Here is a 57671-nt window from a genome sequence, read left to right on the forward strand (position 1 = left end):
GACCTGATTACTAACCGCGTACCCCCGGGGGTTGATGAGGCTGCCTACGTTAAGGCCGGTTTCCTGACCGCCATCGTTAAAGGCGAAGCCACCTCTCCTCTAATCACCAAAGCGCGTGCCACTGAGCTGCTGGGTAGCATGCAAGGTGGTTACAACATTGCCACTCTGGTTGAGCTGCTAGACAGCGCCGAACTGGGTGCTATCGCTGCCGAACAACTGAAGCACACCCTGCTGATGTTCGACACCTTCCACGATGTGACCGAGAAAGCTAAAGCGGGCAATGCCAACGCTAAAGCCGTTCTCCAGTCGTGGGCTGACGGCGAGTGGTTCACCGCTAAACCCGCCGTCCCAGAAAAAATCACTCTGACCGTGTTCAAGGTGCCTGGCGAAACCAACACCGACGACCTGTCTCCCGCTCCTGATGCCTGGTCTCGTCCTGACATTCCGCTGCACGCGCTGGCCATGTTGAAAATGGCGCGTGACGGCATCGAGCCTGTTCAGCCGGGTTCCGTTGGCCCGCTGAAGCAAATCGAAGCAGCTAAAGCCAAAGGCTTCCCTGTGGCCTATGTGGGTGACGTAGTAGGTACTGGTTCTTCTCGTAAGTCTGCTACCAACTCCGTACTCTGGTTCTTCGGTGACGACATCCCCTACGTTCCGAACAAGCGCGCGGGTGGTTTCTGCTTTGGTACCAAAATCGCCCCGATCTTCTACAACACCATGGAAGATGCCGGCGCTCTGCCGATCGAGTTCGACTGCACCAACTTGGCCATGGGCGATGTCATTGACGTTTACCCCATCAAGGGTGAAGTCCGCCGTCATGGCAGCGATGAGCTGGTTACCAGCTTCCAGCTGAAAACCGACGTTCTGTTGGACGAAGTACGTGCCGGTGGCCGTATTCCTCTGATCATCGGTCGTGGCCTGACCGAGAAAGCTCGTGCTGAACTGGGTCTGGCTCCTTCTACCCTGTTCAAAAAGCCCGAAGCGCCTGCCGACAGCGGCAAGGGTTACTCTCTGGCTCAAAAAATGGTGGGCCGTGCTTGCGGTCTGCCAGAAGGCAAAGGGGTTCGTCCCGGCACCTACTGCGAACCTAAGATGACCACCGTAGGTTCTCAAGACACCACAGGTCCTATGACCCGTGACGAGCTGAAAGACTTGGCTTGCTTGGGCTTCTCTGCTGATCTGGTCATGCAGTCTTTCTGCCACACGGCGGCTTATCCTAAGCCCATCGACGTTAAGACCCACCACACGCTGCCTGATTTCATCATGACTCGTGGGGGTATTTCTCTGCGTCCTGGCGACGGTATCATCCACAGCTGGCTGAACCGCATGCTGCTGCCGGACACCGTGGGTACTGGTGGTGACTCGCACACCCGTTTCCCCATCGGTATCTCCTTCCCAGCCGGTTCCGGTCTGGTGGCTTTCGCCGCCGCTACCGGTGTAATGCCTCTGGACATGCCAGAGTCCGTTCTGGTGCGCTTCAAAGGCAAAATGCAACCCGGTATCACCCTGCGTGATCTGGTGCATGCCATCCCTTACTACGCCATCAAAGCGGGCCTGCTGACCGTTGAGAAAAAAGGCAAGAAGAACATCTTCTCTGGCCGTATTCTCGAAATCGAAGGTCTGAACGATTTGACCGTAGAACAAGCCTTCGAACTGTCTGATGCTTCTGCCGAGCGCTCTGCCGCTGGTTGCACCATCAAACTGCCTGAGAAGCCCATCGCTGACTACCTGAAATCCAACATCACGCTGCTGCGTTGGATGATCAGCGAAGGTTACGGTGATCCTCGCACTCTGGAGCGTCGTGCTCAGGCGATGGAAGCTTGGTTGGCTAAACCTCAGCTGCTGGAAGGCGATGCGGATGCTGAATACGCTGCCGTGATCGAAATCGATCTGGCTGACGTTAAAGAGCCCATCCTGTGCGCCCCGAACGATCCTGATGACGCTCGTCTGCTGTCCGAAGTGGCTGGCCGTAAGATCGATGAAGTCTTCATCGGCTCTTGCATGACCAACATCGGTCACTTCCGCGCTGCCGGTAAGCTGCTGGACAAAGTCAAAGGCGGTATTCCTACTCGCCTGTGGCTGTCTCCGCCCACCAAAATGGACGCTCACCAGCTGACCGAAGAAGGCTACTACGGCATCTACGGCAAAGCCGGGGCGCGTATGGAGATGCCCGGTTGCTCTCTGTGCATGGGTAACCAAGCCCGCGTACAAACGGGCTCCACGGTAGTCTCTACTTCTACTCGTAACTTCCCGAACCGTCTGGGCGATTCTACAGACGTGTTCCTGTCCTCTGCTGAGCTGGCGTCTGTTGCCTCCATTCTGGGCAAACTGCCAACCGTGGCTGAGTACATGGAGTATGCGAAAAATATCGACAGCATGGCTGCCGACATCTATCGCTACCTGAGCTTTGATCAAATCGCTGACTTCCGCAAAAAAGCGGAAGAAGCCAAGATCGCTGTAGTTTCCGTGTAATGCACCAGACCGAGGCGCTATGCCTCGGTCATCGCATTAAAAAACAAACCCCGCTCAACGCGGGGTTTGTTATTTTTACCCACAGTTTTCACCACTTCCCGGTTATCACACACATGCCCTGACTAAATAAGAACTCGCAATTGTTGAATCAGGACTTATTGTTGATAGCCGAGCATTCTGTATTACTTAGCATATTTATTGCGAAAATTAATACACTTATTTATCCAGCATAATAGACACAATAAAAGTTTACTGGCGATATCTACACTGTCGAGTGATGACTTCGTTCGTTGAATGAAGTTGATGCCAGACCGGCCTTCTTCCTATAACTACAGGAGCGACCCGCGAGACAGTACGCGCCCTGACTTGATCTTGAAGTTGGATGAGCGATGCGCTTTATCGCAGTCGAATACGCGTGATTTTAGATATTGTTTTGCCCATCTACCTCATCATCGTTGTGGGCTACGCTGCCGTGCGCAGTGGCTTTATTGAAGCTGTAACAATCAAAGCCTTTGGCCGATTTGTGATTACCTTCTGCCTGCCTTGCACCATTTTTCATGCTCTGACCCAACTGCCGATCAGCGAGGTTGTTAATCAGACCTACCTGCTGGTTTACGGTATTGGATCTTTGCTGACTTTTGGGGCCGCTTACCTAGGTGCTCGACTCAGGTCGCAGTCATCCAGCCATGCGGCCTTATGTGGGCTTGGCAGTGCCATGCCGAACTCGGCATTTATTGGGATTTCGATTGTTTCTGGTGTTTTGGGCAGTCAAGCAATCGCGGGTCTTGCGATGTGCATGATGATCGAGAATATGTTGATTCTGCCGTTATGTATTGTTTTAGCGACAGGAAGCAATGTTCACCACAATCCTTTACAGGCTTTCAGTGCGGCGCTGGCTCAGACCTTCAAAAATCCGTTAGTGATCGCCATTTCGGCTGGTATGAGCGCTGCTGTTCTTGGGATTAGTTTGCCAACGCCTATTGATAAAGCCCTGACGATGATGGCGGGAATTTCCAGCCCATTGGCGTTGTTTGTCGTGGGGGGTGTATTGGCGCAGGTGAAGTTACAGAGCCATTGGGGTCATTCGTTGTGGCTGAGCTTTGGCAAATTGGTGCTTCATCCAACCGTTGTTTTGCTAACGCTGTGGTTGATGCCCGGGGAAGACTTGGATCATGGCTTGTTTTTGGCACTGATTCTCTTTGCAAGTATGCCGATGGCCGCATTTTTTCCTGTATTGGCTCTGCGTTATGGAGAGGAACAGATGGCGGCCTCGGCTCTGTTTATTTCCACCTTGTTATCGCTGTTAAGTATTTCACTGGTGCTTTATTTCATACCCAAATGATTGCTTGCTGAGGATGGGATTTTTGGGATGATGCTACAGCTATCAGGTTTAAATACGACAGGCTCCCGAAGGAGCCTGTTTAGCTAAGGCAGCAAAACCGCAGTTCTGAGCGTTTCCATCAGTAGATGACTCTGTCAAAGCAGGTGCATCTTTCCAACCGCTGCTCGCAGTCCAAGCAGATAGCTATCTACCCCAAAACCACAGATTTGCCCTTGGACGATTTCAGCAAATACCGAATGATGCCGGAACGCTTCGCGAGCATGGATATTCGACATATGGATTTCTACGATTGGGACAGTAAGGACAGCCAAAGCATCCCGAATTCCATAGCTGTAATGCGTCCAAGCGCCTGCATTAATCAAAACAGCATCGACCTGATCAACAAAGCCTTGGTGAATTCTTTCGCACATGGCTCCTTCACAGTTGGTTTGGAAGCTTTCAATGCCAACGCCGAGTTGCTGGCCAAGGTTCTGAAGCGCTTGATCAATATCCTCCAAGGTGGCTGTTCCATACTGAAGAGGATCTCGTTTTCCAAACATATTGTGATTGATGCCGTGCAGCATCAAAACGGTTTTAGACATGGCCTTACTCCAAAGCAACGGTGAGGCGCTGAATCACTGGGCGCGTTTCAGGTCGAACCCCTCGCCACCAAGCAAATGCCTCCGCCGCTTGCTCGACAAGCATGCCCACACCGTCAGCAAGGCGTTTAACCCCCTTTTCTTTGGCCAGCTGAAGGAAGGGGGTTAGCCCTTTGCCATAGGCTAACTCGTAAGCCAGACTGATAGATTGCAGTACCTTCTCGGGAATAGGGGGCAACTGCCCAGTAAGGCTTGCAGAGGTGGCGTTGACCACAATATCGAACTGCTGCTCAGCAAGGTCTGCATAACTACAGACGTGTAAACGGGGATGCTTCACTTCATTGAGCAGTGTTTGAGCTTTTGTGATGTCTCGATTGGCGATCACCAATGTAGCGGGGGCTGCTTGAAGGAAGGGCAGCAATACGCCCCGCACGGCCCCTCCCGCGCCCAATACCAGAACCCGACGATTGCGTAGGGGCTCCTCTAGGTTTTCTTCGATATCACGCAGCAGACCAATGCCATCAAAGTTTTCGGCAAAGATGCGGCCCTCCTCGAATTTGAGGGCATTAGCTGCTCGTGCCAGCCGTGCCCGCTCACTGCGGCCATCGGAAAGCTCAAAGGCTCGTAGTTTGAAGGGTGCTGTTATATTCATACCCAGCCCACCTTCTTGCCGAAAGCGTAGAACATCGGCTTCGAATCCGTCCAGAGAGCCCTCAATTGCCCGATATTCCATGGTTTGGCGGGTTGTTTCAGCAAACAAACCATGAATCAGAGGAGATTTTGTGTGGCTGATGGGGTTACCAATTACTGCGTAAAAATCAGTCATCTTGTTTCTCCTTATGCGGACAAAACGCCGTCGGTTTGCATGGCCTGAATTTCGGCTGCACTAAAGCCAAGCTCAGCAGCCACTTCAGCATTGTGTTGGCCTAAATCAGGTGCTACTTGGTGGATGCGGGTGTCGCAGTCGGAAAAACGAAACGGCAGGTTGGGGAAACGCAGCGTGCCGTAGCGTGGGTGCTCTTGCTCAATGACCATATTCCGCGCTTGAATTTGCGGATCAGCGATCACTTCATCAATGCGCTGTACCTTTGCGTTCGGGATGTCGATGCTGTCAAGCAAGGCCAACACCTCAGCTACCTTGCGGGCACCTACCCAATCCCTGACAACAGCGAGGATGTGTTCGCGATGGGCATTGCGTCCATTTAAATGGTGATAACGGGTATCTTCACCAAAACCTTCCGGCCCGCCGTTTTCCTCGATCAGTTTGGCGAAACGCTTCCAAGCGTCGTCAACCTGCGCGGCGATGACCAAATCACCGTCAGCGGCTCGAAATACCCCGTAAAGCGTCGAAGTGGGCATATCGTGCCCCGTTTGTTGAGGTAACACGGTGCCACCGGACAGGGTGTAACACTGCACGGCGTACTCGTGCATCGACACTAGGGTGTCGTAAAGTGCCATATCGATATGCTGGCCTCGTTCACTAGACACTCGGCCCAGCAATGCCGCATTGATCGCTGCGACCGCATGGATTCCGGTGTACATGTCTCCTAGAGAAATACGCAGTAAGGGTGGTGCTTCGCCCGGCACACCCACCATCTGCATGATGCCACTTTTAGCCTCGGCGATTAGCCCAAATCCTGCCCGATGAGCATCCGGCCCAGTGTGGCCATACGCTGAAATTGAGCAGTAGACCAACTTAGGATTACGGGCCGAAAGCTCTGCATAACCTAAGCCCAATTTATCTAAGGCACCGGGGCGATAATTTTCGATAAATACATCCGCTGAATCGGTCAGCCTTTGCATAAAGGCTTTTCCGCGCGGATCTTTCATGTTGACACTCACGCCCCGCTTTCCCATGTTCAGCTGCAAAAAGTAACCACTCTGAGCTTCATCCAGTATGAAGGCATGCTGCCGCCCAGCATCTCCTGAGCCTGGCCGCTCAACCTTAATTACTTCCGCACCCAAGGCCGCTAGGCAACGGCCCACATAGGGGCCTGCCAGAAAATGGCTGTAATCAATCACTCGAATGCCGGCTAAAGGTAATTGCTGGCTCATGCTTGCGTCCTCCGAGGCACCATCAATCGGTGTTCGCCGCGCTGGACGACTTCACCATGTTGGTTAATCAACTCCGAGGGCAGCACCACAATGCCCCAGTCCGGACGGCTTTTACTGGGCCGCATTGAGCCCACGCGCATCTTGACCTGAAGTACGTCATTAACCTTGATCGGCAATAAAAAATCCCAAGTCCAACCTAAGGACATACCCGGCAAGAATCGGTAGTCGCACTGAGTTTTGAGGCCATCTGCAATGGAGAGACCAAATAAACCGTGGGCAACCAGACCGCCAAAGTGGCTCGCATTGGCGTACTCTTCGTCAACATGCACTGGCGTGTGATCCCCGGTTAGATCGGCGTATGCAAGAATGCGTTCACGGGTGACGGTATAGGTGGGACTGAGGCACTCATCGCCCTCTTGAGCATCATCCCAATATTTTTCAACGACGGTCATGCTGGGATCTCCGCTCTTGGGTTAATGGCTAAGGCTTCAGATACGCAGCGCGCAGGGTAGGCTTGAACAAACTCAAGGGCTAAACCATCAGGTAAGCGCAACCAGTTCTTACCCTGTGGCATTTCGCTAACCCCAAAATATTGGGCCGCTTTTAATACTGCCGCTAAGTCGTCACACATGATGCCCAAGTGTCCCAAACGGCCTTCTGGCCCTTGAAAATCAGGGTCATGGATAAATTGCAGGCCTCCCAGCGTCCAGTATTGAGTCGGCTGTTCCACCGGCCCTTGAACCTCGCGCATGGTCATCCCGCATACCTGATTAAAGAAGTTGATGTGCCAATGAATATCCTTCACCCGAATGGCAACATGTTCTAAATAAGCTTTAGGCTGGCTCATAAAATGGCTCTCTTTTTATTGTGTACTTTGATCGGCCATGGCTCGTTCAATGCCCTTGATGCAGGCAATTAAGGTGGCATTAACAGGCGTGGCCACGCCGTGCCGCTGCCCCCAACGCACGACCGATCCGTTGATAAAATCAATTTCAGTGACTGAGCCTTTTTCCAAGCTTTGAAGCATGGAGGTGCGAAAACTGGCGGGTAGACCTTCTGCGGCCATTTTCCAAGCCGCTTCTGGGGCTTTGATGCTGAGCTGAATGTTTGCAGCCTTCGCGACGCTCATCGCTTCTGCTACTGCGGCGATGGCGGTGTTTTCAAGTAAAGGCTCAGTGTAGAGCTGGCCATAGCTCAGCCTTGTGATCCCTGACAGCGCGCCGGTAGCCACATTGATCAGCAGTTTGTCCCACATGGTGCCGAGAATGTTGTTGCTGACGGTGGTGGCTAGGCCCGCGTCCTTGAATACCTCTGCAATGGCCTGTATTCGTGGCGTGATTTGGCCATCCAGCTCTCCAATATAGGTTTGCTTGCCAGTAATACTCGCTCGGATCTCTCCTGCGTTCAGGAGTACACCGCCGACATAGGTTTTGCCGGCCAGCACACGATCCCGACCGACCAGCTCTGCAAGAATATCTTCATGGCCCAAGCCATTTTGCAAAGACAGCACGAGGGTCTGAGTTCCAACCAAAGCCATGGCACCTGCCATCGCCTCTTGGGTATGGAAGGACTTAACCAGAACTATGACCAGATCAACCGGGCCAATATCGCTGGCTTTAGTGGCCGCTTTAACCGCGATTTGGCGATTGCCCGCTTCGTCATGAACCCTGAGCCCATGACGATTCATCGCCTCCACATGCTCTAAACTCCGGCTGAGCAGCCAGATGTCATGCCCTGCCTCAATGAGGGCTGAGCCGATGGCACATCCCAAAGCTCCTGCGCCTAATATGCAGATTTTCACAATAAGTGACCTCCGATGGGGTGAGGTCACGATATGCAGGCGGGCTTATTTGAGCTATACAATGAACTCAATACACTTATTGGAATAAGCAATAATGATGTTGTCAGACCCCCTACCTGACCCCAAGCTGCTGCAGCTGTTTGATATTCTCTACAACTGCCGCAGTGTGACGCGAGCAGCCGAACAGATAGGGCAAAGTCAACCAACCATCAGCATTTGGTTGGGACGACTGCGGGAGCAACTCAACGACCCGTTATTTGTTCGAACGCCCGGAGGCATGGCACCAACCCCGAGGGCAGACCAACTCATTGGCCCCTGTCGGGAAATTCTGGAATCACTGCGTCGATTGACGGCCTGGGAGCAGTGCTTCATTCCCATGACGGCGCAACGGCGATTTAGGCTGTGTGTGAGCGATGCCAGTCATATCACCCTCTTGCCCAAGATTCTTAATCATTTGCGCATACACGCCCCCGGCATCCGCTTAGAAGCAGCGCGTATTGACGGGAATACGGAGAGCACTCTGGAGTCAGGAGAGGCTGATTTAGCGATTGGCTTTGTCCCTTGGCTAGGGGGAGGGATGTATCAGCAAGTTCTGTTTGAACAAAGCTGGGTGTGTTTAGCCAATCGAGACCATCCACGCCTTATAGAAGGGATGAACCTTGCTCAATATCGATCCGAAGGCCACGTACACATCAGTGCGGGCACGGGCCAGAAATTACTGGATGCTGGGTTGGCAAGGGCAGGCATTGAGCGGCGTATCGTGCTGGAGTTGCCAGCATTCCTTGGCCTTGGAGCCATCATAGGAACGACTGATTTGGTGGCAACGCTACCTCGTCATATTGGCCAGACATTAGCTGATATGCACAACCTTAAAATTTATGACTGCCCCCTTGAGGTTGAGGGTTTTACCGTTAAACAGCACTGGCACGCTCGATATCATCATGACACTGGCAACCGATGGCTCCGAGAAGTTATCTATTCACTCTTTAGAACAAATAACTCACTAGGACCTGTTGACGTTTTGTCGTAAAGGCATTGAGGAACAAGAACAAACCCGCAGAATCGAGAAACGCTTCAATGCCTGGTCAGCAACAGGTAAGTGGCTCAAAGTTTTTAATGCCTTGCTTGAGGAGCCTGACTTTGATTCATCGACAGCAGCCTAACCTCCAAACTGATCACACACCTATCCTGTGCCGAAGTCATTGTGCAGACAAGGCTATGATAGTGAATGCCTCCGAGATCAGATCCAGCAGCAGAGAGGTTGTCCTGTCATTCCGCGAAAGCACAACTCAATCAAGGGCAATGCGGATCTGGATAGAGGCTTATACCGCTATTTGCATTTGGTTGAGAATGCCTTTGCACGGCTGAAAAACTACCAAGCGGTGGCTTTTCGATACGACAAACTGACGCACAATTATAAGGCTGTGGTTGCTATGGCCTGTGCCGTTCAATAGCTTCCCATGTGAAACGTCAACAGGCCCTAGTTAATTTTCAATGGGTCAGGGTTAATGGTTTCCAAAAAATTTGCCAGTTGTTGACTGAATAACTGCGGATCAATTCCTTTCTCACAGCGAAACTCAAGTTTTCCACCATCAACCTTAAGGACTCCTAATCCTTTAATAGTTTTAGAAAGTGTTCTCGGAGATACTTTACTTCCATTTTGCTCTGAGATTTTTTGAGTAATCCAGCGTAAAGCCTGAACTTGCGTGAAGCCTTGATCGCGCATTAACACGACTGCCTGTGTCAATAATTCAGAATGGCTCTTACCAAACTCAATAAACTCTTTAGCTTTTAACCCGCCAATTAAACCGGGCTTTTTATCTAAAATCTGTCGCACAGATTCTGGTAAATCCATTAACAACAAACAACGACTAACGATAGAAACATTCACGCCCAGTCGTCGTGCTAAAGCCCGCTGGCTAGACTCAACCCCTGAGGCCAGAATATCCGCATAGCTTCGACCACGCTCATATTCCGTTAAGGGCTCTTGGCCTTCGTTATCTGTTAAGGCCAGAACCTTTGCCGTAGCATCCTCTATCGGACGCACGTAGGCCATAATGGTTTTAATGCCGATCAGTTTATGGGCTCGCCAGCGCCGCTCTCCGCCAATCAACTCATATTCAGTATTTCCTAGAGGACGAACCAGTAAAGGCTTAATCAGACCAATAGACTGAATAGAGTTTGCTAGCTCCTCAATGGCTGCCTCATCGAGGGTTAAACGAGGCTGATAAGGTGATGGTTTGATGGAGTCAACCGAAAGCTCCATCAACGCCATAGGCGTATTATTTAAATCAGTATGTTCAGAAGTTGAATCATTATCTTGAGTCATCGCTAACATCTGAGCCCTAGATACTGGCTCTGTTATTTTTGGAGCTACAGCAGGTGCCCGCAACCCCATCATACCTGCTGTTTTTTTACGGCCTGGATAGTCTTCCGACTTCATTGTTTAACCTCCAAATACAACTGTTGCTTCAAGCAACACCCCTTCAACAACAAGATTTAAGACTGCCAAAATCAGCTCATAGCTCGCATACGATCAAGTACTTCACCAAAAACAGCCCGTGCTGAGTCTAGGGTTTTACTTGAGGTACCCTTCCATAACAAAGTTGGAATGCCTTGATCCAGAGCCTTACTATAGTCTTCCGAAAAATAAAGTTTCTCGTCCGTCACTCGCCCCGGAAATAAATCATTCAGGATGAGCAAGTTTCCAAGGAGTCGTTTGCGATTTTTAATAAACATGGTAGGTAAAGCGGCAATCTCTGGAGAACGCTTGTAGTCTTGCGCAAATCGAACCACCCAATCATGCAGACGCATCAGTGCCCGAAAAGAAAATTTATCCATTCGCACGGGGCATAACAAAAGGTCACTGGCGGCCACGGAGTTTTTGGTCAATCGGGAAGCTGCTGGAGCGTTGTCGAAAATAATCACATCATAGCCAGACAAATCACAGTTGATCAGTCCTCCTGTATTAGCTGCCTCAATCCATTGGGCGTACCAGAAATCACTGTTATTGGCAGCATCCAGAGCAACGCCCAAATCATCTAAGTAACCGTCAGAGGGAATAAGGTGGATGCCCTGCTCACCAAAGGGTTTTTTGATGACATCAGCAAGGGTTTTTCCAGGAAAAGGCCGCATACGAAGCAGAGGGCTGACCAGATTGCCTAAATGCCCATCCACCAAACGATCAATAGGAATTCCCATTGCATCTAAGTCGGCAGCACTCAAGTCGGGATCATAACCCAGCATGCAGGAGGTGTCCCCTTGGGGATCATTATCAACAATCAGGGTTTTTAACCCCGCTAACTGCAAGTAAAGCGCAAAGTTGACTGCTGTGGTTGTTTTGCCCGTTCCGCCTTTTTGCACGAAGGTAGAGATCACGATCTGCTTGTGCAAGCCTTTAGTATGTCCCTTGGCGCGGCGTAAAGCAGCGATGGTAAAAATATCCTTCAGTGTATAAGCGCGCGAGGTCACGGTACCTCGAGGTACACGACGGATTTCAATTCCATTTTCTTCCTCAATGTCCTTCAAGCGTCGAGTAGTCAGATTAAAACAATCGGCGGCAAATTGAGGAGGATAAAAAATTGATTCGAAATCTACAAAATTGACGCTTTCATCAAGAGGTTCAGTCTGGATAGCCATTAAAATTCCAACATAAACGTACAAATTTTTAAAATTACAGTATAGCTGTGCATAATAGTTAAAAATTCAGGTTTTGTGGTTTTTTTTATTAAAATTCCTGAATTAATAGAGCGGTACCTGCATTTTTTTAACAGTTGTCAAAAATGACAGGATTTGACCTTCTCCCCAAGTTAGTACCAATACTTGGATGAGATTCCTTATATGGCTTATCTTGCATACTGCTCAGGTGGGACGTAGCCCAACGCACTATGCGGTCTTATTTGGTTATAGTGGGTTCTCCATAAACCAATTTCTACCCGTGCTTCGTCAAGTGTTCTAAACCGCAGAGCGCTCACTAAGATGGTGAGCCTGCATGAGGTACGCAACCACCTACCTTCTCTGAACAGCCCTCACCACTTTTTTGACAGTACATCCTTCATGGCATCGACTTCGAGCAGTTTCTCCGCCAGAAGTCTTCTGAGTTTGTTGTTTTCGGCTTCGAGGTCTTTCAAAGGTTTGGCCTCATTAACTTTCAGTCCTGCGTACTTGCGGTGCCCGTTGTAAAATGTGCCGCCAGCAATTCGAAGCCTGCGACAGAGGTCATCAACTTTAGTCCCTGTTTCATGCGCTTTAATCGCCTTGATGATTTGTTCTTTGCTATAACGCTTTTTCACTATCGCTCACAGGTTAAGTGGAAATCTCATCAAACTCGTGGTGCTAATTTTGGCGGATAGGTCAATGTTATGAAGTGAGACAAGTTAAATTTGTTGGCTGTTAGCACAGCTATCGGCTGTACCTATGGCTCGGAACACAGCAAGATTCGCCCAATGTCAACAGCCCTTAAAACAAATCAAAATGCTTTTGCAGCATCTCTTGCATGATTTTTTCTGGGCGCTTGTCATAGCGTTTGGTGGTTTCAAGCGAAGAATGCCGCATCATACGCTGGACAGTGATCAGATCGACCCCTTTAGCCAGCATACTGGTAGCAAAGGTTCGGCGTAGATCGTGGGGACTGACCACCTCAACTCCTCCCGCTAAACTGCGTAGCTTTAATTGCTTGAATACCGACTGGGCTGAGATGGGTAGGTTAGTGATAGTGTCGTTACGGTAAAAGCGGACAAACAGGGGGCCGTTCTGCTCACCCCGTACTTGATCAATATAGTAGTACAGTCCTTTAACCGCACTGTTCGGCAGATACACTCTACGCTGTTGATTGCCCTTACCCATCACCAAGAGCGACTGATCCTTGGGGTAGTAATCTGCGAGTGTCAATGTGACCACCTCGGAGCGGCGCAACCCACAGCCCAGCATGACCATAAACAGTGCCTTATCTCGGACGCTGACCAAAGAGCCATCTTCATCACAAGCTTGTAGCAATGCCTTGATTTCTTTAGGTTCTAGCGCTCGACCTGAAGACTCACGAGAACCCCTAACGGCCGTCACTTCGCGAATATCCTGACAGTCATCGGCTGTCATCAAGCGCATGGCCCGAGCTTCCTTCATCACACCTTTGACGGCTGCAAGGATGGTATTGCAGGTGGCCGGGCTTAATTCTTGGCTCTGAAAAGTACGCAAAAGTGCGTGTACATGCTGGCGGGTTAACCGGTGCCAAGGGCAATCCTCAAGAGAGGACGCACCTAAGAAATGGGCCACGCGCTTTAAGTAGGAACCCATAGTGACCCGACTGCGTGGTGACTGAAGGCTCAACAGGTAAGCAATAGCTGGGTTATGGGCTGTGGAGATGATCTCAGGGAGAGCAGGCACGTGAGCTGAGTTAGTTAGCGATAGTGTGAGTTTCATGTGCGAGGATCTGTTGTGTGTTTAACGTCCGTTCAGCTTTAAAGCTTCGTCACGATTTTTTTGGTGTAAGGTTAAAGTATTTAAATATCCATTTAAAAAACCTATAAATCAAAAAAATAAAATCAGGGTTAGGTTCTTCTACTTTTGAAGGTATCGCAGCTCTGGCCTTGGCCACAGTGATTTTCGGGAGAACGCCCTATCCTCATCGGTTATGGGCTCAGCTCAAAGGAGTAGCGGTATTTATTCACCCTCTAATACGGCTTTTAAGTAATACCTGCTACGAGTCCAATAGGCGTATGCGATACCTTTTTCGAGTCGATTGAAGAGGTGCAGGATTCGGCTACACCTTGGCTCTGGACGTACCACCATGAACGGCCCAATATGGCGCTCGGTGGTATCACCCCTATGCAAAAATGGGCTTTAACCACGTAATTCCATTTTTGGTGACCGCTAAAAGCGGGAGGATTACCGTTATACTCAACCCCCTGTTTAAAAAATCTCTACCTTCATCGACTATAACCAAACAGAGGTTACACCAAATCTGATGGGGAGATTCCATGCTAATTCATATTACTCCGCGTTCTGCGTGCCGCTCTTCTGAGATCACTACGGAAACTGCTTACCTGTCTCGGCGACATTTTATGGCGGGTACGGGTTTGTTATTAGCAGGAGCGGCTTTTCCTAGCTTAGCGACGGAAACAGCCTCGCGCTATGAGGGGGTAACACCAGCTCCTGTTCCTGCTTGGCTAGCTCCTAAACTGGCAAAAACCCAGTGGCGTACCACTGAGGTTTCTGGTGAGGCCATCACCCCTTTCCGCGATGCCAGCCAATACAACAACTTCTACGAATTTGGGCCAGAAAAGCGTGATCCTGCAACCCATGCTCACCAGCTACCCACGGAGCCTTGGAGCCTGATCATTGATGGTGAGGTAGCTAAACCCGGTCGCTACGCATTGGAGGATTTATTTTCCCCTTTTACCTTGCAAGAACGTATTTATCGTATGCGCTGCGTTGAAGCTTGGTCGATGGTCATTCCTTGGCTTGGCTTCCCATTGGCAGAGTTGCTCAAGCGTGTTGAGCCCACCAGTAGTGCGCATTATGTGGGTTTTGAGACACTCAATGATCCCGAACATATGCCTGGCATCCGTTCCCGCTTCGCTCTAATCAACTGGCCTTACGTAGAAGGTTTACGGCTGGATGAGGCCATGCATCCGCTCACCTTGCTTGCAGTGGGTATGTACGGGCGTGTATTGCCTAATCAAAATGGCGCGCCTTTGCGTTTGGTTGTACCTTGGAAATATGGCTTTAAGAGCATTAAATCCATCGTCCGTATCAGCCTACTGAGTACACAGCCCCGTACTACTTGGCAAAGTATGGCTCCACAGGAATATGGCTTTTACGCTAACGTTAACCCAGATGTCAGTCATCCACGCTGGAGCCAAGCTCAGGAGCGACGACTGCCTAATGGAGTTTTTAGTTCTAATGTGCGACCCACACTAGTGTTCAACGGTTACGCCGACGAAGTGGCCTCGCTTTACAAGGGTATGGACTTAAAGAAGGATTACTAAATGGCTCAGCCCCTTTGGCGTTGCGGCGTATTTATGCTTGCTTTGCTGCCACTGTTGTTTTGGTTCTATCAGGCACAGCAGGGATTATTGGGACCAGATCCCGGTAAAGTATTGTTAGAACATTTGGGTGAGGGCGCATTGATCCTAATGTTACTCACCCTAAGCTTGACACCCTTGCAGCGTATTACCCTATGGAGTGGCTGGAGCCTCATTCGGCGGCAACTGGGACTCTGGTGTTTCTGCTATGCCTCTTTGCACCTGATGAGCTATTTAGCTTTTCTACTGAACTTTGATTTTAGTCGCCTAAACCATGAGCTATGGGAGCGGCCCTATATACTACTTGGCTTTGGTGCTTGGTTGATATTGTTACTCTTGAGCCTGACTTCAAACGCATTTAGCCGCCGCAAGTTAGGCAAAAACTGGAAGCTTTTACATAGGTTGCTGTACCTTGGCTTAGTGCTGGCCCTACTGCATTTATTGCTAATCTTACGTTCAGACTTTGGTAGCTGGATGTTATATGCTGGAGTTGGCTTGATTTTAATACTTAATCGCTTATTTGGGCTGCGATCTCCATGAGGAGTTGGCATGATACCTGTGATGTCCCACTAAGAACCTGCATAGATTTTAAACTAAATCTTTAGCCTTTTAATCTATGCAGATTCCACTGAGTCATTACACTCCTGCTTAGTTAGCTCATGAAAATATCTGTCGGTTTGGCAGATTAATACTGGGCAGTTGAGTAGATATACTATCTGCTAATTTTAAATCCGTAGCGCGACGATTTTTAGAGGGTAATAAGCGGCGTTTATTGACAATAAGCTCACCGATGCGAATCAGTTGTGCGCGAGTTACGTTGCGACTGAGCCCAAGTAGATTAGCTGTATGAACCTGATTGCAATGACAAAATCTATAGGCAGTACGCAATAATGCGGCCTCAACTTTTGCGTGTAAATCTCCGCCATCTTCTTCAAAGAGTTTGTTAAAGGCCCGTTCTAACAATAGCTCAGCAGATTCGTTGAGGTTTGAACTTGCTTCCTCCTGGCGATCAATGCGCAAATTGGATAAATGCAAATCGGCAGCATGAATTAAGTTATTTCGACAAATCAGCAAGGTGTGATGAATGACATTTTCTAATTCACGAATATTGCCTGGCCAAGAATAAGTCATTAGTTTATCTTCAGCCTCCTTACTGAGTTTAATTTCACTGTATCCTAAGCGTCGGCTGTACTCACCAATGAAGTACCGGATTAGCGGCAATATATCGCCCGGACGCTCTCGTAGCGGACTTAACCCAAGACTCACTACCGTGAGACGGTAGTAAAGATCCTCACGGAAGTTACCAGCATTAATCGCTTTTTCCAGTTGCACGTTGGTTGCAGCCAATACCCTTACATCAATGGGAATACTTTTACGCGACCCAAGACGTACCACTTCACGCTCCTGTAATACGCGCAGCAGCTTAACTTGGATGGCTAAGGGTAAGTCGCCAATTTCGTCCAGAAATAAAGTTCCACCATTAGCCTCTTCAAACCAACCCGCTTTAGCGTGAAGTGCCCCGGTGAAAGCCCCTTTTTCGTGGCCGAATAACTCTGCCTCTACCAAGGATTCCGAGAAAGCACCACAGTTCACTGCAATAAAAGGCCCATTACGGCGATTACTGAGGTTATGCACATGGCGTGCAACTAACTCCTTGCCTGTACCCGTCTCGCCAACAATAAGAACACTGGCATCACTCGGGGCAATCTGCTGTAGATGCCTAAGCAATGCCTGTGATTTAGGATCGGCAAAAACTTGTGCCGTTGCTCGTACAGAGGTCGCTAATGTCGGAGAATGAGGCAAAGTAATTAGTTGCATAATTTGGCAGCTATGAATAAAAGGTTGGAGTGGGAAGCGCTTCGTTCAATGCCCAATCACCCAGCTCATGGAGCTTATAGTCCACTGGATCGTGCAAAGTTTGAGTACGCAAGTTTCGCCAGAAACGATCTAAACCTAAGGAAGCATGGGTAGCCCGAGCGCCAGTGACTTCAAATAATCTGGCGGTCAAATCCAGCCCCACGCGGGTGGAGGCAACTTTAGCTGTGGCAATCGCAACGGCCAGATGTCCACGCTCGTCCGCACTTAAGGAGTCTTTTTTACTCCAAGCATCGTCAAGCAGCGTATTGGCTCGCTCTGTCAGTAAGCGCACGCTTTCCAAGCCCACCCAAAATTCGCCAAAGTGGCGTAGTGTGTACGGCTCTTCACTGATGTGTGCCACCTTAGACTTAAACCAAGGCCGAGCTTCTTTCAGGGTGTAGCTACGGGCCTCAAAAAAAGCTCCTTCAGCAATACCTAAAAATAAGTTGACGAAGGTAAGTTGAGCGATTAGCGGACGCAGACAGGCAAAAGGAGTGCTCAATGGGCCTGGATCAAGCAATAATTCGTTTTCTTCCACCCGCACTCGCTCAAAGGTGACGTTACCGCTGTCCGTCTGGCGCTGTCCTATGCTGTCCCAGTCATCGTGTAGCGTGATGCCTGTGCGTCCACTCGGCAAAGCGGCAATCAACAGCTTGTTTCCATTGTGCTCGTCAATGGCAGAGGCAATCAGCATTTCGGAATCCGCTGATCCCGAACAAAAACTTTTGCGGCCCGAAAACTCACGCCAACCCGCAAACTTTTTTGCAATCGTGCGGGTATCTAAAGGATTTAGGGCATTTCCCCAAAACCATTGATTGCGAGCCGTTTGCTCAAACCAAGGCTGCCATTGATCAGGGCGTGAAAACAGGCGTACCGTCGCCAACATCAAATGTTGGAAACCATACACATGGGCAATGGAACTATCGACGCGGGCAAACTCACGCACGACCTCTAGGGTTTCATACCAACTAGCACCTAACCCGCCGTATTCTTTGGGAATACTCATGGCCAGCAAACCACTCTGGCGTAAAGCATTACGCTGAGCTTTAGGGGTTCCGCCTAATAAATCGCGCTCAGCGGCGGTTTCAGCAAATTCTGCGGCTAATTTTCGAGCGATCTGTTGGGCCGAGAGTATTTTGGGTTGTTGAATGGCAGTCACACACTGTTCCTCTAGCTATGGTCTCATTGGTCTCAATGAGGGCAATCCTTATGCCACACAAAAACTTATTAAAAATCAAAATGATACAGTTTTAGCCATCCATTCTTTTCTGTTGCACTTGATGCTGTGCTGCTGAAAGACTGTTGCTAGATAAACACTTGATGAGGTGTTTCTTAATAAACAGTTGGCTCGTGTTGATTGAACAGCTCATTACTGGTTATGGCTCGTTTAGATTAGGTTTATCTAATCTAAACGACATAAAAACATTAAATTAAATACTTTTTTGTTATTTGCTTAAATGCTTGTCGATATATTGTTTTTATTTTTTGATGAGGTATTTACATCTGTTTATATAGCAACAGTTATTTCTCTTGATGTTGACAACGCAACACTTGGATCTATTAAAGAAATACAAGTGGTTTTCTATTTAGCAGTGCTGAGAGGAGATGCCGGGCAAAAGTTCGGCACCTCAAAACTTTATCCATTAATTATTCTTAAAACTGCTGCTTAAGGGACAACAGCAAATAGGCATCTTGCTGCTAGCAATATTGGAAAAAATCTAAAGTAAAAATATAACTGTTTGAATATAAAGCATTTATTTTGTGGCATGAATATTGAGCTACAGGCTGGAGCGCCTCTACGGAGGAAAACATTACCCAGCACTAGGAAGCCCATCCATGCCTGTCCCTGCTCGTCATCTGTCACTCTGCATTGTCTTAACTTTCCCACCACTGGCCATCGCTGATGGATTTTTCGAGGATTCTTCATTCAAGGTACTCAATCGAAATTTCTATATGCGCCAAGACTTTCGTAACGACAGCAGTTTCCGCAACCCGCAAACCGCTGAACGCAAGCACACCCGCGCTGAATGGGCTAATGGAGTCACAGCCAGTTTTGAGTCTGGATTCACTCCTGGCCCCATAGGGTTGGGTTTAGATATAAAGGCTTTATTGGGTTGGAAGTTAGACGGTGGCAACGGCCAAGTAGGTGATAGCAATGCGGGGAATGGTCTTATTCCAAGGCGTGGCTACCACTTCAACGGAAAACCTAAAGATGACTTCGGGAAGGTCGATGCGGCTTTAAAAATTCGTTTATTCGAGCATACAGAGTTGCGTTACGGTGACTATCGACCGGCCAGCCCTGTCATTAATGCCAGCGATACGCGCTTACTACCCCAGAGTTTTCGTGGAGCCTTCGTCAAAAATACCTCAATTAAGGGGCTTACTCTTGAAGGGGGTAAGGTGGAATCCGGTAGTGACCGTTCAGCTACTGCCCACAACGGGGATTTAGGTACTGCCTACGGTGGACGTTTCAAGGACGCTGAGGATTTCATCTATGGCGGTGCTGATTATAAGTACGATGATCGATTTTTCTTCCGACTGCACCACGGTCGGCTTGATAACGTATGGAATCAAACCGCTTTTTATGCCGACTGGATACAGCCCTTAAACGATCATTTAAGTTTTAATACAGGCTTCAAGTACATTGGTACGCGTGATACAGGCAAGTCCTTACTGGGCGATATCAACAACGACTCTTGGAGCGCCCATGTTGGACTAACCTCTGGTGCCCATGCCCTAACACTGACGCACACTCGAATTGATGATGACTCCCCCTTTGATTATCTGTGGAACACTTGGGATTTCTTCCTAAATACAGGGTCGCAAATTTCCGATTTTAATAACCCTAACGAGCGCACGTGGATGCTGCGCTATGACTACGATTTCGCGGCGCTTGGCGTACCGGGTTTAAAATTAATTACGCGCTATTTGCGGGGTACGGACATTGATGGCCGAGATGTTGGTTCAGGTTATGCGGCCTACCAAAATATCCGTAATGGCCGCCACTGGGAGCGCGACGTTTGGATCAGTTATGTGGTGCAAAGCGGATCAGCTAAAGATCTAACCTTCCGGATATTGCAAGCAACGCACCGAGTAAACGGCGATCATACCGCTGAAGCCGATATCGACGAGCTGCGTTTGATTGTTGAATATCCACTCAGTCTGCTTTGACTGTTAAAAACAGATGCTGCTGTGTAAACACTTAAAACTGTGTGTGGCTCGACAGCCAATCAGCAAACTGCATGCTCCAGCAATAGTTAAAATGGGTCGATATATTTTAATTTACTGATTAATAAAGATTTTTATCGTGGCACGATTTCTGAAAAAGGTACTGAGAGTACACACCCAATCTTCCAGTGGTGTGATCTGATCTACCTTCTAGGAGAATCCAATGTCCCGCAAAATCGTTCTTAATGCTTTCGAAATGAACTGCGTTGGCCATCAATCCCCCGGCCTATGGGCACATCCGCGTGACCGCGCTTGGCAGTACAAGGACCTAGAATATTGGACTGACCTTGCCAAGTTACTAGAGCGCGGCAAGATTGATGGCATCTTCATCGCTGATGTGATTGGCACCTATGATGTGCTAAATGGCAATGTTGAAGCAGCGTTGCGCCAATCCACTCAAGTACCGGTTAATGATCCACTGGCCTTGATAACCCCTATGGCTCAGGTCACTGAGCATCTGGGGTTTGGGTTGACGGCTTCACTGGCATTTGAGCACCCCTATCCCTTTGCCCGCCGTTTATCCACCTTGGATCATCTGACCAAGGGTCGAATTGGTTGGAATGTGGTGACTTCATACCTAGACAGTGGGGTACGCAATCTTGGTCAAGAGGCGTTGATTGATCACGATGCCCGCTACGACCATGCCGATGAATACCTCGAAGTAATCTACAAGCTCCTAGAAGGCAGTTGGGAGGAGGATGCCGTCATCCGCGATCCCAAGCGGCGCTTATTCACAGACCCTAGTAAGGTGCATGAAATTCACCACTACGGAAAACATTTCCAAGTACCGGGTATTCACCTGTGCGAACCCTCTCCCCAGCGCACGCCTGTACTCTTCCAAGCCGGAGCCTCTAACCGGGGGCGACGCTTCTCTGCCGAACATGCAGAGTGCGTATTCGTGGCCGCGCCTTCAAAAACCATCCTCAAAAATACTGTGGCAGATATTCGCCGTCGTGCTGTTGAAGCGGGCCGCGATCCCTATCAAATCCGTATTTTGAACATGCAGACGGTAATCCTTGGCGCAACCGATGCCGAGGCCCAAGCCAAATGGCGTGATTACAAACAATACATCAGCTATGAAGGTGCTTTGGCCCTGATTTCAGGCTGGACGGGTTTAGATTTTGGCCAGTATCAACCCGATCAGGTGCTTAAACACATACACACCAATGCGATTCAATCGGCGGTTGAGGCCTTTTCCAGCGCCGACCCCAACAAGCAATGGACGGTTAAAGAATTAGCTGATTGGGTGGGCATTGGTGGTTTTGGCCCTCTATTCGTCGGTAGCCCGCAAACGGTGGCCGATCAGTTGCAAGAATGGGTTGAAGAGACTGATGTGGACGGTTTTAACCTCACCTATGCACTGACACACGAAACCTTTGTTGATGTAGTTGAGCTACTGGTACCTGAGTTACAAAAGCGCGGCGTTTTCAAAACCGACTATGCCCAAGGCACCTTCCGCGACAAGCTATTTGGCGCTGGCCCTCGCTTACCTAGCAATCATCCCGCCGCCCGCTACCGTGACTTGGCGGCATTACGGACTCAGCAACCTGAATTGATCAGTGCTTGATGGCGGAGGGTGAGTATATGACGAGCCGAAGGCTTTTGACCTCGCTTGAAACGGAGCCCATCGACGAATTAGCCTTTGATGGGCCTTTATCCCTCGACTCCCCTGAATTAGAACGGCTGTTCATAGCGATTGCTCAGAATGCGGCAGAGCGTCGTGCAACGGGCCAAGAGGGGCATCCTTGGCACAGCATCAAGCTGATCCGCCAAGCACGGCTGGGAGCCTTGCGCTTACCCAAAGAACAGGGTGGAAGTGGCCTGAGTTTGCGCGAACTGTTCCAAGTGCTGATTCGTTTGGCCGAAGCTGATCCTGATGTAGCGCACATCCTGCGCGCTCATTACCTGCTGACCGACGAGTTTTTAAGTGCCCCGGCCAGTGCGCTGCGCAATGAACGACTGCAACGAGTGGCGGCTGGGCAACTCTTTGGTAATGCCTATACCGAATTGTCTTCTAAGCCCGTAGGCCACTATGAGTTTGAGACCCGCTTATCAGTGGATGGGGCGGGTTTCCGTTTGAACGGCAGCAAGTACTTCAGTACTGGAACACTGTATGCCGACTGGGTGTATGTAACGGCGGCGCTGGAGGATGGCACTCCGGTCGGGGTTGTTATTCCGACGGACCGAATCGGCATTCGCATCTTGGATGACTGGGATGGGATCGGGCAAAAGTACACGGGCAGCGGTACAACCCTTTTCGACAACGTGCGGGTTGAAGCGGAGGAGGTGATTCGGCGCGATACCGCGAACCAATTTAACGCCCTAGCACAGCTCTTTCTGTATGGGGTCATTGCGGGTATTTTACGCAGCGTAGTCACTGATGCGGTGGCCTTATTGCACAGCCGCTCAAGGACGTTCAGTCATGCAGCGGCCAGTCAGCCGTCACAAGATCCGCAACTGCTACAGGTCGTGGGTGAGCTTTCCAGCAGCGCCTTTGCGGCGGAGGCCATTGTACTCGCCGCCGCCGATACACTGGATCAGGCCTTTATTTCTCGCGTTGATGGAGAAGTGAATCCGCAACTGGGCCATGAGTCTTCATTGCGGGCGGCTCAGGCCAAAGTCAGTTTGGATGCTTTGGCTTTGCACGCCACCAGTTTGCTGTTTGAAGTGGGCGGTTCCTCGGCTACCCGTCAATCCGCACACTTGGATCGGCATTGGCGCAATGTGCGTACCCTAGCCTCACATAACCCATCGCTTTATAAGGCACGAGCTATTGGTGATTATGAGGTCAATGGGCGTGAATTACCCCGCAACGCCTACTTCTAATCCCGTTTCCATACGAGGCGACGCTTGTGCGTCGCTCGTCAATGTTGATCTGGCAACACAGGATCAACAGGCTGTGTGGCAGGCACCAACTGCATCGGGTTTTATCTACTAAAAATAGATATTAATCAATTAGTTAGTGTTTGGCACAAGGTCTGCACACCTCCCACTTAGAGATGCCTTATGGCATGGAGCACACTTGAGTTAGAACGGGCTTTAGCCCGTCGGGAGAACTGCTATGAGCCTGTCTGAGCGGCCTTTGCCTAAGGCAAAGATTCAGCTTGAGGATACGTTGAAACTTTTAGAGCGATGGGCCACCGAAAAACCCGCGCAAATCGCCCTGTGTCATAAACGGCGTGATCGCTGGAAAGCCTGGTCTTGGGTCGATGTGCAGCGGGAAGTTAAGCGTCTGGAAATCCTATTGCAGCGCCAAGGTTTTGGTTTCGGATCACGCCTTGCATTCAGTGGAGCCTTAGAGCCGACCCTGATTTTACTGGCCCTCGCGGCCCGTTCTGCCGGGGGCGATGTCGTTTGCATTTCTCGACATATTCAAGGCCAAGCGCTGCACCAAGAGCTGCTGCATGTACAACCCAGCCACGGGTTTGTTCAAAGCCGTGAAGGGATTTCTCAGTGGTTAGAGGCCGCCCATGATTTGCCTTATGAGCTGCCTATATTTTCTGTCCAGTCAGTGGCCCGTCAGCAAGGCCGCTGCCAAATACTGCCCCTCACCACACAGGATGCTGTTGCTGCTCAAGCCAAGGCATTGCCTTGGTCAGTCGTTCAGCACCAACACCTCCTTTGGGCAGAAGAGGGAACCGAGTGGCCCGAAGGCTTGGCTTTAGTGCTGCACCAAGGATTGCACGAGGGTATAGGGTTCGCCTTCCCTGAGAATACTGAATCCGCTTCCCGTGATCGCTGCGATATCAGGCCGGTGGGGGTAGTGATTTCAGAACAGCGGCAGCGCGTGCTCAGTGCCGAAATAGAACAGCGCTTAGCCCCTAAGGGAAGTTGGTCTCGCCGTTTGAGTGACTGGGCCTTGGAGAATGCCCACATTAGGCCCGCCCGCTGGATTGCGACCCGCTTGTTCCGTTTGCTCGGGCTGCAACGCCTTAAGTTTATTCTCCCCAGTGATCAACCAACCTCATTAGCGCCGGTTCGTTGGATGGTACAGGAGCAAGCCGCATGACTCCACAAATGGCAGAACCCATACTGCAAGTTCAGGCTATTTCCCTGTCTTTTAAAGGTGTCAAAGCCATCAATGACCTGTCCTTTTCAGTTCGACGGGGTGAGATTTGTGCGCTGATTGGCCCCAATGGAGCCGGCAAAAGTTCACTGCTGAATATTCTCAACGGCGTGTATCGACCAGACTCGGGGGAAGTGGTTTTTGAGCGTGAACACTTCCGCGGCATTCATCCCCTAGAAGCCGCACGGCGTGGCATTGGGCGCACCTTCCAAAACAATGCTTTGTTCAAAAAAATGACCGTGCTGGACAACCTACTCACAGGGCTGTCGCGGCATACACAGAGCGGTTTTTTTGCCCAAGCCCTAGGTCTGCCCCGTGCCCGCCACGAGGCACGGCAGTTTCGTGAGCGAGCGGAGAACATCCTAGAGTTTCTTGAACTGCAACCTTGGCGCAGTGTTGCGGTAGGCAAACTCGCTTACGGTCAGCAAAAACGAGTCGAACTGGGGCGGGCCTTGATCGCTGAACCTCGTTTGCTGTTGCTGGACGAACCCATGGCAGGGATGAACGCCGAGGAAAAGCACGAGATGAGCCGCTTCATTCTCGACATCAACCGCGATTTAGGAACCACAGTGGTGCTGATTGAGCACGACATTAAGGTGGTGATGGGCCTCTCCAACCATGTGGTGGTACTTGATTACGGGCGTAAGGTCGGAGATGGCACCCCGACTGAGGTGCAATCCAATCCTGAGGTGATTTCCGCTTACCTCGGCACTGTACATTGAGGGCGCACCATGACTTTTTTTCTGGAAACGCTGATCGGCGGATTGCTGGCCGGAACCATGTACTCCTTGGTCGCCCTTGGGTTTGTGCTGATCTACAAAGCCAGCGGGGTGTTTAATTTTGCCCAAGGGGCCATGCTGCTGTTTGCCGCCCTAACCTTTGTCAGCTTGCAGGAGCAGGGGCTGCCCTTTGCGCTAGCCCTCATACTCACAGTGGTTGTGATGGCTTTAGGGGCCATCCTGATTGAGCGCACAGTGTTGCGTCCCTTGGTGAATCGCTCACAAATCACGCTGTTTATGGCCACTCTGGGGCTGTCCTTTGTCATCGAGGGGCTAGCGCAGGGACTGATGGGCGCTCAAGTACGTGCCCTCGACTTAGGGATTGAGGATGTGCCCTTATTTTGGGGCGATGTGATGGTCAGCCAATTTGATCTGGTGGCTGCCGCCACGGCTGCCCTTGTAGTGACGGTACTGGCCTTGCTGTTTAACCGTACCCGCATTGGGGTGTCACTGCGGGCGGTGGCGGATGATACCCGTGCGGCCCTCTCCATCGGCATCAACCTTAACCGTATTTGGCAAATCGTCTGGGCGGTGGCGGGAATTTTGGGGTTAGTGGCGGGCCTGTTATGGGGTGCGCGCCAAGGCGTGCAGTTTTCCCTGTCACTGGTGGTACTCAAAGCCTTACCCGTTTTAATCATCGGCGGCTTCACTTCCATTGGCGGCGCTATTGTCGGTGGCCTGATTGTGGGCGCGGCTGAAAATCTCGCGGAGGTGTACATCGGGCCTTATATCGGGGGCGGTATTACGCCTTGGTTTGCCTATGTCCTCGCCATCGTTTTTCTCTACATTCGTCCGGCGGGGTTGTTTGGCGAACCGGCTATCGAACGGGTATAACCTTATGAATCAGCATTCCCATAGCCTGCCTGCCAGTTACGACGCTGCCCCCCTTGAGTTGACTCGACGCGCTTGGCCTTGGCCGCTACTCACCCTGCTGCTGGTGGCTTTTGTCTTAATCCCTGTGCTCGGTGATGATTATTGGCTCAACGCTATTTTGATCCCGTTTTTAATACTGTCCTTGGCCGGACTTGGTCTTAATCTTCTAACCGGCTACACCGGACAAACTTCTGTAGGCGCAGCGGGTTTTATGGCGGTTGGAGCCTTTGCTACCTATAGCCTGTTATTGCGCGTACCCGGATTGCCTCTGCCTTTGGCTTTAGTCGGTGGTGGGATCATTGCCGCAGGTGTTGGTTTTGTGTTTGGCATTCCCAGTAACCGCATCAAAGGGTTTTACCTGATGGTGACCACCCTTGCGGCGCAGTTCTTCCTCGAATGGGTCTTCACTAAGTTTCCGTGGTTTTACAACTACGCTTCCTCTGGAACCATTAGTGCGCCGCGTTTGGAACTGTTTGGCTACGACCTGCACAGCCCTTTAGGGCGCTATCTGTTGGTACTCACCAGTGTTGTGCTCTTGACATGGATCGCCGTCAACCTCGTGCGCAGCCAAATTGGCCGGAATTGGATGGCCATTCGTGATATGGACACCGCCGCCGCTGTGATTGGTATCTCAGTGGATCGCCATAAACGCTTAGCCTTTGCTGTCAGCTCGTTTTATTTAGGCGTAGCCGGAGCACTTTGGGCCTTTGCGTACTTAGGTACGGCCAGCGCCAGCAGCTTTGACATCAATCGTTCCTTTCAGATTTTGTTCATCATCATCATCGGTGGCATGGGCAGCATTGCGGGCAACTTTATCGGCGCAGCTTTTATCAGTCTGCTGCCGCTGTTGCTTAACCAGATCGGACAAGGGCTTTTGAGCGGCATGGTGGATGCGGGCCAACTGCAAAACCTGCAAAAAATCATCTTTGGCATGCTGATTATTTGGTTTTTGGTCAAGGAGCCTGAAGGCTTAATTCGTTTACTGGCCAATCTGGGTGAACGACTGAAAGCTTGGCCGCTGAGATTCTAAGTTTCAGCCGCCAGCCTTACCGCGAGCGGCTGAGTTTTTCCCCTAAAACGCCCTGATTTTGGAAACATCCATGCATTTACCTCTCAAGCATAAACTGGCTACGGTACTGCTCGTCCTCAGTACCGCTAACGCTGTGTCGAATACGGCCTTAGCCGCCACCAACGAACAGTTTTTTCCCCTCGCCAACTATCGAGTTGGGGCTTACGCCTCCAGCGGTATTCCGGTGTGGGCGGGCATGATTGACTATCTGCGCTATATCAATGAGGTCGAAGGCGGCATCAACGGTGTCAAGCTGGTGTGGCAGGAATGCGAAACCGAATGGACGGCTGAAAAAGGCATCGAATGTTACGAGCGCTTTAAAAATGGTCTCAATGGTGCGCCGGTGGCGGTTTATCAACCCAACGGAGCCCCAGCGGCCTATGCGTTAGCGGATAAAGCCGCCGCCGACAAAATTCCGCTGATTACCCTCGGCTATGGCCGCACAGAGGCTACTGACGGTAGCGTCTTTCCCTACAATTTCCCAGTAATGCTGACCTTCTACAGCGAAGCCTCCGCCGTCATTAACTACATTGCCCAGCGTGAAGGTGGGCTGGATCGGCTTAAAGGTAAGAAGATTGCCACGGTTTACCACGATTCTGCCTACGGGCGAGAAACCCAAAGCCCGCTGGCCTTGTTAGCGGAAAAGTACGGCTTTGAGAATATTCAAATTCCGGTGGCCGATCCGGGCAATGAGCAGTCAGCCCAGTGGCGACAAGTACGCCAACTCAAGCCGGATTGGGTTTTTCTGCGCACTTGGGGCGTTTCTACCCCCGTAGCCATTAAAACTGCGGCGCGCTTTGGGTTCCCAGTGGAGCGCATTATTGGCGATATTTGGGCCAGTTCGGATGAGGACGTATTACCGACCGGCGAGGCGGGTAAAGGGTATTTAGCACTCACACCCTATCCCGGTGGCTCTGAGTTTGAGATCCACAAAAGGATTAAGCAGCACATCCTAGACCAAGGCAAAAGTGACCTCAAAGACCCGAAAAGCTTTGGCAGCGTTTATTACAACTCCGGCCTTGTGAATGCGGCCATTGCGGTTGAGGCCATTCGGGCGGGCCAACAGAAATTTGGCCATCGTCCGCTGAATGGCGAGGAAGGGCGCTGGGGCTTAGAACACCTGAACATCGACGAGGCCCGTCTCAAAGCCATAGGGTTCTACGGTCTGATGCAGCCTCTCAAGCTATCTTGCTCCGACCATGAAGGCGGTGGCGCGGCCAAGGTACAGCAGTGGGATGGCAGCCGCTGGACGCTGATCACCGACTGGGTGCAAGCCGACCGCGAAACGCTGCGGCCATTAATCGAAGCCAAATCCAACGCTTATGCCAAAGAAAAAGGCATCACTCCGCGTTCCTGTGCCAGCGAAGATTGAAACACCTCACTTTCCCTCAACCCGACCACGGGACAGGAGTAACCCAACAACTACTGTAAACCTCTGGAAGTAACCCATCATGCACAACTCTGTACGCCGCGTTTTTGTCGGTGTTGCCCTAAGCCTTAGCTTGCAAACCCCGCTGATCAGCCTAGTCCAAGCGGCTCCCAATGAGCAGTTTGTTCCACTGGCTACCTATCGGGTTGGCCCCTATGCCTCCAGCGGCATTCCCTGGTGGGCCGGTACGCTGGATTACTTGCGCTACATCAACGAGGTAGAAGGCGGCATCAATGGAGTCAAAATCGCGTGGCAAGAATGCGAGACCGAATGGAGCACCGACCGCATCGTCGAGTGCTACGAGCGCTATAAAAACGGCAAAGACGGTGCGCCGGTTGCCTTCTTTCTCACCCACAGCACTCCTGCTTCCTATGCTTTGATGGAGAAAGGAGCCGCCGACAAAATCCCCTTGATTGACCCCGCCGGTGGCCGCACCGAATCCAGCGATGGCCGTGTGTTCCCCTATGCCTTTCCGCTGCTTTTGACCTATTACGGCCAAGCTTCCGTAGGCATTAACTACATTGCCCAGCGTGAAGGGGGCTTTGACAAACTCAAGGGTAAGAAGATAGTCACGGTTTATCATGATTCCTCCTACGGTCGGGAAACCCAAGCCGCCATTGAGCTGTTAGCAAACAAATACGGCTTTGAGAACATTCAAATTCCGGTGGCCCATCCCGGCAACGAACAATCGGTGCAATGGCGGCAGGTACGCCAATTGCAACCTGATTGGGTCTTTCTCAGGACTTGGGGTGTATCCACTCCGGTAGCCATTAAAACTGCCGCCCGCTTTGGTTTTCCGGTGGATCGCATTATCGGCGATGTCTGGGCGGGCTCTGAGGCGGATGTCATTCCCGCTGGCCCTGCGGCTAAAGGCTATCAAGCGCTGGCTCCCTTTCCCGGTGGGGATAGCTTTGAAATCCACCAACGCTTACGCGAGCATATTCTGAATAAGGGCAAAAGCGACCTTAAAGACCTGAGCTATTTTGGCAAGGTCTATTACAACATTGGCCTAGTCAACGCGGCCATTGTGGTGGAGGCCCTGCGGGCAGGCCAAGCTCACTTCGGCCATCGGCCCTTGAATGGTGAGGAGGGACGTTGGGCCTTTGAGCATCTCAACGTGGATGAGCAGCGCCTGAAACAGATCGGCTTTAGTGGCCTGCTGCAACCCTTGCAAGTGACCTGTGCCGACCACGAAGGCGGTGGCGCGGCCCGTGTACAACAATGGGATGGAGAAAAATGGGTGTTAGTCAGCGATTGGATACAGGCCGACCGTGAAACACTGCAACCCCTGATTGAGGCCAAGTCCGCCGCTTACGCCCAAGAAAAAGGCATCACCCCGCGCCATTGCCAAGCCGAACGCTAGATCATCCACCTTAACAGAGAGGAGCCTTGCTTACTGTGGTTCCTCCCCGTTTTTTGATCCAAGGAACCCCCATGAATACGCAACCCCAAACAGCTCCCAGCCGTCTATTAGCTGTTCACGACATTGAAGTCATTTACGATGGCGCAATTCTCGGCGTGGCAGGTGTCTCGTTGCACGTCGATCAAGGCGGCATCGTGGCGTTACTGGGCGCAAACGGTGCTGGTAAAAGTACCACCCTAAAGGCCATTTCAGGTTTAGTCCAAGCTGATCGAGCACAAATTAGTCGCGGTCACATTCAGTTTTTAGGTGAAGATACGGCCGGTATTGCGCCCAATGTGCTGGCACGGCGGGGCATTGTCCATGTGCTGGAGGGTCGCCATGTGTTTGCCCATTTGACCGTTGAGGAGAATCTGCGCAGCGGTGGATTTTTACGCCGCCCCAGCCGACAAACCCTAGAACAAGAGCTGGAACGCATCTATGCGTGGTTCCCACGCCTTAAAGTCAAACGCAGGACGGCAGCGGGACTGACTTCGGGGGGAGAACAGCAGATGCTGGCCATTGGTCGAGCGCTGATGACTCAACCTACCCTAGTGCTACTGGATGAGCCGTCAATGGGATTGGCTCCGATCATTGTTGAGGAGATTTTCGACATCGTTGCAGAGCTCAATCACAAGGAAGGTATGAGCTTTCTGGTGGCGGAGCAGAATATCAACGTTGCTTTGCGCCACGCACACTATGCCTACATCCTTGAAAACGGCCATGTTGTCAGTGAGGGTGCAGCGCAAGACTTGGCCGCTCGGGAAGATTTACAGCACTTTTACCTTGGTGGTCAGGTCAGCTAAGCACTAAACAAGGACGGCGCAAACGCGCCGCCCATCAAATACCGCTCAAACCCACGGATGACGTGCTGGCTTGATGTGGTTGAGGTAGTAATTGCCGATGATGTTGAACTTCCAGCGTACCGGATCGTGCAGCGTGTGAGTACGTGCATTACGCCAATGGCGGTCTAGGTTGTACTCTTCCAGCGTCGAGCGCGTACCGGCCAGCTCGAAGAGCTTATTGGTGGCAAGAATCGCCGCTTCTGTGGTCAGCACCTTGGCTTCAGCCACGGCAATGGAGGCGGCGGCCACCCTATCCTCGTTGGGATTGGCCACCGCACTTTGAATGGCATCAGCCGCCAAGTCCAGCACCGCTTCAGCCGCGCGTTGGCGGATGTGTAAATCCCCGATTTGTTGCAGGCTGTAAGGGTCTTGCCAAGCGTGTTCTTGGCCAGAATCCAACCAAGGACGCGCAAACTGACGCACCTGTTCTTGAGTATCGGCGATGGCGGCCCGTGTGATGCCCGCATCAATCGCTGCCTGCAAAAACTGAGAAATCGGGCCCGCCGCGGTGGGACGCTCGAAGGCTTGATGTACCGGCAATACCTGATCAGCGGAAACCCGCACATTGTTTACCAACACGGTGCCGCTGGCTGTGGTGCGCTGACCAAACCCTGACCAATCGTTGATCACCTCCAAACCTTCGGCATCGCGGCGGATAAAGGCTAAGAAGGGACGTTTTTCGCTGTCCACCGCTACGGTGGGCACCCAATGCGCGAGCAAGGCACCGCTGGAGTAGAACTTTTGCCCATTGATGCGGAAAAAACCTTCGCCATCGGGGGTAATCTGGGTTTCAAATTCAGCGACAGTGCGGCTTTTACGCTCAGAAAAGGCATTGCCAAAACGAACACCCTCCAGTACCAATCCAAACAGACGGTGTTTTTGCGCTTCGCTGCCGTCCAAACGAATATGGTCAACAATGGCCAAGTGGTTTTGTGGCAACTGAGCTAAGGAAGGGTCGGCGGCGGCAATGGTCTTAATGACCTCGCCTAACGTCCGGTAGCTGACTTCAGCGCCGCCGTAGACTTTAGGTACGGTGATGCCCCATAGACCGCTTTGGGAAAAGGCATTCAGCTCGGCGATGGGTAAGCGCCGCTGTTGGTCGCGCTCGGCGGCCTCTTTAGCAAAGTCTCTGGCCAAGATGCGGGCGATCTCAATCGCTTCGGCATCATCTTGAATACGGTGGGCCGCTTGTTGAGGTAGGGGTTGTAGATAGGGATCTTCCCGACGATTTGGGGTGTACAGTTCGCTCATGCCGTTTTCCTTACGCAGATGAGGTTGATAAAAAAAGAGGGAGGTTAGGCCGCCGTCGAGCCGTTGCCGATCTGCCAGATATAGGGCGGCTCGGTGCCATTGACTTCCCAGTCACCGATGATGCGCTCTTTGTAAATCAGCGGGTTGTGTGAGGCAGCGGTACGCGCATTCCGCCAATGGCGATCCAGTTGCTTCGTTTCGCTGGTAGCCGAAGCGCCCAGTGCATTGAATAGATCATTGGCGGCCCGTAGCACCAATTCAGCAATCACCACCTGAGCCTGAGCCGACTCCAGCTCGGCAGCTACATTGGCCTCGTGTTCGGCTTGGGCATTACCTTCGAAATGGCTTTCGTAAGCCCGTTGCGCCGGAGCTGCTGCCCGCAAAGCCGTGGCTTCAGCGGCATACACCAGCGCCGAAACCTTGCCAATCACTTGCAGGATCTGGGGGTCTTGACTGACGCGGGGCGCGTTACCGTGGCTGAAAATCCGGGTGCGCTGGCGTACCTCGTGGGAAAAGTCTCGCAAGGCCGCCCGCCCTGAACCGGCGAGCACGGCAATCAACACCAACTGATAGAGGGCGGTCTGATACTTAAAGCGTGTGGAAAAGTCGATGATGTTTTCTTCACTCACTACGGCGTTATCAAACACCGTGCTGCCGCTGGCGGTGGTGCGTTGGCCAAAACCGTCCCAGTCGTCGCTTTGGTGTACGCCGGTTTGATGGGTACTGACGGCCGCAATCACGTCGAGGCCATCGTCGTCGCGCTGGGCGTACACATCAATCCAGTCTGCAAACAGGCTGCCGGTACTGTAGTACTTGTGGCCGTTGACCACCCACTGATTGCCTTGGCGGCTGACTCGGGTTCCTACTTCTCCGATTTTGACCGCCCCGATTTCAGTCCAAGCATTGCCTACTAGTTCTCCAGCCACAAAACGCTGAAACCATATTTCCTGATTGCTGGTGGCATGGGCATTGAGGCGATCTTCAACAAAGGCAACATGGCCGCGCCACGCTTGGGGTACGCTGGAATCGGCTTCGGCCAGCTCAATTAATAGCTGTACCAACTGAACTAAGGAAGCACCCGCGCCACCGTATTCCACTGGAACGCGCACTGCCCCAAAACCTGCTTCTTTAAGCCATTTAATCGGCTCATAGGGCAAGCTGCGTTGACGCTCCCGCTCGACCGCGCCGTCAGCAATGCGCGCAAAAATAGGTCGGAAACGCGCTGCCAGTTGTTGGTAGTCCGCTCCGGTGGACAGGGGGTGATGTTGCTGGACAGTCATTAAAGAACTCCTCAGTTGAGCCAATGGCCGTTTGGCCTATTTCCCTGTGCTGTTGCACAAGCCATGCCTCCTGCGCTAATCCAGCATTGGTGCGGGTTTTGGCGCTGTATCTGTGGATATTCCCTGTTGTTAGCGGGACAAACTGCTGGCCAACTGCGGCCTGAGCAACAGATGTTGATGAAGAAGCAGAGCGGTAGGGATGAAGGGAATGTCTGTCCAGCAGCAGTTGTTCAGCAGCTTGTGTTAAGAGCAACACAGCAAAGCCCGCCGCAAAAATATAACATACTGATTATTAAGTAGTTTTTATTGGCACGACTGCTGCTATATAGGGTTAAGCGGGTGCTTTTTTAGAGGCGGCCCGATCAGTTCCCCAATACACCCTAAATAGCTGGAGCCAATACCATGAGTCAGGATGCAATCAAGTTCGCCTACTGGGTACCCAATGTAAGCGGCGGCCTTATTATCAGTAAGATTGAGCAGCGCACCCGCTGGGATATCGACTACAACCGCGAATTGGCAAAAATCGCTGAAAAGGCCGGATTTGACTACGCCCTATCACAGATTCGTTTTACCGCAGGTTATGGCGCGGAATACCAACATGAATCGGTAGCCATCAGTCACGCACTCCTCGCCTCTACTGAAAAACTGCGGGTGATTGCCGCTATTCTGCCGGGGCCTTGGCATCCCGCTGTGCTGGCTAAGCAAATCTCCACCATCTCCCACTTAACCAATGGCCGCATCGCGGTGAACATTGTTTCCGGTTGGTTTCGCAGTGAATTTACCGCCATCGGTGAGCCTTGGTTGGAGCACGACGAGCGTTACCGCCGTTCTGAAGAGTTTATCGACGTACTCAAGGGCATTTGGACTCAAGATAACTTCAGCTATCAGGGCGACTTTTACCGCTTCCATAACTACAGCCTGAAACCCAAACCGCTGCAACAGCCACGCCCGGAGATTTTCCAAGGCGGCAGTTCACGGGCGGCGCGGGATATGGCCTCACGGGCGGCTGACTGGTATTTCACCAATGGCAATACGCTGGAAGGCATCAAGGCTCAAGTGGATGATGTGCGTGCTAAAGCCGCTGCAAACAACCATCAAGTTAAGATTGGGGTCAACGCCTTTATCATCGCCCGGGACACGGAAGAAGAAGCCAAGGCCGTATTGGCAGAAATCATCGCAAAAGCCGATCCTGAAGCGGTGAAAGCCTTCGGCCATGAGGTACAACAAGCCGGTTCCGCCAGCCCAGAAGGCAATGGCATGTGGGTGGAGTCCACTTTCGAAGACCTCATCCAATACAACGATGGCTTTAAAACCAACTTGATCGGCACGCCGCAACAAATCGCCGAACGCATCTTGGCGCTGAAAGCAGTGGGTGTGGATTTAATTCTCAGTGGCTTCCTGCATTTCCAAGAAGAGGTGGCCTACTTTGGTGAAAAAGTCTTACCACTGGTTCGTGCGTTAGAAGCGCAACGCGCCGCTGAGAAAAACGCAGCCTAAGGAGCGACGCTATGGTTCGCTTCGCGGAGCAAGAAGAACGCACGCCGGCCACTTTGCCACAATGGTTACAGTGGCAAGCCCGACAGCGCGGCAAAGAACTGGGTCTGCGCCACAAGCGTTTGGGTATTTGGCAAGCGCATAGCTGGTCACAGCTCGAAGGCGAGGTGCGCCAGTTGGCCCATGTCCTTTGGGAGCATGGTTTTAACCCCCGTTCCCAACTGGTCATCCTCAGTCGGCCTCGACCGGAAGCCCTGTTGGCCGCGTTAGCCGCGCACTGGTTAGGTGGCGTGGCAGTGCTGCTCAATCCGCTGGACGAACCGAGCACGCAGCAAGGATTGCTGCACGCCTTACCCCTTGAGTTCAGCTTTGCTGAGGGCTTGGAGGAACTGGAGCGCTTACGCCGCTCCAAGTCTCCTTTCCGCTTGAGGCTGTATGCAGAAGCACGCGGTGTACAGGCTCAAGCCCATGAGCTGGACTACAGTGCACTACTTCGAAATGGGCCTTTCGTGCAACTAGAGCCCCAAGCCACCCCAGAACACCCGGCCTTTATCTTTTATCGCCAATCGACACAAGGACAGATCCAACAACAGCCCCTCAGCCATCGCGCCTTGTTACAGCAGGGCCAGCAACTGGTGACGGCGGAACAGCTCAGCCCTCAGGAAGAGGCGTTAGCGGCGCGCACCTTGGCGGCAGCAGGCCAGGCAGGTTATCTGTTAGCGCCTTGGTTGATGGCTGGATTTCGTTTGAATGTTCCCGAGCGTTTGGCTACCCGCGATCAGGATCGGCGCGAACTGGGGCCAACCCTTGTGGCCGGGACTCGGGAAACCTATGGCCGTCTGTATGAACAGACTCAGGCTCGTTTGCCGCCCTTAGGAAGCCTTTCACGACGGTTTGTGGATTGGGCGTTGGCGCGTCCTCGTAGTTACTTGAGCCAATACTTGGGGGAGTGGCTCGTGCGGCGGCCTTTACGGGATGTTTTGGGGTTTTCCCGTACCCGCGTCCCTTTGGTGCTGGGGGATACCTTACCTTCACACATCGAAGCTTTTTTTGGGGACTTAGGGGTTTTTGTGCGTGCTTGGCCTGACTCCTCCGACTGGCATAGCCATAGCCCACCAATACAGTCGTCTGAAGTAGCAAGCGATTGGATGGTGACGACTCAGCAACCTATCTGACGAGGAATGTCCTCATGCCGCATACAAGCGCCCAGCCCTTACTCCGGCTGAATCACGTTTCTTTGGCTTTTAAAGGGGTCAAGGCCATTTCCGATATTGGGTTTAGCGTTGCTCATGGCGAAATCTGTGCCCTGATCGGCCCCAATGGGGCGGGCAAAAGCTCGTTGTTGAACGTCATCAATGGCGTGTATTCCGCACAGGAAGGCTCCATTGATTTTGACGGCACAACGCATCGCCGCCTGCGTCCTCACCAAGCGGCTGAGCTGGGCATTGCCCGAACCTTTCAAAACATCGCGCTGTTTAAAAGCCTGAGCCTGTTGGATAACGTACTCACAGGCCGCAACCTGCTACGCCGCTGCCACTGGCTGACTCAAGCCTTAGGTCTGCCCCAAGCGCGGGCTGAAGAAGATGCTCAACGTGAAGCTGCTGAGCGCGTCATTGAGTTTTTACACCTACAACCTTGGCGAAACAGCATCGTAGGAAGGTTGCCCTATGGTTTACAAAAGCGCGTCGAACTGGCTCGGGCACTGGCGGCAGAACCGCGCTTATTGCTGCTGGATGAGCCGATGGCAGGCATGAATGCTGAAGAGAAACGCGAGATGAGCCACTTCATCGCCGAAACCAATCGTGAGTGGGGCACGACCCTTGTGCTGATTGAACACGACATCGGCGTGGTGATGGGGCTGTCCGACCATGTGGTGGTGCTTGATTATGGCCGCAAGATTGGGGACGGCACACCGGATGAAGTACGCCGCAATCCTGAAGTCATCGCCGCCTATCTGGGTACACGGCATTAAAGATTACAAGGCTCCCAACCTTCATCAACCGCCAATGACCTGCATGTGATGGCAGCGCATAGGTAATTACTGGGAAATCGAATATGGATTTTTTCTTCGAGGTATTGATTGGCGGCCTGTTGGCGGGCGTTATGTATTCCTTAATCGCCATCGGCTTTGTGCTGATCTATAAAGCCTCCGGTGTATTTAATTTTGCTCAGGGTGCCATGGTGTTGTTTGCGGCACTGACCTTCGTCAGCTTGCTGGAGCGCGGTGTTCCCTTTCTTCTAGCCTTCTTAGTCACATTGGCAGCCATGATACTGCTGGCGTTGCTGATTGAACGGGCGGTACTACGACCCTTGGTCAATCGTTCACCCATCACCCTTTTTATGGCTACCTTAGGCCTGTCCTACATGATTGAGGGCTTTGCTCAGATGCTGTGGGGCACTCAAGTACACGGCCTAGATCTGGGCGTTAGCGATGAGCCTTTAGAGGTGGGCGGCTTGCTGCTCTCGCGGTTCGATTTATTTGCCGCCGCCACCGCCGCAGTGTTGGTGGCGGTGCTGTCGGTGTTGTTCAACAAAACTCGTATGGGTTTATCGCTCCGAGCCGTAGCTGACGATCCCTTAGCCGCCTTAAGCCTTGGCATTCGTTTACAGCGCATTTGGGCCGTGGTGTGGGCTGTGGCTGGTTTTGTTGGTTTGGTGGCGGGCCTTTTGTGGGGTGCGCGTTTAGGCGTGCAGTTTTCCCTGTCGTTGGTGGTGCTTAAGGCGTTGCCGGTGTTGATCATCGGAGGCTTTACCTCCATCGGCGGTGCCATTGTGGGAGGCTTGATCGTGGGTGCTGCGGAAAAGCTTGCCGAGGTTTATCTGGGGCCATTGGTTGGCGGCGGCATCGAAAATTGGTTCCCCTATGGACTGGCTTTGTTGTTTTTGCTGGTACGACCTGCGGGATTATTTGGCGAACGCGCTATTGAGCGCGTGTAAGGAGGCCATGATGTTGTATCGAGAAGCAGGCCAGTTCAGCAGCCATTATGCGGAGGATCGGCGGATATTTCGTTTGCGGCAAGACCGCCTTGGCTTGGTTTTTTTGCTGGTCTTCGCGTTTATCCTGATACCTTGGTTGGGTAATGACTATTGGTTCAGTGCCATCTTGATTCCCTTTCTCGTGCTGTCATTGGCGGGATTGGGCTTGAATCTGCTCACCGGCTATGCCGGTCAATTATCCTTGGGTTCGGCGGCTTTTATGGCCGTTGGTGCTTTTGCCACCTATAACTTTGAGCTGCGCCTACCGGGCTTACCGCTCTTGGTGAGTTTTGTACTTGGGGGCTTGGTGGCAGCGCTGGTCGCCTTGGTTTTCGGCTTGCCGAGCTTACGCATTAAAGGCTTTTATCTGATTGTTTCGACCCTTGCGGCGCAGTTTTTTGTGCCCTGGGCCTTGACCAAGTTCAGTTGGTTCTCCAACGACAGCGCCTCAGGGGTAATCAGTGCCCCTAAATTGGAGGTTTTGGGCATCAGCTTTGATACACCAGCAGGGCGCTATCTGTTGACCCTGACGGTAGTGGTGGCTCTGTTTGGGTTAGCGCATAACCTGGTGCGCAGCGAGCTGGGCCGCCATTGGATGGCCGTGCGCGACATGGATACCGCTGCCGCAGTGATTGGTATTCCACTGTTTAAAACCAAACTACTGGCTTTTGCCATCAGCGGGTTTTTCTTAGGGATTGCCGGAGCGCTGTGGGCCTTCACCTACTTAGGCACCGTAGAGCCACAGGGTTTTGATCTGAACCGTTCCTTTCAAATCCTGTTTATCATCATTATTGGCGGACTGGGGAGCATCCTAGGTAACTTTCTGGGGGCCGCTTTTATGGTGCTCTTCCCCTTGTTGCTATCAAACCTTGCCAGCCTGCTGCCACAAGGTTTGATTGATGCAGGGCAGTTGGAGCACCTGCAAAAAATCATCTTTGGCGCGCTGATCATCATTTTTCTTATCAAAGAGCCTGAGGGACTAGCCCGCCTCTGGCAACGTCTGCGGGCTCAAGCACGAATTTGGCCGTTACGCCACTGACGATCTAAGCACTACCGGATGCCGATCCGGCCCAATCCCCATTCATTTTTAAGGACAATCCCGATGTTCCAGCGTAGTTTTGCCAGCAGTTTGGTGCTGGCACTGACTTTAGGCAGCGCAACCCTTAATGCACAGGCCGAAGGCGAGCAATATTTTCCCCTCCAAAGCTACCGAGTTGGCCCTTACGCGGCGGGTGGCACGGGTTTTTTTGGCGGTTTTATTGATTACCTCAAGTACGTTAATGCCAAGGGAGGCGTCAATGGGGTTAAGCTGACTTGGAGTGAATGTGAAACTGAATACGTGGTAGAAAAGGGCGTAGAGTGCTATGAGCGCCTTAAAGGAGGCTTAAAGGGCGCACCGGCAGCGGCCACCAATCCCCTATCAGTGGGCATCGCCTATGCGACCTTGGAGCGCTCCACCGCCGATAAATTACCGCTGATTACCATCAACCACGGCCGCACTGACTCCACCGATGGCAGCGTGTTTCCCTATGCCTTTCCGTTGCAACTGAACCCTTATTCCGAAGTTTCCGCAATCATCAATTACATCGGTCAGCAGGCCGGTGGATTAAGCAAACTGAAGGGGCTAAACATCGTCACCCTGTACCACGGTTCGCCCTATGGCAAAGAAACCAACGAAGTGCTCAAAACCCTCGCGGCACAATATGGTTTTACCTTGACCTTGTTGGAAGTGCCGCACCCCGGTAATGAGCAACAGTCCCAATGGCTAAACATTCGGCGCGAAAAACCCGATTGGGTGATCCTGCGCGGCTGGGGAGTCATGAATCCCGTAGCCCTTAAAACCGCGCAAAAGGTAGGTTTCCCGGTCAATCGCATCATCGGCAATATTTGGAGCAACTCTGAGGAAGATGCTGCACCGGCGGGAGCGGCAGCGAAAGGCTTTATCTCCATTACCACCCATCCTTCAGGAACTGATTTTCCGGTATTGCAGGGAATCAAAAAAGAGGTTATCGACCAGGGCCAAGGGGATTTGGCCGATCCCAAACGCTTTGGCACGGTTTATTATAACCTCGGCGTGGTGAACGGTATTTTGAACGTGGAAGCGGTACGCATCGCCCAAGAAAAATTCGGGCAGCAACCCCTCACCGGGGAGCAGGTGCGCTGGGGCTTTGAGCATCTAAAACTAGACGATGTCCGTTTAACCGCGCTGGGCGCTAAAGGCTTGGTGCAACCGCTGCAACTTTCTTGCGCGGATCACGAAGGCGGTGGGGCTGTGCGCTTCCAGCAGTGGGACGGTAAACAATGGAACCTGATCAGCGACTGGGTACAGGCCGATCGTGCTTTGCTGCGTCCAATCATTGAAGCCTCATCCCACAAATACGCACAGGAGAAGGGGATAACACCCCGCGATTGCTCCAAAGAAGATTGATACAAAAAGGGGGGATGAAGCCTTTGGAGTAATCCCCCTGTAATTAAAGGGCCGCAAAAGTAGCGTTTGCTCGGTACAACAGACAAAAACCCCAATGCTGTGCCAAATCAGTGACAGGGAGGCCTCGCCGCCTACCAAGGCTATCATCCGAACACTGAATTCAGATCTAAACTAAAAAACTTGCGACAATCCATCCCACAGCAGCTTTAAAGCCATCAAGGTCACAATCAGCTTGAAGATGAACTGAAAGCGCTCAGCAGGAATACGGTTAAGTAGCTTTAGCCCCAACCAAGTGCCCGCTGCTCCGCTTAAGATCATAGACAAAGTCAGTGGCAACCATTGCCAGAAGGCGAAACCAACACTAGAAAACACTAATATTTTGAGGCTGTGCTGAAAAGTCATACAGGCAGCCATAGTTGCGGTTATTCTCAATTTTTCATATCCAGTACGGTGTACAAAACCTGCCACCAAAGGGCCGGTAGCCCCCACAAACATACTGATAAAGGTGGTAAAAGCCCCCGATAATACTTGTCCTGAGGAGGAAACCTCCTCGGCCTGAGGTTTTGTCCCCCAAACCAAAAATAAAATGAACAGTGCCACGGAGATTTCGATCACAACCAAAGGAAGCTGAACGACTACTTGTGAAGCTAAAAGGGCTCCTAACACAGCACCGAGCGCAAAAAACCGCAGCATGCTCCAGTCAATATACTTTTGAGTCATCACGGCTCGATTGGCATTAGAGCCCAATTGTACTAAGCCATGCAGCGGAATTAAGGCCGAAATGGGAACTAAAGAAGCCATAGCCGCCAGTAATAAAGCCCCTCCACCGATTCCCACTGCGGCCGTCATGCAGGAGGTAAAGCCAGCCAGCAAAATCAGCAGGATGGCGGTACTAGGCTCCAGAACACCGGCTGTAATCCATTCCATATAGGCACTCTCGTTATGTTATTGGGCCGAGATAGCCTAACCGATAAACTCATCTTCAGCCCATGCAAAACTCTGTGCTCATTATTCCTTTCGGCGTTGATATAAAATATAAACCGCCATTTTAGGATGGCTGCTTGTTAAGTTTAATCGCGAATAATTTAGAGCGTAACCTTTTAGAATAGAGACAGTGAGTAACTGACAATTAAACGTTGCTCATCAAATTGGTTATTAGTACCAAAATTTCGGTGAATGGTGGTATTTCTCCAGCGAAATGCCATATTTTTTAAAGTTCCGCTTTGGATAACATAAGCTAACTCGCTCTCACGGTTCCACTCTTCACCATCAGTTTTACCGTTGATGTGAATATTATGGCCTTGTAAATAGCGCATCATAAAAGTTAATCCGGGGATGTTTAATCCTGCAAAATCGTAGTCATAGCGTAACTGCCAAGAGCGCTCACGGGCATTATCGTGGCTAGAATTATAACCATCGTTAGCCAAGGTACCTCCGCTGGTACCGTTTACCCGCAACCATTTGGTATCACCGCTAACGCGTTGTAGGCCTAGATAAAATTTATGATTACCTGAGGTTAACCAAAATAAACCGGACAGTACTTTGTTATCTAATTTTCCAGATAAGGCTTTACCATCGTCCTCGCCATCGAAGTAACCAATATTGGCATTTAATGACATGCCTTCTGATAAAATTTGCTTATGTTGAATTTGGAAATAGCGCTGTTTATAAACATCATCTAAGCGCGCATACCAAGCGCCAAAGGTAGTTAATTTATTATTGAAGTTATATTCCACCCCCGCAAAGTCAAAATCATCTGAGTCTGCACTACTGGTTCTAGGGTTGGTTCCAAATAAGGCCATCTTTTCCATCGAACCATCATCGCGCGGACTGTTACCTGTAACATGACCAAAGTATCCCGTTACTCCGGAAATTTCTTTAGTGGTGAGTACAGTGCCCCGGAATGTTTGTGGTAATGAACGGCCATCATCCGAACGGAGAACAGGATATATCATGGCCCATTCGCCTACTTTAAGTTCTGTGTTGGAGAACTTCATTTTCCCAGCTACCCCTAAACGGCCAAACTCTTTAGCAGGCCGCCCGTTAGAATCTAAAGGCAATAATTGAGTTCCGCCGGTGCCTTTTCCGCCATCCAGTTTATAAGACTGAAGCGCCAAGATATCCAAACCAAAGCCTACAGCCCCTTCGGTATAGCCGGATTTAAAGTCGAGAATAAAGTTTTGTGTCCATTCTTCGGCTTTACTACGGTTAGCATTATCGCCGACAAAGTTACGGTTGATATAAAAGTTACGGAAGGTCAGGGTGGCTTTGGAGTCTTTCAAAAATTCAGCTTGTGCACCTGTACTGGCAAGCGCAATAGCAGTAGCTAATAAAGAAACAATTTTGATTGAGGTGCGAGAGTTTTTATTCTTTTTGTTCATACCATGCTCCAACTCTACGGCCTCACAAAATGTGCTGGGGAGGCCAGTAGCAAGGGAATTGACTGGCTCTGGAGATTCCAGAACAGCCGTCCATACCCAACGGGGATGAGCACTCAAAACAACAAACAAACTGATATGCAACAGACCAAACAGGAGACTGTTAAAACACATCTTGGGCACAAAAGTTTTTGTTGTTATGGGCCCTGTAGTGTCCCGCTGGGCTAGGCGAATACTGAGAGGTGGCTTGTGTTTAGGCAATTTACTCTGATTGATAATCGAACAAAAACTAACTGGTTAGAACATTTTTAAGCATGATGCACTCCGTCACACGGATGGCCTCTTCTCTTTTAGAATTTTAGTTTTCTCTTTACTAAGAATAATTTTATGGCAGGCAGTCAAATTGAACGGGCTTTCGGGCTATTGGAAGCCTTAACGGGCAATCCAGAAGGTATGCCCTTGCAAAATCTAGCGGATCAATTGGAGATCCCTAAAAGCGCCGCCCACCGCATGTTGGGTGAGCTCATTCGGCTCGGTTATGTGCGACAGGATGTGCAAACCAGTCACTATCGCCTTTCTACGCGGTTAGTAGCCATGGGCTTTCGTTATTTGTCCCATACGGGGCTGGATATTGTGCAACCTATTCTGGATCGACTAGCAGCCGAAAGCGGGGAATTGGTGCGGCTCGGGGTTATTGAAGATCAGCGCCTGACCTGGATCGTCAAAGCTCAGGGAGCTAAAGCTGGACTGCGTTACGATCCCGATATGGGGCGAGAAGCCCCCTTAGCCTCTACAGCTTCGGGTCAGGCTTGGTTACTCAGCCTCACCGATGAACAGGCTCAAATTCTAGTGATGCAACAGGGGTGGGCACAGGCTACCGCTGAAGCAGGCCCCAATGCGCCTCAAGATATATCCACCCTGCTAGAGCGTTTGGCTCAGGCGCGTCAACGAGGCTATGCAGCCGTGGTTGAAAGCGCCTCCGTAGGGACTGCGGCTATGGCAGTTCCGGTTCAGTCTCCACGCACGGGCCAAACCATCGGCGTACTGAGTATTGCAGGCCCCAGTGCTCGTTTAACTTTGGAGCGTATGCAAGAACTAGCTCCCACACTGTGGAGCGCGCGGGATGAGCTGTCCGCTGCTAGTTTAGCCTCTGAATTTTTTACTTAATTTCAGAAAAGAGCAGGTGCAAGGTATTTTCCCTTGCATCCTGTCATGGAATTTGCCCAAATAAAAATAGAACATAGTTCCAGTTTTAATAGGAGTACGCCATGACCTCACCTGTTCTCTCTCTTGCTGCTCTAACCGTGCTTGAACTCTCTCCGCCTGATATGGTTGAAGTAGCCGCACAAGTGGGTTACAGCCACGTTGGCTTGCGCTTGATACCCGCTACGCCAGAGGAACACCACTTCCCTTTACTTGCGGATCTCAGCTTGCGTCGGAAAACCTTGGCTCGCTTGCGTGATACGGGAGTACGAGTGCTTGACATCGAAATCTTGCGCCTCAAGTCAGACACCAAAGTCGATACGCTGGATAATTTGCTAGAGGCAGGAGCGGAATTGGGGGCCAGCGAGCTGTTGGTAGCCGGTAACGACTCCGATTTTTCACGCTTGACCGATAATTTTGCAGCTCTGTGTGAACGGGCTAAACCCTATGGGCTACATCCTCACATCGAATTTATGCCTTGGACTGACGTTCCCGACCTTAAGACCGCCTTGCGTGTTGTGGAACGCGCTGGGCAGGCCAATGGTCGTGTTTTAGTGGATGCCTTCCATTTCAACCGTTCCAAATCCCAACTGGAAGATCTGCAATGCTTACCGGCTGATTTTTGGCGCTACGCTCAATTGTGCGATGTTGCTGGCCCTTGCCCGGATAGCATGGATGAGATTTTGCGCCAAGCCCGCAATGAGCGGCGCTTCCCCGGTGATGGTGACTGCGACCTTAAAGCACTGCTCAGTACCTTACCTAAGTCCTTACCTCTGAGTTTAGAGGTTCCTACTCGGCAACTATTAGAACAGGGTGTAACAGCCTTAGAGCGAGCTCAATTAGCGCGGGATAAAGCGCTAAAAATACTCGGTGAACTATAAGTTTTAAAAATTAACTGAGCAATTGTTTGGCCTAAATAACAGACGGCCATAGTTTATTTTATGGCTGTTTGTAACTTATAACAGTATTAGTTAATGTGCTTTACCTAAGCGTTGTAAGGCTTGATCTTTAGTTTCACCGGGAAGGGCCAGCTGACTTAATTCAGTTTCTGTTATGGGGTTTACTTTAATTCTTTTAGATTTCTTAATACTTTGCTTTGGAAAAAACTCAAACAGCAAATGGCTAATCTTTCGCCCCGTTTTGCGTTGTGACCAAGAAACTTGGAGTGGGCTGTACTGGTTGATTTGCTCAACGGAAGGTTCAATGACCCAACGCCTAAAATCCGCCATCAGTGGATATCGTGCTTCTAATTGAAGCCAAATTCGTAATCGATCAATTTCGATTTCTCGTTTGCCTTCTAAGTCCCATTGCACTAAAAGCTCATACAATCGAATAGCATGCGGACTGCTCATTTTGACTACGTCAGCTAAAGCATATTTGGTGAATTGGCGCGTTAATTCGGTCAAATAAGGCAGCATGTCTTTAGAAAAGCGCAGTTCCACCCGTCCTTCACCGTCGCAATACACAATAGTCTGTACCCATCCGGTGATGATGGTTCGGCGTTTTTTTCCGTTTCCATTCGGTTCGTGGGTTAGGCGAACTTCGCGCCTTTTAAGGCGTAGAGCGGCTTCCTTAAGCTGGCTGTAGGAGGACTCAATGGGAACCCCCGCCATGCTGGCAATGGTTTCAGCGCTCACTGAATACATAACTTCATCGGTGACGGGTTCATCCCTACGCACCTGAGCAATACAGGCCAAGATAATCCGCTGCTCTTGGACACTTAAGCGATAAGCCGCCTCAACCAATGCGTTGCTCTTATAAATCATCTGGGACTGATCCATCAGATTAGCCTCCCTTTTGTGCTCTAAATATGAGTTTGTATTTTATTCCACAAAAGCAACAAAAACCTCCACATTTAAACGCTGGAGACCGCGCCATCCGTGGCTTACAGAGCGCCTAAAAGTAAAAAGTAAAAAGGAGCAACGTGCTAATCCGAACCTGTGGATAACTCTGCCAAAGCCCCGAATTAGGGCCATCAAGATAAATCCATTAATTAATAACAATCCTGCTATTGATACGAGCTATTTATCTCAAAATGAGATATCTGATAGTAGCAAGCCATAGTGTTCAGCCACCGAATACGACCAGACAATCAGTGCCATCCCCATAAAGATCCGTGCAGTGTCCCACCCACTGCCAGCCGCAAAACAAAAGGAACTAGCATGATTATTGATATTCATGGTCACTACACCACAGCGCCTAAAGCGCTCGAAGACTGGCGTAATCGCCAAATTGCTGGCCTTAAAGATCCCTCTCAAAACCCTTCGGTGAGCGATCTTAAGATCAGCGATGACGAGCTGCGTGAGACCATCGAACAAAATCAGCTACGCCTAATGAAAGAGCGCGGAGCCGATCTGACTATCTTCAGTCCCCGTGCCAGTTTCATGGCCCACCACGTGGGTAACTTTGAGACTTCTGCTACCTGGGCCGCCATCTGTAACGAGCTGTGCTATCGCGTTAGCCAACTGTTCCCAGACCATTTCGCAGGAGCAGCAATGCTCCCTCAATCACCGGGTGTTGATCCTAAAACCTGTGTGGCTGAGCTGGAAAAATGCGTTAACGAATACGGCTTCGTGGGCATCAACCTCAACCCAGATCCTTCCGGCGGTCACTGGACAAGCCCACCCTTGACCGACCGTCATTGGTATCCGATCTACGAAAAAATGGTTGAATACGACATCCCCGCGATGATTCACGTTTCAACCAGCTGCAATGCCTGCTTCCACACCACCGGTGCTCACTACATCAACGCCGATACCACGGCTGTGATGCAGTTGATTCAGGGCGATCTGTTTAAAGACTTCCCAAGCCTGAAATTTGTGATTCCACACGGCGGCGGCGCGGCCCCTTACCACTGGGGACGCTATCGCGGTTTGGCGCAAGAGATGAAAAAGCCGCTACTGGACGATCACCTGCTAAACAACATCTACTTTGATACCTGCGTTTACCACCAACCCGGTATTGACCTGCTGACCAAAGTAATCCCAGTTAAGAACGTGCTGTTCGCCTCTGAAATGATCGGTGCAGTACGGGGCATTGACCCACAAACCGGCCATTACTACGACGATACCAAGCGCTACATTGATGGCGCTGCACTGACCGATGAAGAGCGCTATCAGATCTACGAAGGCAACGCACGCCGTGTTTACCCACGACTGGATGCCGCTCTGAAAGCCCGAGGCCGCTGATAGCCGGCGATCCTTTCCGACAACACTCTTCAGGTCAAAAGATTATGGAATTTACTAAAACGCCCGGTTGGCTTGATTGGTATGCCGGCCCAGCGACTCCTAAGTTCAAATTGCCCGCAGGGGCGGTGGACGCTCATTGTCACGTGTTTGGGCCGGGAGCTGAGTTCCCCTTCGCACCCGAGCGCAAATATACGCCCTGTGATGCCTCCAAACAGCAGCTCTACGCGTTGCGCGACCAACTGGGCTTCTCCCGTAACGTGGTAGTGCAAGCGACCTGCCACGGGGCGGATAACCGGGCTATGGTCGATGCCCTGATCCACAGTGAAGGTAAAGCCCGAGGCGTGGCCACCGTACGCCGCACCGTCACCGACGAAGAACTGGAAGCCATGCACGCAGCCGGTGTGCGAGGCGTGCGCTTTAACTTCGTGAAGCGGCTGGTGGATTTCACCCCCAAAGACGAACTGCTAGAGATCGCAGGCCGCATTGCCAAATGGGATTGGCACGTGGTGATTTACTTTGAAGCCGTTGATTTGCCAGAGCTGTGGGACTTCTTCACTGCGCTGCCAACCAAAGTGGTAGTCGATCACATGGGTCGCCCCGATGTGTCAAAGCCGGTGGATGGCCCTGAGTTTGAGTTATTCCTGAAGTTCATGCGGGATAATCCCAACGTCTGGAGCAAAGTCAGTTGTCCTGAGCGCCTATCCGTGACCGGCCCTAAAGCCCTAAATGGCGAACTGAATGCCTATAAGGACGTAGTGCCTTTTGCGCGCCGCGTGGTTGAAGAGTTCCCGGATCGGGTGTTATGGGGTACGGATTGGCCGCATCCTAACCTGAAAGATCATATGCCAGACGATGGTTTATTAGTCGACTTTATTCCACATATTGCTCCAACTGCGGAATTACAACACAAGTTATTAGTTGATAATCCCATGCGCTTGTACTGGCCTGAAGAAGTTTGAATTAATATAAAATCAATTAACTTAGAATAGAGTAAGCCGCATCGCAATTATTTAATAAATAACTAGATACTGCGATCGGTTATCTCGGAGGGTTTATGAGCCAAGTTGTTAATATTGCTCTGGTAGGTCCCGGTGCTTTTGGTATTAAACATCTGGATGCTTTAAAGAATGTCAAAGACGCTCGCGTAGTTGCTTTAGTGGGCCAGAATCTGGAAAACACTAAAGAAGTAGCCGCCCAATATAATATTCCTCAGTCCTACACCAGCCTCGACGAAGCCTTAGCCTCTCCTGAGGTTGATGCAGTGATTCTCTGTACACCCACTCAGATTCATGCCTCCCAAGCCATGGCTTGCCTGAAAGCCGGTAAGCACGTGCAGGTTGAAATCCCGATGGCTGACTCTTGGGCTGACGCTCAAGCCTTGCTGGAAATCCAAAAAGCCAGCGGCAAAGTAGCTATGGTGGGCCACACTCGGCGCTTTAACCCCAGCCATCAGTGGGTACACAACAAAATTACCGCGGGTGAGCTGAACATCCAGCAAATGGACGTGCAGACCTACTTCTTCCGCCGTAAGAACATCAACGCTTTGGGTCAGCCTCGTTCTTGGACGGATCATCTGCTGTGGCACCATGCGGCCCACACCGTTGACCTGTTCGCCTACCAAGCCGGTTCGCCCGTTGTGAAAGCCAACGTGATTCAAGGGCCAATTCATCCTGAGCTGAAGATTGCGATGGATATGTCCATCCAACTTAAAGCGGCTAATGGTGCAATCTGTACTCTGTCCCTGTCCTTCAACAACGAAGGCCCACTGGGGACTTATTTCCGTTACATTGGCGACACGGGAACCTACATTGCCCGTTATGACGACCTGTATAACGGCAAGGAAGAAAAAATCGACGTTTCACAGGTTGATGTTTCCATGAACGGCATCGAATTGCAGGATCGTGAATTCGTGGCCGCTATTCGTGAGGGACGCGAACCCAACGCCTCAGTAGCTAAAGTGTTTGACTGCTACCGAATCCTCGGTGAGCTTGATAAGCAATTGGCTGAATAAGGAGAATCCTCGATGCAAAGGCGGCACATTGGGCCATTTAGGGTCGGAGCCATTGGATTAGGCTGCATGAGTCTTAGTCATGCCTACGGCCAGCCGCCTGCGCGCGAGGCAGCGGCCAGCCTACTTAAGCTGGCCTTAGATCAAGGCGTGGACTTTTTTGATACCGCCGCTTTGTATGGCTTTGGTGCCAACGAAAGCCTGCTGGGTGAAGTCTTGGCACCCCACCGCCAAGACTTTGTTCTCGCCAGCAAATGCGGTATGACCGGAGTCGATGGTAAGCGGGTGATCGACGGTCGCCCCGAAACCTTGAAAGCCACCTGCGAAGCCGCCCTAAAGCGCTTGCGGACAGACGTGATTGATCTGTACTACCTGCACCGTTTCGACTTCAAAGTCCCGATTGAGGACAGCGTAGGTGCGCTCGCGGACTTGGTGAGCGAAGGCAAAATCAGGGCTATCGGTCTTTCAGAGGTGTCTGCTAACACGCTGCATCGCGCCCACGCGGTACATCCGATTGCGGCGGTACAGAGTGAGTATTCACTCTGGTCGCGGGAGGCAGAGATTGCCGTACTGGATGCCTGCCAAGCACTCGGTACCGCCTTTGTGGCTTTTAGCCCACTGGGGCGTGGCTTTTTATGCGGTGAATTAACCGATCCCGCATCGCAGCTAGTAGCGACCGATATTCGTCTGGCTATGCCGCGCTTTTCGCCCGATAACTACGCTCAAAACATCAGCCTACTCGCTGAGTATCAGAAGATTGCCCAAGAGCTGGGTTATACTTCGGCGCAATTGGCTTTGGCTTGGGTACTGGCGAGGCAGCCGCATATTTTGGCTATTCCGGGTACCTGTTCGCCTAAACACCTGATCGAGAACCTCACAGCAGGGCAGATTGAGTTAGCGCCAGAAGTCGTTGCTCGGCTGGATGCACTGATCAACCAAAATACCGTTGTTGGCCTGCGCTACAACGCGGCTACCTTCGCTGAGATCGACACCGAACGCTTCTAACCTTTGGCCTGTGCTTGGTAACACTGGGCACAGGATTCCCCACACCTAGGTATCTGCCAGAAGACCTTGCCTACATCATTGCACGCAATCTATATGTGTTATGCTGCATAACCTTTTTTTACGGAACTAGGCTAATTCCCGTGCCTAAAAAATCTAATAATTTGGCCATTGATGAGCCCTTAGACACCAGTACAGGTTGCATGCCCACCAAATTGGATGCCTTGGTCGGCTATGCCCTACGGCGTGCGCAGCTGAAGGTGTTTCAGCATTTAGTGTCCAACTTAAACAAGTTTGACTTGCGGCCCGCACAGTTCACCGCCCTAGCCATCATCGAACAATATCCCGGTCTTATGCAGGCTGATTTGGCCAACATTTTGGCCATTGAGCCCCCTCAGGCCGTAGTTCTGCTCAATAAACTGGAAGCGCGCAGCCTCGCCGTGCGTGTGCGTTGTAAGCCCGATCGACGCTCTTACGGTATTTTTCTCAGCAAGGCGGGGGAAAATCTGCTGAAAGAGCTTAAAGAAGTCGCCCGGTTGAGTGACGAAGAGAGCACCGCCGCCCTGACGGCAGAAGAGCGCGATCAATTGGTGGCGCTGCTGCATAAAGTCTATTTACCGGAAGCCTAAACGGGATCTGCTACAGCAGGCGAGTCGCTGTCACGTTTGAACATCACGATCCGCGACAGCATCTTCAGTACCACCGCATCCGCCTGATTTAGGGTCTGACTCTCCATAATCACGATGGCCCGATCAGGTTTAGAGCGGGATGGAATAATCTCCTTAACGCGGCTTTCCACGCGCAGCCAATCACCGGCTCGGGTGGGGGTAGGCCAAGATAATTCCACGCCCGCACCGACCATTCCGTTAGCCATAGGCACACTCTCTAAAAACAGGCGATGGCTGTGGGCAGCGGTATGCCATCCACTGGCGGCTAATCCAGCAAATAGACTGTTCTGAGCGGCTTCTTCGTCCAAGTGGAAGGGCTGCGGATCAAATTCCAGAGCAAAGCTTTTTAAGCGTTCTTCGGTGATAACGGCGGATCGACTGCAAAACTGCATACCTACGGCAATGTCATCCAAATACAGGCTGGGTTTCTCATTCAAGCTCATATATTTCCTCGCTTAAGTATTTTTCTAATGCGGATGCGTCTTCGCAAAGTGTGCGTTTATCGTATGTTTTAAACAGACTACGGGGGTATTGCATGCTTTTTGTGTGGGTAAAAACCGTTTTAACTTTATGATATAAATGGTTTTTATATAAAATTACTGGCCGAAATTAAAAGCCAATTCCTAAGTTAAAGGAAGCGCAATTTGTATTGACGTTTGAATAATGCTCTGCTGAAATCCTGCTAGATAGTTAATTTAAATAATTAACTATATAAACAATCCTCATAACAATGTGATAAGAAAGAGAGGTTTTCTATGGCATTGCCTATTTTGGGCTGCTGGAGCTATGCCCCCTGTACGGTTGATTGCTGGCATCTAGGTGATCACTATCCGATTCCTCCCCACCTTTTAGACCTCCCACTGCTTTAAACAGGCTGATGTAAACAATCAAGCTGCTCTTAACCCGTGTCGAGCCCGTGAATAAGCGCCAGATATCTAAAATCCGGCGTTGTTAATGAGCTTGTGTGAGTCTTAAGGTGATTTTGATGAAGACGATAGAACAGGGATCTCGCCGTACCTATGTCACCATTCTGCTGTGCTTTATTGTGGCACTGATAGAAGGTATTGATTTGCAGTCGGCTGGTATCGCCGCTCCGGGATTGGCGGCGGCGTTTCAACTCAGTCCGTCTATGATGGGGGCTGTTTTTAGCACCAGTATTTTGGGTTTACTTCCCGGTGCTTTGGTGGGTGGCTGGTTGGCCGATCGTTATGGTCGTAAACGAGTGTTGATCTGTGCGGTGATTTTGTTCGGTGTCTTTTCCATTGCCAGTGCGCTGGCTTGGGATCTGAGCAGTCTCTTGGCAGTGCGTTTCTTGACGGGGCTGGGATTAGGCGCGGCCTTACCCAATTTGATTGCCCTAACCTCGGAGGCCGTAGATACCCGCCATCGTGGAACCGCCGTCAGCCTGATGTACTGCGGGATCCCTTTAGGCGGTGCCTTAGCCGCTGGATTTGGCATGTGGACGGCGGATATCGTGGATGGCTGGAAGTTGATCTTCCATGTCGGCGGCATCGCCCCGCTGTTTATAGTGCCCTTGCTGATGTTGTGTTTGCCGGAGTCTTCGGCCTATCAGAAACGCCGTCAGCGGTCACAAGAAGCACTACCCAACTCCAGTTGGCAGCAGCTATTTCGCGAAGGAGTCGCCGTACCCACCCTGCTGCTGTGGTTGAGCTACTTCTTCACCCTGATGGTGGTGTACATGCTGCTGAACTGGCTGCCTTCTTTACTGTTGGGCCAAGGGTTTTCCAAGACTCAAGCCAGTACGGTGCAGATTCTATTCAACATTGGCGGTGCTACCGGCTCAATTGTCTTAGGGCTGTTGCTGGATCGTTGGCGACCCGTGGCGCTGGTGGCTTTGACCTACGCGGGTATTTTGGGTGCCTTGGCCGGATTGGGATTAGCGAATGGATTCGTAGGCCTCGTCGTGGCGGGCTTTACGGCGGGCTTTTTTGCCATCGGTGGGCAGTTGGTACTTTACGCCTTAGCCCCTGCCTTTTACCCGGTTGATGTACGGGGTACAGGTATTGGCGCTGCGGTAGCCATAGGCCGTCTGGGTTCCATCAGCGGCCCCCTAGTAGCAGGTCAAATGCTGGCTATGGGCACCGGAACTATCGGGGTCATGCTGGCCTCGACCCCCGGCGTGGTGGTCGCAGCGCTGGCGGTGTTCTACCTGCTGGGTCGGCGCGATCAAGTGCAGGCTCCAGTTCCGGCCTGATCTAACCAAAGCGGATTTCGGTCCGCTTTCTACCTCACCTGATTACACATCATGACTGTGCCCGACATGGGTTCACAGCCTAGGGCTGTGCCTGCGGTTTGGCCGGTCAAGGGTACACAACAATAATAAAAGGTTACTCGACACCATGCATAAGGTTCCGAAGATCGCTCTGATCTCCGCCAGCCTGCTGTGGATTCCTTTGCCCGCATTCAGTGGCGGCTTTATTGAAGACAGCAGCGGCACTCTGACATTTCGTAACTACTACTTCGACCGTGATTACAAAGGAGAGAGCAACATCAAGCAGCAGCGCGAATGGGCGCAGGGTTTCACGCTGGATATCAAGTCCGGTTATACCGAGGGGCCCATAGGTTTTGGTTTGGATTTCTTAGGGCAGTGGGGGGTGAAGCTGGATTCTTCCAAGGATCGTGCAGGCACGGGCTTATTGCCGGTGGGCACTGATGGCCGTGCTGATAACAGCTATTCCGAAATGGGTCTTACGGGGAAGCTGCGTTACTCCAAAACCGAACTGCATGTGGGGACGCTAAGGCCCATGTTGCCCGTTTTGATCAGCAGCCCCGCGCGCTTGCTGTGGCAAACCTTTCAAGGCGGCTATCTGCGCTCAAAAGATATTAATGATCTGAGCTTACATGCTGGTTACCTGAACCGCGTGAATCATCGAGACTCAACGGACAACGAAAAAATCGGCGTGGCGGCTCCCAACGGGCGTTTTAACGGGGCAGCGCGCTCGGATGAATTTCTGTTTTTCGGCGGTGATTATCAGGCCAAACCCAACCTCACCCTGAGCTATTACTACGCGCGCTTGAACGAGATTTATCAGCAGCACTATCTGGGCTTACAGCACAATTTTGCTCTAGGGCCGGGTGAGTTTAAGAGTGATCTGCGTTACTTCCTCAGCGATGAAGCGGGCGAAGGGAAGGCCGGTTCAGTGGATAACCAAAGCATCATAGCCAACTTTAGTTATCAGCAAGGTACTCACAAAATCACCCTCGGCGGCCACCTTCTGAGCGGGGACACGGCCTTGCCCTACATTAGCTCTTCAGAAGCGCTTCGGATGGCAGAGTTGGCCATGAACTCTGACTTTAGCAACCCCGATGAGCACTACTGGGATGTGCGTTACGACTACGACTTTGCAGGCTGGGGAATTCCCGGTTTAACCACGGTTGCGCGCTTTATGAAGGGCACCAACATTGAGCTGGCCGAGCGCTACGGCGGTAAAGGGCTGGAAGAAACCGAGCGCAGTTTTTGGGTGAGTTATGCCGTTCAATCTGGGCCACTTAAAGGAGTTAACTTTCGTATCAAAAATGCGCGCTATCAAAACAGCTTTGCCTCCAATGCCAGCTTTAGAGACGCCAATCAGACACGGGTTGAGATTTGGTACAGCATGAAGCTGTGGTAGAAAAAAGCAAAAATAGTTAATTGACTTAACAATATTCACAGCCTAATGTAGTGTTACACCAGATAACAATGAACAAGGGTGAATGCAGATGAGTAAATACCAAGGCCGTTGGAAAACCGTTGAAGTGGAACTGGACGCAGGTATCGCTTGGGTGATGCTCAATCGTCCAGAAAAACGCAATGCCATGAGTCCCACCCTCAATCGTGAAATGCGCGATGTGCTGGAAACTCTTGAGCAAGATGCTGAGGCTCGGGTGTTGGTACTGACCGGAGCGGGCAGCGCTTGGACTGCCGGCATGGACTTAAAGGAATACTTCCGCGAGGTGGATGCCGGCCCAGAAATCCTACAAGAAAAAATCCGCCGCGAAGCCTGCGAATGGCAATGGAAACTCCTGCGCATGTACGCCAAACCCACCATTGCTATGGTGAATGGCTGGTGTTTCGGCGGCGGTTTCAGCCCGCTGGTGGCCTGTGATTTAGCCATCTGCGCCGATGAAGCGACCTTCGGCCTGTCCGAAATCAACTGGGGCATTCCCCCCGGCAACTTGGTCAGCAAGGCGATGGCGGATACCGTGGGCCACCGTCAAGCCCTGTACTACATCATGACCGGCAAAACCTTCGACGGTAAAAAAGCCGCTGAAATGGGCTTGGTGAACATGAGCGTTCCGCTGCAACAATTGCGCGAAACCGTGGCCACCCTGTGCCAAGACTTGCTGGACAAAAACCCTGTGGTATTGCGGGCGGCTAAAAATGGCTTCAAGCGCTGCCGCGAGCTGACTTGGGAGCAAAACGAAGATTACCTGTACGCCAAACTGGATCAATCGCGTCTGCTGGACGAAGAAGGCGGACGCGAAGAAGGCATGAAGCAGTTCTTGGATGAGAAAAGCATCAAGCCCGGTTTACAAGCCTATAAGCGCTGATCTGCTGCAAAAGCGGCGTTAGTGCGCCGCTTTACGCTAAGACAGTCCGATACAACAAAAACAATAAGCCAAGGAACCGCCCATGTTTGACGTGCCCTTGTTAATCGACGGCCAAGCTCGGCCTGCCCGCTCTAACCGAACCTTTGAACGCTGCAACCCGCTGACCGGCGCGCCGGTATCCCGTATCGCGGCGGCCAGTGTTGAAGATGCCGATGCAGCGGTGGCCGCCGCTCAGAAAGCCTTTCCCGCATGGTCGGCTTTAGGGCCAGCCGAGCGCCGTGCTTACCTGAATAAAGCCGCTGATATGCTGGAAGCCCGCAGCGATGAATTCATGGCGCTGGCGGTGGAAACCGGAGCGGCGGCGAATTGGTATGGCTTTAACGTGCATTTAGCTGCCGAGGTGTTGCGGGAAGCGGCGGCCATGACCACGCAGATTACTGGCTCAGTGATTCCGGCCAATATGCCGGGTAACTTTGCCATGGCCTTGAGGCAACCCTGTGGCGTGGTGTTGGGCATTGCGCCTTGGAACGCGCCGATTATTCTGGCGGCCCGTGCCATCGCCATGCCTTTAGCCTGCGGCAATACTGTGGTGCTTAAGGCCTCGGAGCAGAGTTCGGCGGTGCATCGTTTGTTAGGGCAAATTCTACAGGAAGCCGGATTAGGCGATGGCGTGGTCAATGTCATCACCAATGCGCCGGAGGATGCTCCAATCATCGTGGAGCGCTTGATCGCTAACCCTGCGGTACGGCGCGTCAACTTCACCGGCTCCACCCATGTGGGGCGCATCATTGGTGAGCTGTCGGCGCGTCACCTCAAGCCTGCGGTTTTGGAGTTGGGCGGCAAGGCTCCGGTACTGGTGTTGGAGGATGCGGATTTGGAGGCAACGGTGAAAGCCGTGGCTTTCGGTGCCTTCTTCAACCAAGGGCAGATTTGCATGTCCACCGAACGCATTTTGGTGGATGAGCGCATCGCTGAGGACTTTATCGAGCGCTTGGTGCGCAAGGTATCGACCCTATCGGTGGGCGACCCTAGCGCGGGCCAATCGGTACTTGGCTCCATGATTGACGCGGTGGCGGCCACGCGGGTGCAAGCTTTGGTGGACGATGCGGTGGCCAAAGGCGCGCGGTTACTCTGCGGCGGCCGCAGTGAGGGCAGCTTAATGCAAGCCACACTGTTGGACGGTATTACCCCAGAGATGCGTCTGTACCGCGAAGAATCCTTCGGCCCGGTGGCCGTCATCATCCGTGCTCAGGGCGACGAAGCCTTGTTAGCGCTGGCCAATGACTCCGAGTTCGGTTTGTCGGCGGCGGTGTTCAGTCAGAACATCTCCCGCGCCCTGAATCTGGCCCAGCGCATGGATTCCGGCATTTGCCACATCAACGGCCCCACGGTGCAAGACGAGCCGCAAATGCCCTTTGGCGGGGTGAAGTCTAGCGGTTACGGCAGTTTTGGGGCTAAGGCTTCCATCGAACACTTTACCCAGCTGCGTTGGGTAACGGTTCAGACCAGCCCACGCGATTACCCGATTTAGGCTTGGCTCAGAATCCAAGCTGCCTGCGCGTGGCTTGAGTCTTCCCACAACAAGAACAACGGGGCAGTCCTAATACTGACCCCAAGGGGCGGCTGTCCCTTGCGGATGGCCAGCCGCTGGAGGAATTCATATGAGTGGCGACCTTTACCTTCCCTCCTCATCGGTAGCGGAAACCATCCGTTGGCGGCCCGTGGCTATTGGTCGTCCCGGCCTGGTGGTCAAGCAACAGGATGATGTGCTCTACATGCAAGCCGAAGAGCTGTTGCAGCCCTTGCCGGAGCGGTTTTTAGATCGCTTGGTACATTGGGCCGAGCACACACCAACGCAAATTTTGGTGGCTTGCCGCGATGCTCAGGGTGCTTGGCAACGCCTGACCTACGCGCAAATGCTCAGTTGCGCCCAGATCATGGGCCAGCATTTACTCAGCTATGGCCTGAGCAACGAGCGTCCTTTGCTGATGCTGTCCGGCAATGGGCTGGATCATTTCAAGCTGGCTATTGCCTGTTTGTATGCGGGGATTCCCTATTGTCCGGTGTCGCCGGCTTACTCGACCTTATCCAAGGATTTGGCCAAGCTGCATTACATCGTCGATTTGCTCAAGCCGGGGCTGGTGTTTGCCTCCGATAGCGCTACCTATGCGCGCGCCATCGAACAATGCCTAACGCCTGAGATTCCGCTGCTGTTTTCACAGGGCCAGATGGCCGGTCGTAGCAGCCGTTTGCTTAATGAGCTGGAACAGCCTGTGGATACCCAAGCCGTGCAGCAGCGTTTTGCCCGGATTGGCCCCGATCACATCGCCAAATTCCTGTTTACCTCCGGCTCGACTAAGCATCCCAAGGCGGTTCCCACTACCCAAAGAATGCTGTGTGCCAATCAGCAAATGCTGTTACAGACCTTC

General features: G+C 51.6%; 51 protein-coding genes and 4 pseudogenes (2 of these 55 cut by a window edge). 36 read left to right on the forward strand and 19 right to left on the reverse strand.

Annotated features, from left to right (window positions below; all coding sequences use genetic code 11):
• Together acnB and LX59_RS06595 are read left to right on the forward strand one after the other, a co-directional pair.
• Nucleotides 1-2472: the 3' portion of a bifunctional aconitate hydratase 2/2-methylisocitrate dehydratase gene (gene acnB, locus LX59_RS06590; RefSeq protein ID WP_144571059.1), read on the forward strand. The gene continues 138 nt to the left of window position 1, outside the view; the window shows 2472 of its 2610 coding nt (coding positions 139-2610); the start codon falls outside the window, past its left edge; it ends in the stop codon at nt 2470-2472.
• 382 nt (nt 2473-2854) lie between these two features.
• Entirely contained in the window at nt 2855-3814 is a 960-nt protein-coding gene (locus tag LX59_RS06595; RefSeq protein WP_144571060.1) for an AEC family transporter, read from the forward strand.
• Between the two features lie 134 nt (nt 3815-3948).
• Here LX59_RS06595 and aroQ read toward each other — a convergent pair whose 3' ends face one another.
• Genes aroQ through LX59_RS06625 form a run of 6 tightly spaced genes read right to left on the reverse strand, consistent with a single transcriptional unit; the run spans nt 3949 to nt 8248 of the window.
• Complete coding sequence (gene aroQ / locus LX59_RS06600; RefSeq protein ID WP_144571061.1) at nt 3949-4395, reverse strand: type II 3-dehydroquinate dehydratase; 447 nt, start codon at nt 4393-4395, stop codon at nt 3949-3951.
• A 4-nt stretch (nt 4396-4399) separates the two neighbouring features.
• Nucleotides 4400-5218 (reverse strand): shikimate dehydrogenase, encoded by an 819-nt coding sequence (gene aroE, locus LX59_RS06605; protein WP_144571062.1) that lies wholly within the window; start codon nt 5216-5218, stop codon nt 4400-4402.
• Between the two features lie 11 nt (nt 5219-5229).
• Complete coding sequence (locus tag LX59_RS06610) at nt 5230-6447, reverse strand: CaiB/BaiF CoA transferase family protein (protein ID WP_144571063.1); 1218 nt, start codon at nt 6445-6447, stop codon at nt 5230-5232.
• Entirely contained in the window at nt 6444-6899 is a 456-nt protein-coding gene (locus LX59_RS06615; RefSeq protein ID WP_144571064.1) for a MaoC family dehydratase, read from the reverse strand. Before LX59_RS06615 ends, LX59_RS06610 begins: the two co-directional genes overlap by 4 nt.
• Nucleotides 6896-7294: a VOC family protein gene (locus LX59_RS06620; protein WP_144571065.1), complete on the reverse strand. Its 399-nt coding sequence runs from the start codon at nt 7292-7294 to the stop codon at nt 6896-6898. Before LX59_RS06620 ends, LX59_RS06615 begins: the two co-directional genes overlap by 4 nt.
• 15 nt (nt 7295-7309) lie before the next feature.
• Nucleotides 7310-8248, reverse strand: coding sequence for a ketopantoate reductase family protein (locus tag LX59_RS06625; RefSeq protein ID WP_144571066.1), 939 nt, complete (start codon nt 8246-8248; stop codon nt 7310-7312).
• A 94-nt stretch (nt 8249-8342) separates the two neighbouring features.
• Between LX59_RS06625 and LX59_RS06630 the strand changes: the two genes are divergently transcribed.
• Entirely contained in the window at nt 8343-9278 is a 936-nt protein-coding gene (locus tag LX59_RS06630) for a LysR family transcriptional regulator (RefSeq protein ID WP_144571067.1), read from the forward strand.
• A 28-nt stretch (nt 9279-9306) separates the two neighbouring features.
• Nucleotides 9307-9702: pseudogene (locus tag LX59_RS06635) on the forward strand (transposase family protein); the annotation flags it as partial.
• A gap of 26 nt (nt 9703-9728) precedes the next feature.
• Here LX59_RS06635 and LX59_RS06640 read toward each other — a convergent pair.
• The 5 genes and pseudogenes from LX59_RS06640 to LX59_RS06660 form a co-directional block, all read right to left on the reverse strand.
• Complete coding sequence (locus LX59_RS06640) at nt 9729-10691, reverse strand: ParB/RepB/Spo0J family partition protein (protein WP_144571069.1); 963 nt, start codon at nt 10689-10691, stop codon at nt 9729-9731.
• Between the two features lie 71 nt (nt 10692-10762).
• Nucleotides 10763-11887 (reverse strand): ParA family protein, encoded by a 1125-nt coding sequence (locus LX59_RS06645; protein ID WP_144571070.1) that lies wholly within the window; start codon nt 11885-11887, stop codon nt 10763-10765.
• A gap of 224 nt (nt 11888-12111) precedes the next feature.
• Nucleotides 12112-12273 (reverse strand): annotated as a pseudogene (locus LX59_RS16135) (integrase core domain-containing protein); the annotation flags it as partial.
• A gap of 9 nt (nt 12274-12282) precedes the next feature.
• Nucleotides 12283-12540: pseudogene (locus tag LX59_RS06655) on the reverse strand (transposase); the annotation flags it as partial.
• A 166-nt stretch (nt 12541-12706) separates the two neighbouring features.
• Nucleotides 12707-13666 carry a tyrosine-type recombinase/integrase gene (locus LX59_RS06660; RefSeq protein WP_144571072.1) on the reverse strand — a complete coding sequence of 320 codons (960 nt, stop codon included), beginning with the start codon at nt 13664-13666 and terminating at the stop codon, nt 12707-12709.
• Between the two features lie 309 nt (nt 13667-13975).
• Here LX59_RS06660 and LX59_RS06665 point away from each other — a divergent pair.
• From LX59_RS06665 to LX59_RS06675, 3 genes and pseudogenes are all read left to right on the forward strand, one after another.
• Nucleotides 13976-14098, forward strand: a pseudogene (locus tag LX59_RS06665) (IS3 family transposase); the annotation flags it as partial.
• A gap of 125 nt (nt 14099-14223) precedes the next feature.
• Nucleotides 14224-15234, forward strand: a complete 1011-nt coding sequence (gene msrP, locus LX59_RS06670) for a protein-methionine-sulfoxide reductase catalytic subunit MsrP (protein WP_144571073.1) — start codon at nt 14224-14226, stop codon at nt 15232-15234.
• Nucleotides 15235-15810 carry a ferric reductase-like transmembrane domain-containing protein gene (locus LX59_RS06675; protein WP_144571074.1) on the forward strand — a complete coding sequence of 192 codons (576 nt, stop codon included), beginning with the start codon at nt 15235-15237 and terminating at the stop codon, nt 15808-15810.
• Between the two features lie 117 nt (nt 15811-15927).
• Here the strand turns inward: LX59_RS06675 and LX59_RS06680 are convergent, their stop codons facing one another.
• Nucleotides 15928-17088: a sigma-54 interaction domain-containing protein gene (locus tag LX59_RS06680; RefSeq protein ID WP_144571075.1), complete on the reverse strand. Its 1161-nt coding sequence runs from the start codon at nt 17086-17088 to the stop codon at nt 15928-15930.
• 10 nt (nt 17089-17098) lie between these two features.
• Nucleotides 17099-18286 (reverse strand): acyl-CoA dehydrogenase family protein, encoded by a 1188-nt coding sequence (locus LX59_RS06685; protein WP_144571076.1) that lies wholly within the window; start codon nt 18284-18286, stop codon nt 17099-17101.
• A gap of 298 nt (nt 18287-18584) precedes the next feature.
• On the opposite strand from LX59_RS06685, the gene LX59_RS06690 reads away from it, so the two are divergent.
• The 11 genes from LX59_RS06690 (at nt 18585) to LX59_RS06740 (ending at nt 30776) form a co-directional block, all read left to right on the forward strand.
• Nucleotides 18585-18797: a hypothetical protein gene (locus LX59_RS06690; RefSeq protein ID WP_144571077.1), complete on the forward strand. Its 213-nt coding sequence runs from the start codon at nt 18585-18587 to the stop codon at nt 18795-18797.
• Between the two features lie 166 nt (nt 18798-18963).
• Nucleotides 18964-20298: an OprD family porin gene (locus tag LX59_RS06695; protein WP_144571078.1), complete on the forward strand. Its 1335-nt coding sequence runs from the start codon at nt 18964-18966 to the stop codon at nt 20296-20298.
• A 220-nt stretch (nt 20299-20518) separates the two neighbouring features.
• Nucleotides 20519-21922, forward strand: coding sequence for an LLM class flavin-dependent oxidoreductase (locus tag LX59_RS06700; protein WP_144571079.1), 1404 nt, complete (start codon nt 20519-20521; stop codon nt 21920-21922).
• A 35-nt stretch (nt 21923-21957) separates the two neighbouring features.
• On the forward strand, nt 21958-23181 hold the full coding sequence (locus LX59_RS06705; protein WP_246118697.1) for an acyl-CoA dehydrogenase family protein: 1224 nt from the start codon (nt 21958-21960) through the stop codon (nt 23179-23181).
• Nucleotides 23182-23416: 235 nt separating this feature from the next.
• Nucleotides 23417-24364 carry an AMP-binding protein gene (locus LX59_RS06710; protein WP_144571081.1) on the forward strand — a complete coding sequence of 316 codons (948 nt, stop codon included), beginning with the start codon at nt 23417-23419 and terminating at the stop codon, nt 24362-24364.
• 8 nt (nt 24365-24372) lie between these two features.
• Nucleotides 24373-25143, forward strand: coding sequence for an ABC transporter ATP-binding protein (locus LX59_RS06715; protein ID WP_144571258.1), 771 nt, complete (start codon nt 24373-24375; stop codon nt 25141-25143).
• 9 nt (nt 25144-25152) lie between these two features.
• Nucleotides 25153-26034, forward strand: coding sequence for a branched-chain amino acid ABC transporter permease (locus LX59_RS06720; protein ID WP_144571082.1), 882 nt, complete (start codon nt 25153-25155; stop codon nt 26032-26034).
• Between the two features lie 4 nt (nt 26035-26038).
• A complete protein-coding gene (locus LX59_RS06725) occupies nt 26039-27103 on the forward strand; it encodes a branched-chain amino acid ABC transporter permease (RefSeq protein ID WP_144571083.1) in 1065 nt (354 codons plus the stop codon).
• A 70-nt stretch (nt 27104-27173) separates the two neighbouring features.
• Nucleotides 27174-28514: an ABC transporter substrate-binding protein gene (locus LX59_RS06730; RefSeq protein WP_144571084.1), complete on the forward strand. Its 1341-nt coding sequence runs from the start codon at nt 27174-27176 to the stop codon at nt 28512-28514.
• 79 nt (nt 28515-28593) lie between these two features.
• Nucleotides 28594-29934, forward strand: a complete 1341-nt coding sequence (locus LX59_RS06735) for an ABC transporter substrate-binding protein (protein WP_144571085.1) — start codon at nt 28594-28596, stop codon at nt 29932-29934.
• A 71-nt stretch (nt 29935-30005) separates the two neighbouring features.
• Nucleotides 30006-30776, forward strand: a complete 771-nt coding sequence (locus tag LX59_RS06740) for an ABC transporter ATP-binding protein (RefSeq protein WP_144571086.1) — start codon at nt 30006-30008, stop codon at nt 30774-30776.
• Nucleotides 30777-30821: 45 nt separating this feature from the next.
• On the opposite strand, the gene LX59_RS06745 is transcribed toward LX59_RS06740, so the two are convergent.
• Together LX59_RS06745 and LX59_RS06750 are read right to left on the reverse strand one after the other, a co-directional pair.
• The gene (locus tag LX59_RS06745; RefSeq protein WP_144571087.1) at nt 30822-32066 is read right to left on the reverse strand and encodes an SfnB family sulfur acquisition oxidoreductase; all 1245 of its coding nucleotides are present in this window, start codon (nt 32064-32066) and stop codon (nt 30822-30824) included.
• A gap of 44 nt (nt 32067-32110) precedes the next feature.
• Nucleotides 32111-33346: an acyl-CoA dehydrogenase family protein gene (locus tag LX59_RS06750; protein ID WP_144571088.1), complete on the reverse strand. Its 1236-nt coding sequence runs from the start codon at nt 33344-33346 to the stop codon at nt 32111-32113.
• A gap of 402 nt (nt 33347-33748) precedes the next feature.
• Here LX59_RS06750 and sfnG point away from each other — a divergent pair, with 402 nt between their 5' ends.
• From sfnG to LX59_RS06780, 6 genes are all read left to right on the forward strand, one after another.
• Entirely contained in the window at nt 33749-34843 is a 1095-nt protein-coding gene (gene sfnG, locus LX59_RS06755; protein WP_144571089.1) for a dimethylsulfone monooxygenase SfnG, read from the forward strand.
• An 11-nt stretch (nt 34844-34854) separates the two neighbouring features.
• Complete coding sequence (locus LX59_RS06760; RefSeq protein WP_144571090.1) at nt 34855-36015, forward strand: AMP-binding protein; 1161 nt, start codon at nt 34855-34857, stop codon at nt 36013-36015.
• Between the two features lie 14 nt (nt 36016-36029).
• Entirely contained in the window at nt 36030-36812 is a 783-nt protein-coding gene (locus LX59_RS06765; protein ID WP_144571091.1) for an ABC transporter ATP-binding protein, read from the forward strand.
• An 83-nt stretch (nt 36813-36895) separates the two neighbouring features.
• Complete coding sequence (locus LX59_RS06770) at nt 36896-37777, forward strand: branched-chain amino acid ABC transporter permease (RefSeq protein ID WP_144571092.1); 882 nt, start codon at nt 36896-36898, stop codon at nt 37775-37777.
• Between the two features lie 10 nt (nt 37778-37787).
• Nucleotides 37788-38855, forward strand: a complete 1068-nt coding sequence (locus LX59_RS06775) for a branched-chain amino acid ABC transporter permease (RefSeq protein ID WP_144571093.1) — start codon at nt 37788-37790, stop codon at nt 38853-38855.
• A 63-nt stretch (nt 38856-38918) separates the two neighbouring features.
• Nucleotides 38919-40244, forward strand: a complete 1326-nt coding sequence (locus tag LX59_RS06780) for an ABC transporter substrate-binding protein (protein ID WP_144571094.1) — start codon at nt 38919-38921, stop codon at nt 40242-40244.
• A 171-nt stretch (nt 40245-40415) separates the two neighbouring features.
• Here the strand turns inward: LX59_RS06780 and LX59_RS06785 are convergent, their stop codons facing one another.
• Together LX59_RS06785 and LX59_RS06790 are read right to left on the reverse strand one after the other, a co-directional pair.
• Nucleotides 40416-41171 carry a sulfite exporter TauE/SafE family protein gene (locus LX59_RS06785; protein ID WP_144571095.1) on the reverse strand — a complete coding sequence of 252 codons (756 nt, stop codon included), beginning with the start codon at nt 41169-41171 and terminating at the stop codon, nt 40416-40418.
• Between the two features lie 173 nt (nt 41172-41344).
• Nucleotides 41345-42625 (reverse strand): OprD family porin, encoded by a 1281-nt coding sequence (locus LX59_RS06790; protein ID WP_144571096.1) that lies wholly within the window; start codon nt 42623-42625, stop codon nt 41345-41347.
• 384 nt (nt 42626-43009) lie between these two features.
• Here LX59_RS06790 and LX59_RS06795 point away from each other — a divergent pair, with 384 nt between their 5' ends.
• Nucleotides 43010-43789, forward strand: coding sequence for an IclR family transcriptional regulator (locus LX59_RS06795; RefSeq protein ID WP_144571097.1), 780 nt, complete (start codon nt 43010-43012; stop codon nt 43787-43789).
• A gap of 101 nt (nt 43790-43890) precedes the next feature.
• Nucleotides 43891-44706, forward strand: a complete 816-nt coding sequence (locus tag LX59_RS06800; protein WP_144571098.1) for a sugar phosphate isomerase/epimerase family protein — start codon at nt 43891-43893, stop codon at nt 44704-44706.
• Between the two features lie 90 nt (nt 44707-44796).
• Here LX59_RS06800 and LX59_RS06805 read toward each other — a convergent pair whose 3' ends face one another.
• Entirely contained in the window at nt 44797-45606 is an 810-nt protein-coding gene (locus tag LX59_RS06805) for a replication initiation protein (RefSeq protein ID WP_144571099.1), read from the reverse strand.
• A gap of 381 nt (nt 45607-45987) precedes the next feature.
• Here LX59_RS06805 and LX59_RS06810 point away from each other — a divergent pair, with 381 nt between their 5' ends.
• From LX59_RS06810 to LX59_RS06830, 5 genes are all read left to right on the forward strand, one after another.
• Nucleotides 45988-47013 (forward strand): amidohydrolase family protein, encoded by a 1026-nt coding sequence (locus LX59_RS06810; protein WP_144571100.1) that lies wholly within the window; start codon nt 45988-45990, stop codon nt 47011-47013.
• Between the two features lie 44 nt (nt 47014-47057).
• On the forward strand, nt 47058-47972 hold the full coding sequence (locus tag LX59_RS06815; protein ID WP_211354830.1) for an amidohydrolase family protein: 915 nt from the start codon (nt 47058-47060) through the stop codon (nt 47970-47972).
• A 95-nt stretch (nt 47973-48067) separates the two neighbouring features.
• Nucleotides 48068-49024: a Gfo/Idh/MocA family oxidoreductase gene (locus LX59_RS06820; protein ID WP_144571102.1), complete on the forward strand. Its 957-nt coding sequence runs from the start codon at nt 48068-48070 to the stop codon at nt 49022-49024.
• A gap of 12 nt (nt 49025-49036) precedes the next feature.
• Nucleotides 49037-50026 carry an aldo/keto reductase gene (locus tag LX59_RS06825; RefSeq protein WP_144571103.1) on the forward strand — a complete coding sequence of 330 codons (990 nt, stop codon included), beginning with the start codon at nt 49037-49039 and terminating at the stop codon, nt 50024-50026.
• A gap of 200 nt (nt 50027-50226) precedes the next feature.
• A complete protein-coding gene (locus tag LX59_RS06830; protein ID WP_144571259.1) occupies nt 50227-50652 on the forward strand; it encodes a MarR family winged helix-turn-helix transcriptional regulator in 426 nt (141 codons plus the stop codon).
• On the opposite strand, the gene LX59_RS06835 is transcribed toward LX59_RS06830, so the two are convergent.
• A complete protein-coding gene (locus tag LX59_RS06835; protein WP_144571104.1) occupies nt 50649-51134 on the reverse strand; it encodes a MaoC family dehydratase in 486 nt (161 codons plus the stop codon). The genes LX59_RS06830 and LX59_RS06835 overlap by 4 nt on opposite strands.
• Before the next feature lie 542 nt (nt 51135-51676).
• Between LX59_RS06835 and mhpT the strand changes: the two genes are divergently transcribed.
• The 5 genes from mhpT to LX59_RS06860 all read left to right on the forward strand — a co-directional run.
• Nucleotides 51677-52906, forward strand: coding sequence for a 3-(3-hydroxy-phenyl)propionate transporter MhpT (mhpT, locus tag LX59_RS06840; RefSeq protein WP_144571105.1), 1230 nt, complete (start codon nt 51677-51679; stop codon nt 52904-52906).
• A gap of 145 nt (nt 52907-53051) precedes the next feature.
• A complete protein-coding gene (locus LX59_RS06845; protein ID WP_144571106.1) occupies nt 53052-54323 on the forward strand; it encodes an OprD family porin in 1272 nt (423 codons plus the stop codon).
• 88 nt (nt 54324-54411) lie between these two features.
• Nucleotides 54412-55242, forward strand: coding sequence for a p-hydroxycinnamoyl CoA hydratase/lyase (locus tag LX59_RS06850; protein WP_144571107.1), 831 nt, complete (start codon nt 54412-54414; stop codon nt 55240-55242).
• Nucleotides 55243-55324: 82 nt separating this feature from the next.
• The gene (locus LX59_RS06855; protein ID WP_144571108.1) at nt 55325-56773 is read left to right on the forward strand and encodes an aldehyde dehydrogenase; all 1449 of its coding nucleotides are present in this window, start codon (nt 55325-55327) and stop codon (nt 56771-56773) included.
• 130 nt (nt 56774-56903) lie between these two features.
• On the forward strand, nt 56904-57671 hold the beginning of the coding sequence (locus LX59_RS06860) for a feruloyl-CoA synthase (RefSeq protein ID WP_144571109.1). It continues 1116 nt past the right edge of the window; only the first 768 of its 1884 coding nucleotides appear in the window; its start codon is at nt 56904-56906; its stop codon lies beyond the right edge, outside the window.

This window comes from Azomonas agilis, from assembly GCF_007830255.1.
In the GTDB taxonomy this organism is placed as follows: Bacteria; Pseudomonadota; Gammaproteobacteria; order Pseudomonadales; family Pseudomonadaceae; genus Azomonas; species Azomonas agilis.

What these genes read in the sequence shown, in the direction of transcription:
- LX59_RS06595 (WP_144571060.1), top strand. Translation starts at nt 2,855, where the DNA reads ATGAGCGATGCGCTTTATCGCAGTCGAATACGCGTGATTTTAGATATT.
- aroQ (WP_144571061.1), bottom strand. Translation starts at nt 4,395, where the DNA reads ATGTCTAAAACCGTTTTGATGCTGCACGGCATCAATCACAATATGTTT.
- aroE (WP_144571062.1), bottom strand. Translation starts at nt 5,218, where the DNA reads ATGACTGATTTTTACGCAGTAATTGGTAACCCCATCAGCCACACAAAA.
- LX59_RS06610 (WP_144571063.1), bottom strand. Translation starts at nt 6,447, where the DNA reads ATGAGCCAGCAATTACCTTTAGCCGGCATTCGAGTGATTGATTACAGC.
- LX59_RS06615 (WP_144571064.1), bottom strand. Translation starts at nt 6,899, where the DNA reads ATGACCGTCGTTGAAAAATATTGGGATGATGCTCAAGAGGGCGATGAG.
- LX59_RS06620 (WP_144571065.1), bottom strand. Translation starts at nt 7,294, where the DNA reads ATGAGCCAGCCTAAAGCTTATTTAGAACATGTTGCCATTCGGGTGAAG.
- LX59_RS06630 (WP_144571067.1), top strand. Translation starts at nt 8,343, where the DNA reads ATGATGTTGTCAGACCCCCTACCTGACCCCAAGCTGCTGCAGCTGTTT.
- LX59_RS06640 (WP_144571069.1), bottom strand. Translation starts at nt 10,691, where the DNA reads ATGAAGTCGGAAGACTATCCAGGCCGTAAAAAAACAGCAGGTATGATG.
- LX59_RS06645 (WP_144571070.1), bottom strand. Translation starts at nt 11,887, where the DNA reads ATGGCTATCCAGACTGAACCTCTTGATGAAAGCGTCAATTTTGTAGAT.
- LX59_RS06660 (WP_144571072.1), bottom strand. Translation starts at nt 13,666, where the DNA reads ATGAAACTCACACTATCGCTAACTAACTCAGCTCACGTGCCTGCTCTC.
- msrP (WP_144571073.1), top strand. Translation starts at nt 14,224, where the DNA reads ATGCTAATTCATATTACTCCGCGTTCTGCGTGCCGCTCTTCTGAGATC.
- LX59_RS06675 (WP_144571074.1), top strand. Translation starts at nt 15,235, where the DNA reads ATGGCTCAGCCCCTTTGGCGTTGCGGCGTATTTATGCTTGCTTTGCTG.
- LX59_RS06680 (WP_144571075.1), bottom strand. Translation starts at nt 17,088, where the DNA reads ATGCAACTAATTACTTTGCCTCATTCTCCGACATTAGCGACCTCTGTA.
- LX59_RS06690 (WP_144571077.1), top strand. Translation starts at nt 18,585, where the DNA reads ATGCTTGTCGATATATTGTTTTTATTTTTTGATGAGGTATTTACATCT.
- LX59_RS06695 (WP_144571078.1), top strand. Translation starts at nt 18,964, where the DNA reads ATGCCTGTCCCTGCTCGTCATCTGTCACTCTGCATTGTCTTAACTTTC.
- LX59_RS06700 (WP_144571079.1), top strand. Translation starts at nt 20,519, where the DNA reads ATGTCCCGCAAAATCGTTCTTAATGCTTTCGAAATGAACTGCGTTGGC.
- LX59_RS06710 (WP_144571081.1), top strand. Translation starts at nt 23,417, where the DNA reads ATGAGCCTGTCTGAGCGGCCTTTGCCTAAGGCAAAGATTCAGCTTGAG.
- LX59_RS06715 (WP_144571258.1), top strand. Translation starts at nt 24,373, where the DNA reads ATGGCAGAACCCATACTGCAAGTTCAGGCTATTTCCCTGTCTTTTAAA.
- LX59_RS06720 (WP_144571082.1), top strand. Translation starts at nt 25,153, where the DNA reads ATGACTTTTTTTCTGGAAACGCTGATCGGCGGATTGCTGGCCGGAACC.
- LX59_RS06725 (WP_144571083.1), top strand. Translation starts at nt 26,039, where the DNA reads ATGAATCAGCATTCCCATAGCCTGCCTGCCAGTTACGACGCTGCCCCC.
- LX59_RS06730 (WP_144571084.1), top strand. Translation starts at nt 27,174, where the DNA reads ATGCATTTACCTCTCAAGCATAAACTGGCTACGGTACTGCTCGTCCTC.
- LX59_RS06735 (WP_144571085.1), top strand. Translation starts at nt 28,594, where the DNA reads ATGCACAACTCTGTACGCCGCGTTTTTGTCGGTGTTGCCCTAAGCCTT.
- LX59_RS06740 (WP_144571086.1), top strand. Translation starts at nt 30,006, where the DNA reads ATGAATACGCAACCCCAAACAGCTCCCAGCCGTCTATTAGCTGTTCAC.
- LX59_RS06745 (WP_144571087.1), bottom strand. Translation starts at nt 32,066, where the DNA reads ATGAGCGAACTGTACACCCCAAATCGTCGGGAAGATCCCTATCTACAA.
- LX59_RS06750 (WP_144571088.1), bottom strand. Translation starts at nt 33,346, where the DNA reads ATGACTGTCCAGCAACATCACCCCCTGTCCACCGGAGCGGACTACCAA.
- sfnG (WP_144571089.1), top strand. Translation starts at nt 33,749, where the DNA reads ATGAGTCAGGATGCAATCAAGTTCGCCTACTGGGTACCCAATGTAAGC.
- LX59_RS06760 (WP_144571090.1), top strand. Translation starts at nt 34,855, where the DNA reads ATGGTTCGCTTCGCGGAGCAAGAAGAACGCACGCCGGCCACTTTGCCA.
- LX59_RS06765 (WP_144571091.1), top strand. Translation starts at nt 36,030, where the DNA reads ATGCCGCATACAAGCGCCCAGCCCTTACTCCGGCTGAATCACGTTTCT.
- LX59_RS06770 (WP_144571092.1), top strand. Translation starts at nt 36,896, where the DNA reads ATGGATTTTTTCTTCGAGGTATTGATTGGCGGCCTGTTGGCGGGCGTT.
- LX59_RS06775 (WP_144571093.1), top strand. Translation starts at nt 37,788, where the DNA reads ATGTTGTATCGAGAAGCAGGCCAGTTCAGCAGCCATTATGCGGAGGAT.
- LX59_RS06780 (WP_144571094.1), top strand. Translation starts at nt 38,919, where the DNA reads ATGTTCCAGCGTAGTTTTGCCAGCAGTTTGGTGCTGGCACTGACTTTA.
- LX59_RS06785 (WP_144571095.1), bottom strand. Translation starts at nt 41,171, where the DNA reads ATGGAATGGATTACAGCCGGTGTTCTGGAGCCTAGTACCGCCATCCTG.
- LX59_RS06790 (WP_144571096.1), bottom strand. Translation starts at nt 42,625, where the DNA reads ATGAACAAAAAGAATAAAAACTCTCGCACCTCAATCAAAATTGTTTCT.
- LX59_RS06795 (WP_144571097.1), top strand. Translation starts at nt 43,010, where the DNA reads ATGGCAGGCAGTCAAATTGAACGGGCTTTCGGGCTATTGGAAGCCTTA.
- LX59_RS06800 (WP_144571098.1), top strand. Translation starts at nt 43,891, where the DNA reads ATGACCTCACCTGTTCTCTCTCTTGCTGCTCTAACCGTGCTTGAACTC.
- LX59_RS06805 (WP_144571099.1), bottom strand. Translation starts at nt 45,606, where the DNA reads ATGGATCAGTCCCAGATGATTTATAAGAGCAACGCATTGGTTGAGGCG.
- LX59_RS06810 (WP_144571100.1), top strand. Translation starts at nt 45,988, where the DNA reads ATGATTATTGATATTCATGGTCACTACACCACAGCGCCTAAAGCGCTC.
- LX59_RS06815 (WP_211354830.1), top strand. Translation starts at nt 47,058, where the DNA reads ATGGAATTTACTAAAACGCCCGGTTGGCTTGATTGGTATGCCGGCCCA.
- LX59_RS06820 (WP_144571102.1), top strand. Translation starts at nt 48,068, where the DNA reads ATGAGCCAAGTTGTTAATATTGCTCTGGTAGGTCCCGGTGCTTTTGGT.
- LX59_RS06825 (WP_144571103.1), top strand. Translation starts at nt 49,037, where the DNA reads ATGCAAAGGCGGCACATTGGGCCATTTAGGGTCGGAGCCATTGGATTA.
- LX59_RS06830 (WP_144571259.1), top strand. Translation starts at nt 50,227, where the DNA reads ATGCCCACCAAATTGGATGCCTTGGTCGGCTATGCCCTACGGCGTGCG.
- LX59_RS06835 (WP_144571104.1), bottom strand. Translation starts at nt 51,134, where the DNA reads ATGAGCTTGAATGAGAAACCCAGCCTGTATTTGGATGACATTGCCGTA.
- mhpT (WP_144571105.1), top strand. Translation starts at nt 51,677, where the DNA reads ATGAAGACGATAGAACAGGGATCTCGCCGTACCTATGTCACCATTCTG.
- LX59_RS06845 (WP_144571106.1), top strand. Translation starts at nt 53,052, where the DNA reads ATGCATAAGGTTCCGAAGATCGCTCTGATCTCCGCCAGCCTGCTGTGG.
- LX59_RS06850 (WP_144571107.1), top strand. Translation starts at nt 54,412, where the DNA reads ATGAGTAAATACCAAGGCCGTTGGAAAACCGTTGAAGTGGAACTGGAC.
- LX59_RS06855 (WP_144571108.1), top strand. Translation starts at nt 55,325, where the DNA reads ATGTTTGACGTGCCCTTGTTAATCGACGGCCAAGCTCGGCCTGCCCGC.